At 65.0% G+C, this 57,420-nt stretch carries 50 protein-coding genes (1 of these 50 only partly in view); 15 read left to right on the top strand and 35 right to left on the bottom strand.

Annotated features, from left to right (window positions below):
* A protein-coding gene (locus PMN64_RS08695) for a phosphonopyruvate decarboxylase (RefSeq protein WP_411780397.1) crosses the window boundary here: on the bottom strand, positions 1–292 show its 5' portion. It extends 242 nt beyond the left edge of the window; only the first 292 of its 534 coding nucleotides appear in the window; its start codon is at positions 290–292; its stop codon lies off the left edge, out of view.
* A gap of 204 nt (positions 293–496) precedes the next feature.
* Here PMN64_RS08695 and PMN64_RS08690 point away from each other — a divergent pair, with 204 nt between their 5' ends.
* Positions 497–1,720 (top strand): cytochrome P450, encoded by a 1,224-nt coding sequence (locus PMN64_RS08690; protein ID WP_411780396.1) that lies wholly within the window; start codon positions 497–499, stop codon positions 1,718–1,720.
* A gap of 125 nt (positions 1,721–1,845) precedes the next feature.
* Entirely contained in the window at positions 1,846–3,060 is a 1,215-nt protein-coding gene (rocD, locus tag PMN64_RS08685) for an ornithine--oxo-acid transaminase (RefSeq protein ID WP_411780408.1), read from the top strand.
* A 522-nt stretch (positions 3,061–3,582) separates the two neighbouring features.
* Here the strand turns inward: rocD and PMN64_RS08680 are convergent.
* Positions 3,583–4,077, bottom strand: coding sequence for a hypothetical protein (locus PMN64_RS08680; RefSeq protein WP_411780395.1), 495 nt, complete (start codon positions 4,075–4,077; stop codon positions 3,583–3,585).
* A gap of 12 nt (positions 4,078–4,089) precedes the next feature.
* Between PMN64_RS08680 and PMN64_RS08675 the strand changes: the two genes are divergently transcribed.
* Together PMN64_RS08675 and PMN64_RS08670 are read left to right on the top strand one after the other, a co-directional pair.
* Positions 4,090–5,016, top strand: coding sequence for a Spy/CpxP family protein refolding chaperone (locus PMN64_RS08675; RefSeq protein ID WP_411780394.1), 927 nt, complete (start codon positions 4,090–4,092; stop codon positions 5,014–5,016).
* A 192-nt stretch (positions 5,017–5,208) separates the two neighbouring features.
* On the top strand, positions 5,209–5,838 hold the full coding sequence (locus PMN64_RS08670) for an ion channel (protein WP_411780407.1): 630 nt from the start codon (positions 5,209–5,211) through the stop codon (positions 5,836–5,838).
* Positions 5,839–6,049: 211 nt separating this feature from the next.
* Here PMN64_RS08670 and PMN64_RS08665 read toward each other — a convergent pair whose 3' ends face one another.
* From PMN64_RS08665 to PMN64_RS08625, 9 genes are all read right to left on the bottom strand, one after another.
* Entirely contained in the window at positions 6,050–6,913 is an 864-nt protein-coding gene (locus PMN64_RS08665) for a sugar phosphate isomerase/epimerase family protein (RefSeq protein WP_411780393.1), read from the bottom strand.
* The gene (locus tag PMN64_RS08660) at positions 6,913–8,121 is read right to left on the bottom strand and encodes a dihydrodipicolinate synthase family protein (RefSeq protein ID WP_411780392.1); all 1,209 of its coding nucleotides are present in this window, start codon (positions 8,119–8,121) and stop codon (positions 6,913–6,915) included. The genes PMN64_RS08665 and PMN64_RS08660 overlap by 1 nt, the downstream gene beginning before the upstream one ends.
* Positions 8,122–8,135: 14 nt before the next feature.
* Positions 8,136–9,287 carry a Gfo/Idh/MocA family protein gene (locus PMN64_RS08655; protein WP_018270484.1) on the bottom strand — a complete coding sequence of 384 codons (1,152 nt, stop codon included), beginning with the start codon at positions 9,285–9,287 and terminating at the stop codon, positions 8,136–8,138.
* A complete protein-coding gene (locus PMN64_RS08650) occupies positions 9,284–10,690 on the bottom strand; it encodes a hypothetical protein (RefSeq protein WP_411780391.1) in 1,407 nt (468 codons plus the stop codon). The genes PMN64_RS08655 and PMN64_RS08650 overlap by 4 nt, the downstream gene beginning before the upstream one ends.
* Before the next feature lie 14 nt (positions 10,691–10,704).
* On the bottom strand, positions 10,705–11,550 hold the full coding sequence (locus PMN64_RS08645) for an ABC transporter ATP-binding protein (RefSeq protein ID WP_411780390.1): 846 nt from the start codon (positions 11,548–11,550) through the stop codon (positions 10,705–10,707).
* A 124-nt stretch (positions 11,551–11,674) separates the two neighbouring features.
* Positions 11,675–12,673 carry an ABC transporter substrate-binding protein gene (locus PMN64_RS08640; protein ID WP_411780389.1) on the bottom strand — a complete coding sequence of 333 codons (999 nt, stop codon included), beginning with the start codon at positions 12,671–12,673 and terminating at the stop codon, positions 11,675–11,677.
* 58 nt (positions 12,674–12,731) lie between these two features.
* Positions 12,732–13,541 carry an ABC transporter permease gene (locus PMN64_RS08635; RefSeq protein ID WP_016842153.1) on the bottom strand — a complete coding sequence of 270 codons (810 nt, stop codon included), beginning with the start codon at positions 13,539–13,541 and terminating at the stop codon, positions 12,732–12,734.
* A 268-nt stretch (positions 13,542–13,809) separates the two neighbouring features.
* Positions 13,810–14,466: a TetR/AcrR family transcriptional regulator gene (locus tag PMN64_RS08630; RefSeq protein ID WP_035630951.1), complete on the bottom strand. Its 657-nt coding sequence runs from the start codon at positions 14,464–14,466 to the stop codon at positions 13,810–13,812.
* A gap of 249 nt (positions 14,467–14,715) precedes the next feature.
* Entirely contained in the window at positions 14,716–15,564 is an 849-nt protein-coding gene (locus tag PMN64_RS08625; RefSeq protein WP_411780388.1) for a VOC family protein, read from the bottom strand.
* Between the two features lie 225 nt (positions 15,565–15,789).
* Between PMN64_RS08625 and PMN64_RS08620 the strand changes: the two genes are divergently transcribed.
* Positions 15,790–16,683, top strand: coding sequence for a sugar kinase (locus PMN64_RS08620; protein WP_028338830.1), 894 nt, complete (start codon positions 15,790–15,792; stop codon positions 16,681–16,683).
* 21 nt (positions 16,684–16,704) lie between these two features.
* On the top strand, positions 16,705–17,640 hold the full coding sequence (gene rbsK / locus PMN64_RS08615) for a ribokinase (protein WP_411780387.1): 936 nt from the start codon (positions 16,705–16,707) through the stop codon (positions 17,638–17,640).
* 117 nt (positions 17,641–17,757) lie between these two features.
* On the opposite strand, the gene PMN64_RS08610 is transcribed toward rbsK, so the two are convergent.
* On the bottom strand, positions 17,758–18,975 hold the full coding sequence (locus tag PMN64_RS08610) for an NAD(P)/FAD-dependent oxidoreductase (RefSeq protein WP_304499244.1): 1,218 nt from the start codon (positions 18,973–18,975) through the stop codon (positions 17,758–17,760).
* A gap of 257 nt (positions 18,976–19,232) precedes the next feature.
* On the opposite strand from PMN64_RS08610, the gene PMN64_RS08605 reads away from it, so the two are divergent.
* A complete protein-coding gene (locus tag PMN64_RS08605; RefSeq protein ID WP_304499243.1) occupies positions 19,233–20,027 on the top strand; it encodes an enoyl-CoA hydratase/isomerase family protein in 795 nt (264 codons plus the stop codon).
* A 153-nt stretch (positions 20,028–20,180) separates the two neighbouring features.
* Here the strand turns inward: PMN64_RS08605 and PMN64_RS08600 are convergent, their stop codons facing one another.
* From PMN64_RS08600 to PMN64_RS08585, 4 genes are all read right to left on the bottom strand, one after another.
* Positions 20,181–21,521, bottom strand: a complete 1,341-nt coding sequence (locus PMN64_RS08600) for a TRAP transporter large permease (RefSeq protein WP_411780386.1) — start codon at positions 21,519–21,521, stop codon at positions 20,181–20,183.
* A complete protein-coding gene (locus PMN64_RS08595) occupies positions 21,518–22,102 on the bottom strand; it encodes a TRAP transporter small permease (protein WP_304499241.1) in 585 nt (194 codons plus the stop codon). Before PMN64_RS08595 ends, PMN64_RS08600 begins: the two co-directional genes overlap by 4 nt.
* 166 nt (positions 22,103–22,268) lie before the next feature.
* Positions 22,269–23,270: a TRAP transporter substrate-binding protein gene (locus PMN64_RS08590; protein WP_411780385.1), complete on the bottom strand. Its 1,002-nt coding sequence runs from the start codon at positions 23,268–23,270 to the stop codon at positions 22,269–22,271.
* Between the two features lie 160 nt (positions 23,271–23,430).
* Positions 23,431–25,134, bottom strand: coding sequence for an IlvD/Edd family dehydratase (locus PMN64_RS08585; RefSeq protein WP_411780384.1), 1,704 nt, complete (start codon positions 25,132–25,134; stop codon positions 23,431–23,433).
* A gap of 170 nt (positions 25,135–25,304) precedes the next feature.
* Here PMN64_RS08585 and PMN64_RS08580 point away from each other — a divergent pair, with 170 nt between their 5' ends.
* Together PMN64_RS08580 and PMN64_RS08575 are read left to right on the top strand one after the other, a co-directional pair.
* Positions 25,305–25,997: a GntR family transcriptional regulator gene (locus PMN64_RS08580; RefSeq protein WP_028331865.1), complete on the top strand. Its 693-nt coding sequence runs from the start codon at positions 25,305–25,307 to the stop codon at positions 25,995–25,997.
* Between the two features lie 34 nt (positions 25,998–26,031).
* Positions 26,032–26,598 carry an invasion associated locus B family protein gene (locus PMN64_RS08575; protein WP_155258340.1) on the top strand — a complete coding sequence of 189 codons (567 nt, stop codon included), beginning with the start codon at positions 26,032–26,034 and terminating at the stop codon, positions 26,596–26,598.
* Here PMN64_RS08575 and PMN64_RS08570 read toward each other — a convergent pair whose 3' ends face one another.
* Positions 26,599–27,420, bottom strand: a complete 822-nt coding sequence (locus tag PMN64_RS08570; protein WP_411780383.1) for an NAD-dependent epimerase/dehydratase family protein — start codon at positions 27,418–27,420, stop codon at positions 26,599–26,601.
* A 113-nt stretch (positions 27,421–27,533) separates the two neighbouring features.
* Here PMN64_RS08570 and PMN64_RS08565 point away from each other — a divergent pair, with 113 nt between their 5' ends.
* Entirely contained in the window at positions 27,534–28,496 is a 963-nt protein-coding gene (locus PMN64_RS08565) for an SMP-30/gluconolactonase/LRE family protein (RefSeq protein WP_411780382.1), read from the top strand.
* Between the two features lie 210 nt (positions 28,497–28,706).
* Here PMN64_RS08565 and PMN64_RS08560 read toward each other — a convergent pair whose 3' ends face one another.
* Together PMN64_RS08560 and PMN64_RS08555 are read right to left on the bottom strand one after the other, a co-directional pair.
* Positions 28,707–30,140 (bottom strand): aldehyde dehydrogenase family protein, encoded by a 1,434-nt coding sequence (locus PMN64_RS08560; RefSeq protein WP_172648255.1) that lies wholly within the window; start codon positions 30,138–30,140, stop codon positions 28,707–28,709.
* 308 nt (positions 30,141–30,448) lie between these two features.
* Positions 30,449–32,815: a transketolase gene (locus tag PMN64_RS08555; protein ID WP_028338842.1), complete on the bottom strand. Its 2,367-nt coding sequence runs from the start codon at positions 32,813–32,815 to the stop codon at positions 30,449–30,451.
* A 131-nt stretch (positions 32,816–32,946) separates the two neighbouring features.
* On the opposite strand from PMN64_RS08555, the gene PMN64_RS08550 reads away from it, so the two are divergent.
* The gene (locus PMN64_RS08550; protein ID WP_016841346.1) at positions 32,947–33,408 is read left to right on the top strand and encodes an Lrp/AsnC family transcriptional regulator; all 462 of its coding nucleotides are present in this window, start codon (positions 32,947–32,949) and stop codon (positions 33,406–33,408) included.
* Positions 33,409–33,735: 327 nt separating this feature from the next.
* On the opposite strand, the gene PMN64_RS08545 is transcribed toward PMN64_RS08550, so the two are convergent.
* Positions 33,736–34,008: a hypothetical protein gene (locus PMN64_RS08545; RefSeq protein ID WP_411780381.1), complete on the bottom strand. Its 273-nt coding sequence runs from the start codon at positions 34,006–34,008 to the stop codon at positions 33,736–33,738.
* A 208-nt stretch (positions 34,009–34,216) separates the two neighbouring features.
* Positions 34,217–35,389 carry a fumarylacetoacetate hydrolase family protein gene (locus PMN64_RS08540; protein ID WP_304499233.1) on the bottom strand — a complete coding sequence of 391 codons (1,173 nt, stop codon included), beginning with the start codon at positions 35,387–35,389 and terminating at the stop codon, positions 34,217–34,219.
* Between the two features lie 262 nt (positions 35,390–35,651).
* Here PMN64_RS08540 and ppk2 point away from each other — a divergent pair, with 262 nt between their 5' ends.
* Both ppk2 and PMN64_RS08530 read left to right on the top strand, forming a co-directional pair.
* Positions 35,652–36,515 carry a polyphosphate kinase 2 gene (gene ppk2 / locus PMN64_RS08535; protein WP_411780406.1) on the top strand — a complete coding sequence of 288 codons (864 nt, stop codon included), beginning with the start codon at positions 35,652–35,654 and terminating at the stop codon, positions 36,513–36,515.
* 275 nt (positions 36,516–36,790) lie between these two features.
* Entirely contained in the window at positions 36,791–37,669 is an 879-nt protein-coding gene (locus tag PMN64_RS08530; protein WP_028338846.1) for a transporter substrate-binding domain-containing protein, read from the top strand.
* A gap of 189 nt (positions 37,670–37,858) precedes the next feature.
* Here PMN64_RS08530 and PMN64_RS08525 read toward each other — a convergent pair whose 3' ends face one another.
* The 8 genes from PMN64_RS08525 to PMN64_RS08490 all read right to left on the bottom strand — a co-directional run bounded on the left by PMN64_RS08525 (position 37,859) and on the right by PMN64_RS08490 (position 49,788).
* Entirely contained in the window at positions 37,859–38,527 is a 669-nt protein-coding gene (locus PMN64_RS08525) for an amino acid ABC transporter permease (RefSeq protein WP_016839817.1), read from the bottom strand.
* Positions 38,528–38,585: 58 nt separating this feature from the next.
* The gene (locus PMN64_RS08520; protein WP_411780380.1) at positions 38,586–39,845 is read right to left on the bottom strand and encodes an NAD(P)/FAD-dependent oxidoreductase; all 1,260 of its coding nucleotides are present in this window, start codon (positions 39,843–39,845) and stop codon (positions 38,586–38,588) included.
* A 4-nt stretch (positions 39,846–39,849) separates the two neighbouring features.
* The gene (locus PMN64_RS08515; protein ID WP_411780379.1) at positions 39,850–40,608 is read right to left on the bottom strand and encodes an SDR family NAD(P)-dependent oxidoreductase; all 759 of its coding nucleotides are present in this window, start codon (positions 40,606–40,608) and stop codon (positions 39,850–39,852) included.
* A gap of 107 nt (positions 40,609–40,715) precedes the next feature.
* Positions 40,716–41,798 (bottom strand): zinc-binding dehydrogenase, encoded by a 1,083-nt coding sequence (locus tag PMN64_RS08510; RefSeq protein ID WP_411780378.1) that lies wholly within the window; start codon positions 41,796–41,798, stop codon positions 40,716–40,718.
* A 117-nt stretch (positions 41,799–41,915) separates the two neighbouring features.
* Positions 41,916–45,803 (bottom strand): autotransporter domain-containing protein, encoded by a 3,888-nt coding sequence (locus tag PMN64_RS08505; protein ID WP_411780405.1) that lies wholly within the window; start codon positions 45,801–45,803, stop codon positions 41,916–41,918.
* A gap of 242 nt (positions 45,804–46,045) precedes the next feature.
* Complete coding sequence (locus PMN64_RS08500; protein ID WP_016844109.1) at positions 46,046–47,023, bottom strand: DMT family transporter; 978 nt, start codon at positions 47,021–47,023, stop codon at positions 46,046–46,048.
* A gap of 200 nt (positions 47,024–47,223) precedes the next feature.
* Entirely contained in the window at positions 47,224–48,063 is an 840-nt protein-coding gene (locus PMN64_RS08495; protein ID WP_411780377.1) for an aldo/keto reductase, read from the bottom strand.
* A gap of 240 nt (positions 48,064–48,303) precedes the next feature.
* The gene (locus tag PMN64_RS08490; RefSeq protein ID WP_411780376.1) at positions 48,304–49,788 is read right to left on the bottom strand and encodes an aldehyde dehydrogenase family protein; all 1,485 of its coding nucleotides are present in this window, start codon (positions 49,786–49,788) and stop codon (positions 48,304–48,306) included.
* A gap of 117 nt (positions 49,789–49,905) precedes the next feature.
* Between PMN64_RS08490 and PMN64_RS08485 the strand changes: the two genes are divergently transcribed.
* Positions 49,906–50,991 (top strand): substrate-binding domain-containing protein, encoded by a 1,086-nt coding sequence (locus PMN64_RS08485; RefSeq protein ID WP_411780404.1) that lies wholly within the window; start codon positions 49,906–49,908, stop codon positions 50,989–50,991.
* A gap of 92 nt (positions 50,992–51,083) precedes the next feature.
* Here PMN64_RS08485 and PMN64_RS08480 read toward each other — a convergent pair whose 3' ends face one another.
* The 6 genes from PMN64_RS08480 to PMN64_RS08455 all read right to left on the bottom strand — a co-directional run bounded on the left by PMN64_RS08480 (position 51,084) and on the right by PMN64_RS08455 (position 57,018).
* A complete protein-coding gene (locus PMN64_RS08480; protein ID WP_411780375.1) occupies positions 51,084–51,983 on the bottom strand; it encodes an SMP-30/gluconolactonase/LRE family protein in 900 nt (299 codons plus the stop codon).
* 166 nt (positions 51,984–52,149) lie between these two features.
* Positions 52,150–52,575 carry a globin family protein gene (locus PMN64_RS08475; RefSeq protein WP_411780374.1) on the bottom strand — a complete coding sequence of 142 codons (426 nt, stop codon included), beginning with the start codon at positions 52,573–52,575 and terminating at the stop codon, positions 52,150–52,152.
* Positions 52,576–52,679: 104 nt separating this feature from the next.
* Positions 52,680–53,474, bottom strand: a complete 795-nt coding sequence (locus tag PMN64_RS08470) for an ABC transporter ATP-binding protein (protein ID WP_304499226.1) — start codon at positions 53,472–53,474, stop codon at positions 52,680–52,682.
* Between the two features lie 10 nt (positions 53,475–53,484).
* Positions 53,485–54,387, bottom strand: coding sequence for a nitrate ABC transporter permease (gene ntrB, locus PMN64_RS08465; RefSeq protein WP_028338858.1), 903 nt, complete (start codon positions 54,385–54,387; stop codon positions 53,485–53,487).
* 60 nt (positions 54,388–54,447) lie between these two features.
* Positions 54,448–55,758 carry a CmpA/NrtA family ABC transporter substrate-binding protein gene (locus tag PMN64_RS08460; protein WP_411780373.1) on the bottom strand — a complete coding sequence of 437 codons (1,311 nt, stop codon included), beginning with the start codon at positions 55,756–55,758 and terminating at the stop codon, positions 54,448–54,450.
* 345 nt (positions 55,759–56,103) lie between these two features.
* A complete protein-coding gene (locus PMN64_RS08455) occupies positions 56,104–57,018 on the bottom strand; it encodes an intradiol ring-cleavage dioxygenase (protein WP_028338860.1) in 915 nt (304 codons plus the stop codon).
* 167 nt (positions 57,019–57,185) lie between these two features.
* Here PMN64_RS08455 and PMN64_RS08450 point away from each other — a divergent pair.
* On the top strand, positions 57,186–57,420 hold a 235-nt coding region (locus tag PMN64_RS08450), incomplete at its 3' end, for a serine hydrolase (protein ID WP_411780372.1).

The raw sequence follows: 57,420 nt of genomic DNA, 5'->3' as shown, positions 1-57,420 counted from the left end.
GCAAGCGGAAGATCTGCACCAGCGACAGCATGTTGATGCAATTGCCGACCCCGCTCGACTGCATCAGCAGCACGCCGCGCTGGCCGCCGGCCCAGGCGCCCGCGAGCAGCGCCACGCCCTCCTCCTCGGTGGTCAGCGCGATGCCGCGCATCGAGGACGACCCCAGCACCCGCTCGATCAGCTCTGAATGGCCGGCGTCCGGCACGTAGGGCACCTGACGCACCTCGAAGCGCTGCAATATCGAGAAGATCTCCTCGGGCCAGGAGGCCGCAGTGTCGGCACGGGCATGCATTGGCGTTTCCGGTCTTGTTGTTTGGTCGCGACTGTAGAGGGGCGCGCGCGCTTCATCAAAGCGCAAAACCGCATATGGCTCTGCGATTTACTCGCACCACGCAACGTCCACCGCGCTGTTCCCGGCGCCTGGCAAATTGTGTTGCGCGGCAGCGGCCCGCGGCTTACGATAGTTGCAAATGAAACTAATTGGGTTGGATGCGCCATGAACGGACACGCGCGCGAGCTGGCTGACGGCTTCGACCTCGAGAAGCTGACACCGGAGTTCTACGCCGACCCCTACCCGACCTATCGCGCGTTGCGCGAGAACGCGCCGGTCAAGCGGCTGCCGAACGGCTGCTATTTTCTCACCCGCTACGACGACCTCATCGCCGCCTACAAGAACACCAAGGTATTCTCCTCCGACAAGAAGAAGGAGTTCTTGCCGAAATACGGCAACTCGCTGCTCTACGAGCATCACACGACCAGCCTCGTCTTCAACGATCCGCCGGCGCATACGCGCGTGCGGCGGCTGATCATGGGCGCATTGTCGCCGCGGGCGATCGCCGGCATAGAGCCTGACCTGATCGCGCTGGTCGACAGCCTGCTCGACCGGATCGAGACCCGCGACCGCTTCGAGCTGATCGGCGACTTCGCCTCGGCAATTCCGGTCGAGGTGATCGGCAATCTGCTCGACGTGCCGCACGACGAACGCGAGCCGCTGCGCGACTGGTCGCTGGCGATCCTGGGCGCGCTGGAGCCGGTGATCGGCAAGGACGCGTTCGACCGCGGCAACAATGCGGTGAAGGATTTTCTCGCCTATCTCGAAACGCTGGTTGAACGCCGCCGCAAGAAGCCTGGCAATCCCGAACGCGACGTGCTGACAAGGCTGATCCAGGGTGAGGATAATGGCGAGCGGCTGACCGCGAAGGAATTGCTGCACAATTGCATCTTCCTGCTCAACGCCGGCCATGAGACCACGACCAATCTGATCGGCAATGGGTTGGTGACGCTCACCCAAAATCCGGATCAGAAGCAACGGCTGATCGCGCAACCCGAGTTGATCAAGACCGCGGTCGAGGAGATGCTGCGCTACGAAAGCTCGAACCAGCTCGGCAACCGCATGATCGTGGAAGAGACCGAGCTTGGCGGCATCACGATGCCGGCCGGCACGCTGGTCACGCTGTGCATCGGCGCCGCCAACCGCGACCCGGCGCAATTCCCCAATCCTGAAGGCTTCGACGTCGCGCGCACGCCGAACCGGCACCTCGCCTTCGGCACCGGCGCGCATCAATGCGCCGGCATGGCGCTGGCGCGCCTCGAAGGCGCCATCGCGATCTCGCGGTTCCTTGCACGCTTCCCGAACTACGCGCTCGACGGCGAGCCGGTGCGCGGCGGGCGGGTGCGCTTCCGCGGCTTCCTCAGCGTGCCCTGCAGCATCAGCGCATAAGACGACACATTGTCGCCTGCGAATTCGGCCGGCGACACACTTCCCTGTGGAGGAACCGATGCCCAAATCAACTGCAGGCACGATTTGATGTAATCTCTCGTGCGCTGCAGCGGGAGTGACGCATGATGAATGCATCGGTCACTGATTTCCTCGCAACCGAAGCGCAGTTCGGCACCTACAATTACGAGCCGATCGGGGTCGTGCTGTCCCGCGGCGAAGGCGTCTGGGTCTGGGATACCGATGGCAACCGGTATCTCGATTGTCTCTCCGCCTATTCGGCGGTGAGCCAGGGCCACTGCCATCCGAAGATCCTCGCAGCAATGATCGAACAGGCGCATCGGCTGACGCTGACCTCGCGTGCCTTCCACAACGACCAGCTCGCTCCCTTCTACCGCGAGCTCGCGGAACTGACCGGCTCGCACAAGGTGCTGCCGATGAACAGCGGCGCCGAGGCGGTAGAGAGCGCGATCAAGTCGGTGCGCAAATGGGCCTATGAGGTCAAGGGCGTGCCGGACGGGCAGGCCGAGATCATCGTCTGCGCCAATAATTTCCACGGACGCACGCTCGGCATCGTCGGCTTCTCGACCGACCCCGGTTCGCGCGACCATTTCGGCCCGTTCGCGCCGGGCTTCAAGATCATCCCGTTCGGCGATGCCGCCGCGCTCGAGCAGGCGATCACGCCGAACACCGCGGCCTTCCTGGTCGAGCCGATCCAGGGCGAAGCCGGCGTCGTGATTCCTCCGCCAGGCTATTTCGTCCGCGTGCGCGAGCTGTGCACCGCGCACAATGTGATGCTTGTGCTCGACGAGATTCAGACCGGGCTCGGCCGCACCGGCAAGCTGCTCGCCGAGCAGCACGAGGGGATCGAAGCCGATGTGACGCTGCTCGGCAAGGCGCTGTCGGGCGGATTCTATCCGGTGTCGGCGGTGCTTTCCAACAACGCCGTGCTCGGCACCTTGCGGCCGGGCCAGCACGGCTCGACCTTCGGCGGCAATCCGTTGGCCTGCGCGGTGGCGCGGGCGGCGTTGCGCGTGCTGATCGACGAGGGAATGATCGAGAACGCTGCGCAACAGGGCGCGCGCTTTCTCGCCGGATTGCAGGACATCCGCGCCAACGTGATCCGCGAGGTGCGCGGGCGCGGGCTGATGCTGGCGATCGAGCTGCATCCGGAAGCCGGCGGTGCCCGCCGCTACTGTCTGGCGCTGCAGGCGCGCGGCATCCTCGCCAAGGACACCCACGAGCACACCATCCGGATCGCTCCGCCGTTGGTAATCACGGGCGATCAGGTCGACTGGGCGACGGAGCGGATCGCGGCGGCCCTCACGCAGGACGTCTCCTGACGGTTCCCCGCGCCGCAAGACCGTAACGCCGGCCGTAGCCACAACGAACGAATCCGACGTCAGTGCGTTAAAGCAATGCGGGCGACTGTTGAAAGGAGAGCTACGCTCATGCTTTCCCGTCGCGCTTTGTTTGTTGTCTTTTCGATTGGCAGCTCGATGCTCGTGGCGAACGGCGGCGCGTCCGCCCAGCCACACGGAAAGGGTCCACCGGCGGCAAGGCCGGCTGCACCGGCTGCAATGGCGCGTCCCGCCCCGATGGTACACGCCGCCCCTCCCGCGATGGCCAGGCCGCCCGCAATGGCGAGACCGCCTGCAATGGCGCGGCCACCCGCGATGGCACGACCGGCGGCACCCGCGTTCCACGCCCCGCAGCGACCGGCGATGGCGCCGCGCCCGGCACCGCATTTCGCCGCCCCGTCGGTACGCCAGGCCCCCCATATCGCCGCGCCGCGTGTCGCAACGCCACGCCCCGAATTCCGTCGAGGAGCGCCGCAGCGTCAGGCTCCGCATATCGCGGCGCCATCACGCCCGAGCCCACCGTCGCGCTTGAGCGAGCGGCCGTCGCCGACGGAGCGCGTTCAACAGCGCGCGCAACAGCATCAGCAGATGATCCAGCAACGCCAGCAGGCGGCGCAGCAGCGGCAGCGTGACACGCTCTCGCGCCAGACCACCGAGCGGCAAACCCGGATCGATCGCCTGCAGCAACGCGTGCAGCAATTGCAGTCGCAAAAGGTCCAAGGCGCACGCGCGCAACGCGTCCATGACCGCGCTCTGCAGGCGCAGAACCGCCTGTTGCAGCGCGAGCAGCGTGCGCAGCAAGCCGACGTTACCCGCCAGCAGAGATTGGCGCCGGCAGCGACGGTTGGAGCCGCGGTCGCGACCACGGCCGCGACGCAGGCGGCTCAGCGCGAGCGATTTGCCGCGCACTTCCGCGAGCAGGCAGGTGCGCAAGGCCAGGCCGCGCTTGCCGCGCGCGAGAGCGGCTGGGCGCCCCGGCATGCCTGGCGACGCGGCCATCGCGCGGCCTTCGTGGCGTGGCTTGGCCCGGTGTTCTGGCCCTACGCCTATTCGGACATCTTTGACTACACATTCTGGTCCTATGCCTACGAGCCCGGCTATTGGGCCTACGCCTATGACGACTTCGTCGACACCGTGTTCTGGGACACCAACACTCCCTACTCCGCCTATGCCAGCATCAACCCGGATGACTATCGGGGCGCCGCAGGCCGTAATCGGTCTCGTCCGCGCACCGACATGAGTCCGCAGGCGATCCAGCAGCTGTGCGGAGAACCGGACAAGGGCGTCACGGCCTGGCCGCTTGCCGACATCACGCGTGCGGTACGGCCCAGCGCCGAGCAGCGCACGCTGCTCGACGAGCTGAGGACGGCGGCGACCAGGGCTGCCAATGTCTTCAAGGACTCCTGCACGGACAGCTATGCCATGACGCCAACCGGCCGCTTGCGGTCGATGCAAAACCGCATCAGCGCGACGCTCGAGGCGATCAAGATCGTGCGGCCGGCGCTGGAGAATTTCTACAGCTCGCTCAGCGACGAGCAGCAGGCCCGCTTCAATGCGCTCGGTCCACATGTCGGCGAGCGTTCACCGCAGCAGCAGGGGGCGACCGCGCAAACCGGCAATTGCGGCGATTCGAAATCCGACCTGGCCCGGCTGCCGATCAACCGGATCGCGGCCTCGCTTCATCCGGCGGGCAAGCAAAAGGAAGCGCTCGACCGCCTGAGCGATGCGACCACAAAAGCCATCGCGGATTTGCAGGCGGCCTGTCCGAACGACGTGCCGCTGACGCCGGTCGGCCGGCTGGAGGCGATGCAGCACCGGCTCGAGGCCATGCAAAAGGCCGCGAAGCTGATCGAGCCTGCACTGGATGAGTTCTATACGATGCTGAGCAGCGAGCAGAAAGCCCGCTTCAACACGTTGCAACAGGTCGCGAGCCCCTGAGACGGCCGGCGGGCGATCTGGATCGCCGGGTGCGCCATAGGACGCCTGTCCCCCATCTTGCCTTTGCGGCCGGCGCGCAGCAATGTCTGTCACCGGCATCCCGATGCGATGCTGAATGACGGGGCGGGAATGACGCGCGGCTGGATGAGCACTGGCGAGCTACGCGAGCGCTGGGGCGATTCCTTGTTGACAGTGCTCACTGGCCTGCTCGTGGTCATGATTTTCGTGGTGGCGCCGTTGCAGGCGTTGGGCCTGTTCGAATTCCAGATTTTTGAACTGCTGCTCGCGCTGGTCCTGGTCGGCGGCGTCTTCCTGATGTCAGGCAGCGCGCTGGCGGTCGTCACGATGCTGGTCGCGCTCGTCATGATCGTCACGGGCGGAATCCTGAGGTTGCGCTCACCTTCGATTGTCGATCTCAACCTGTTTGCCGGGTCCTGGCTGCTCGTCGGCCTCACCATGGCCGTGACGGTGGCGCGCGCGACATTCGCGCCAGGCCGCGTCACCTATCACCGTGTGATCGGCGCGGTTCTGCTCTATCTCACGGTCGCCGTGATCTTCGCGGCGCTTTTCACCTTTGTCGGCACGCTGAGGCCCGACGCATTTCCCGGCATGAAGGTGGAAGACAGCCCGACGCTGGCGAGCCGCGTCCTCTATTTCAGCTTCGCCACGCTCACGACGACAGGTTATGGCGACGTCGCTCCGCTGCATCCGATCGCGCGGAGCCTGTGCAATCTCGAGGCGATCTTCGGCCAGCTCTATCCGGCAACGCTGCTGGCGCGGCTCGTCACGCTGGAGATCGAGCACCGCAACGAGGAGTCCTGATGAGGCGCGAAGCGGGGATGCGGCTGCTTGGCGCGGTCTTGGTTCACCTCTCCCCATTGGGGAGAGGTCGGATTGCGAAGCAATCCGGGTGAGGGCTCTTGCTCTCTCAATAGACCGCAACCCCTCACCCGATTTGCTGCGCAAATCGACCTCTCCCAAGGGAGAGGTGAACTCTCGACGCCGTTCCAGCTCAACCTAATCTCATCAGGTCCTAGACCACCGTCCGGTGCCGCTCGATGCAGGTTCGCAGCACCTCGTCCAGCGGACGGCCCCACCAGTCATTCGAGAAGATCTCGATCTCCGAATAGCCGTCAAAGCCCTGCGCCTCGACGGCGGCGCGCAGCGATCTGATGTCGATGACGCCATCGCCCATCATGCCGCGGTCGTTGAGGATGTCCCTGGTCGGCACCAGCCAGTCGCAGACGTGGAACGCGAGCAGGCGATGCCGGCCGGCGCGCGCGATCTGGCTCATCAGCTCCGGATCCCACCAGATGTGATAGACGTCGAGTGCGACGCCGATTGCGCCGGTTCTGTCGGGATCGAGTGCGTCGCAGATATCGAGCGCATGCTTTGTAGTGTTCACGCAGGCGCGGTCGGCGGCATAGGCCGGATGCAGCGGCTCGATCGCGAGCGGCAGCTTGGCTTGCTTCGCGTAATCCAGCATCTCGGCGATGCCGTCGTGCACCTGATGGCGCGCGGCCGCGATGTCCTTCGAAGCCGCGCTGCCCGGCCGGGAATATTGCGGCAGGCCGCCGACCACCAGCACGATGCAGGAGGCGCCGAGTGCCGCCGCCTCGTCGACCGCGCGGCGGTTATCGTCGCGCGCCTCGCTGCGATGCGCGCCATCTGCCGTGAACATGCCGCCGCGGCAATAGCCCGACAGATCGAGCCCGGCATCCTTGACCGCACGGACGGCGCGATCGAGGCCGACGGCTGCAACCTGGTCGCGCCAGGGATCGATGGCGCGGATGCCATGGCGCGCGCAGGCCTCGACGATGGCGAGGAGATCGCCCTGCTTGCGAACGGTCGCCGTGTTCAGCGACAGGCAGCGGTGATCGTTGGAAAAGTCGCGCATCAGGCTTCAATGCCGCGCGTGGCCAGGATCGTCGCCATCCGGCGCGTCGCGAGCTCCGGATTGGCGAGCAGACCGGCCTTGTCGGCGAGCCGGAACAATTCGGCAAGATGCAAGGTCGAGCGCGCGCTCTCCTGCCCGCCGACCATGGTGAAATGGTCCTGATGCCCGTTCAGATAGGCCATGAACACGATGCCGGTCTTGTAGAAGCGCGTCGGCGCCTTGAAGATGTGGCGCGACAGCGGCACCGTCGGTCCAAGCACATCGTGGAAGCCGGTCTCATCGCCCGCGGCCAGCCGCGACAGCGCATAGGACGCCGCCGGCGCGATGGCATCGAAAATGCCGAGCAGCGCGTGGGAAAACCCCTTGTCGTCGCCCGCGATCAGCTCCGCATAGTTGAAGTCGTCGCCGGTATACATCTTCACGCGCGGATCGAGTCGCCGCCGCATGTCGATCTCGCGCTGCTTATCGAGCAGCGAGACCTTGACGCCGTCGACCTTGGCCGCGTTGGCGTTGATGATCGCAACCGCCGTATCCATCGCCTTGTCGAGATCGGCCGTACCCCAGTAGCCTGATAGCGCCGGATCGAACATGTCGCCGAGCCAATGGATGATCACGGGCTCACGCACCTGCGACAGCACGCGGTCATAGACCCTGGCGTAATCCTCCGCGCTCTTGCCGAGCTTTGCCAAAGCGCGCGAGGCCATCAGGATGACGCGGCCGCCGGCCTTCTCCACTGCCGCGATCTGCTCTTCATAGGCACGGATCACATCGTCGATCGACCTTGCGTCCTCGACCGCGAGATGGTCGGTGCCGGCGCCGGAAAATACCAGCGCGTTACCCTTGCCCTTCGCCGCCTTCACCGAGCGCTGGATCAGTTCGAGCGAGGTCACCCAGTCCAGCCCCATGCCGCGCTGCGCGGTGTCCATGGCTTCGGCGACGCCGAGGCCGAGGTCCCAGACGTGCTCACGAAACGCGATCGTCTTGTCCCAGTCGATCGCGGCCGTCAGCCAGGGATCGACGTCGGCGCTGGGATCAGCGACCACATGGGCGGCCGAGAACGCGACGCGGTTCAGCGTGCCCTCGAGCTTCGCCGGAAAGGTCCGCGACGCCGCGAGGCGATAAGTCTCGAGGCCGCCGCCTGTGGTCGGCAGTTTCAGCGACAGCGATGACTTCGTCAGGGCAGGCTTGGGCAGGACTGGCTTGTTCATGGCAAGGTCCCTTCTCAGACTGATATCGGGGCGACGTCGATCCAGCGCCGCTCCTTCCAGCTCTTCAGCGCGCATTCGGCGAGCTGCACGCCCTTGGCGCCTTCGAGCAGGGTGTATTTGTAGGGCGCGTCCTCGCAGACATGGCGAATGAACATCTCCCACTGTTCCTTGAAGCCGTTGTCGTACACGACGTTCTCCGGCAGCTTCTGCCAGTCGGCATAGAAATCGTGCATCCGCTTCTCGTCCGGATTCCATACCGGCCGCGGTGTCGCCTGACGCGCCTGGATCACGCAGTCGGTGAGCCCCGCCACTGCCGAACCGTGGGTGCCGTCGACCTGGAAGGTGACGAGGTCGTCGCGGTAGACGCGCGTCACCCAGCTCATGTTGATGTGCGCAATGACGCCGCCCTTCAGGCGGAAAGTGGCGTAGGCGGAATCATCGGCGGTCGCCTGGTATTTCTTGCCCTTCTCGTCATAGCGCTCGGGGATATCAGTCGTGCCGAGGCAGGTCACGCTCTCGACCTCGCCGAACAGATTGTCGAGCACGTAGCGCCAGTGGCAGACCATGTCGAGGATGATGCCGCCGCCATCCTCCGCGCGGTAATTCCACGACGGCCGCTGCGCTTCCTGCCAGCCGCCTTCGAACACCCAATAGCCGAACTCGCCGCGCACCGAGAGCATGCGGCCGAAGAAACCGGAGTCGCGCAGGAAAGCGAGCTTCTTCAGGCCCGGCAGGAACAGCTTGTCCTGCACGGTGCCGTGCTTGAGGCCCTTGGCATTGGCGAGCTTCACGACCGCAACGGCCTCCTCGAGATTTGTCGCGATCGGCTTCTCGCAATAGACATGCTTGCCGGCATTGATCGCCTTGGTCAGCAGTGAGGGCCGCGCCTGCGTGGTCGCGGCGTCGAAGAACACGGTGTCGCCCTTGTCGGCGAGCGCACGATCGAGATCGGTGGTGTGGCGTTCGATGTTGTAGCGTTTTGCCAACGCGCCGACCTTCTCGGCATCGCGGCCGACCAGGATCGGATCGGGCATGACACGGTCGCCGTTCGCGAGCTGCACACCGCCCTGCTCGCGGATCGCGACGATCGAGCGGATCAGATGCTGGTTGAGCCCCATCCGGCCGGTGACGCCGTTCATGATCAGGCCGAGGCGCTTGGTCGTCATACTGTCTGCTCCTGCGAAACGCGTGGTGTTGGCCGCTGCAGCGGCTGGATGGTGGACCAGTCCGGATGGACCGAACTGGCAAAGCCCGGCGCGGCGGCGATCGATCCGGTCAGCAGATCGCCGTCATGGATCGCGAGGCGGACCTTGCCGCCCGCGCGCGCGTAGAGATCGGGATGCGCGGTGAGGAAGGCGTCGGCCTCGTCAGTCGGGGTGTCGGCAAAGCCGTCGACATAATGGTGCCCGTTGCGCTCGGCATGGGTGACGCCGATCAGCGCTCCGAGCGCGAGGTCCTGCTGCACGCCGAGCCCGGCCTGGCAGGTCAGGTCCTCGCCGCTGATGAAATACCCGCCGCTCTCAGCGCTCCACGCCGCCGCGCGGGTGGCGTTGATGATCGACTTGTAGATACCCTTGCACGATTTCGAGGAGATGCCGCGGTAGCCGAGCGCGCGCGCCTGCGGGAATGCATCATAGGAATCGTCGGCCTCGTCGATGATGAAGCCGTGCGCCGCCAGCTTCCCGAGCGGCGAGGCTCTTGTGATATCGCGCGGCATCGGCTGCTCGATATAGAGCAGGTTTGCCCTGATCGGCTGCAGCGCCGCGTCATGGTCGAGCCGGTCGACCAGCGCGTTCAGCGCGGCAAGGTCGGCATATTGCTCGTTGGCGTCGAGCGTGATCCTGGTTGCGTAAGGCAGCTTTGCGAGCTCGCTGCCGATCCGCGCCAGCCGCGCCGCGTCATGCGCGGGATCGCCGTTCAGCTTGAGCTTGAAATAGCGCGCACCGGCGTTCTCGTTGCGGTCGGCAACGCCGCCCTCGCCTTCAACCTTGTCGTCCATCCCGACCGTGTGCCTGACGGCGACACGCTCGAGCCGTTGGCGCGTCGACAGAAACCGCGCGATCGCGGCGTCGTCGAGATCCGGCGTCAGCCGCGCATCGATGCCGGCGATATTGCCGGCCATGCCGTCGAAGAAGTTCGCGCCGGCGGCACGCAGCAATGCATCCAGGATCGCCTTGTCGATCTCGGCCGGGCCGAAGCCGGCGGCGAGCGGCGGAATGTCTTCCGCGGCGCAGGCCGCGACCTGCGGACCGATACACGCGGCGTGCAAGCCGAACGCGGTGTCAAAGCCCCTGTTCGTCAGATAGAGCTCGCGCGCAACCGCAAGCGAGCGGCGAAGTCCGTCGAGCGACTGTGCTTCCGTCAGATGCGGCCGCTTGTCGAACCATTTCGGAGCCAGCATCTCGGCGCCGGCGCCGGTGGCGCGGCCCTTGCCCTCCACCTCGATCTCGACCCGCACGAACATCTGCGTCGACGCGGTGATCGTCACCGTGCCGAAGCGGAACGGCCGGGAAAATACCAGCGGCCGTTCGAAGAACGCGATATCGTTGACTTTGAGGCGAAGCGGCATTGAAGGCTCGGGTGTTAGTCCAGCGATCCCTGTGTGAAGAAATGCTTCCGGATCCGCTGCACCAGTTCGTTGAAGACAGGATCGGACATCGTCTCGAGCGCGCGCGGCCGCGGCATCGGCACGTCGTAGATCGCGGCGATCGCGCCGGGCCGCTCGGTCATCACAAGCACGCGGTCGGCGAGGAACACGGCCTCGGGAATCGAGTGCGTGATCAGCAGCACGGTCTTGCCGGTCTCGCGCTGGATCCGCATCAATTCGACATTCATCCGCTCGCGCGTCATGGCGTCGAGCGCGCCGAACGGCTCGTCCATCAGCATGATCTTGGGGTCGTGCACCAGCGCGCGGCAGATCGAGGCGCGCTGCTGCATGCCGCCGGACAGCTGCCAGGGCAGCTTCTTCTCGAAACCTTCGAGGCCGACCAGCTTCAGCAGGTCCTTGGCGCGGGCCAGATATTTGTCCCGCGGCAGCTGCTTCATGTCGATCGGCAGCATCACGTTGGAGAGGATGTTGCGCCACGGCAGCAGCAGCGCGTTCTGGAACACGATGCCGACATTGCCGTGCGGCTTCGTCACCGGCTCGCCGTCGACCAGCACTTCGCCCGTCGTCGGCGGCAGCAGGCCCGAGATCATCTTGAGCAGCGTGGACTTGCCGCAACCGGAGGGCCCGACCACGACGAAGAACTCGCCGTCATTGATGGTGAAGTCGAGCGGCCGCAACGATGGCACATCGCCGTCGCGCGAGCGGTAGGTCTTCGATACGCCGGAGAGTTTGATACCCGGCGTAGCTCCCGCCGCGCGGTCCGACACCAGGCGAAGATGCGCGGCGGGCTGGACATCGGCTGATTTGGTTGCAGGATTCATTCTGCCGAATCCACTGGGATGTAGAATGCTGTCATTCCGGGATGGTCCGAAGGACCAGACCCGGAATCTCGAGATTCCGGGTTCGATGCTTTGCATCGCCCCGGAATGACGGTGTTTGTTGCGCTCACGAATCACCCTTCGGCAAATAGTCGTTGGTGTAGAACGCCTTCGGATTGGCCTTGGCCTTGGCGTCGAGGCCGCCATATTCGACCATCAGATTGACCGACTCGGTCATGTTCTGGTCGGTGACCTGGAACGGCCGCTTGGTCCTGGTCTCCGCCGTGCGATAGAGCGGGATCGTCAGCTCGAAGCCTTGCGTCAACGTGTCGATCTTGCCGCCCTTCGGGTTGGCGTCGAGGATCGACTGCGCAGCGGCCTTCGGGTCCTTCTCCGCGGCTTCCACGGCCTTGGTGGTCGCCGACATGAAGCGGCGGACCAGGTCGGCATTGGCCTTCACATAGTCGGAGTTCGCGATGATGCCCGACGACACCATGTTGATGCCGTAGTCGGCGAACTTGATCGGATAGACGTCCTTGCCGGTGGCGTCCTTGATCTTCATCGACTGGTCCATGACATAGCCGAGCAGCAGGTCGGCCTGGCCGTTGATCACGGCGTTGAGCTTGGTCTGGCCGTCGCCGGCGACGGTGTTGAAATCGCTTTCCTTCAGACCGGTCTTCTTCAGGAACAGCGGCCAGATCTGTGTCATCGAATCCGCCGGCGTGATCGCGACCGTCTTGCCTTTGATGTCCTCCGGCTTCCTGATGTTCTTGTCGGCAAGGCTCATCGCCGACATCGGGCTGGTCTGCAGCAGCACGCCGGTGGCGATCACGGGCGCGCCCTTCACCGCGGCGCGCATCATCGTGGGCACGTCGACATAGCCGAAATCGGCGGTCTTGGCGGCCACCGCCTGCGTGGTCGCGGCCGAACCGCGGCCTTCCTGGATCTCGAGGTCGATGCCCTCAGTGGCATAGATGCCCTTGGCCTTGCCGTAATAGAACGGCGCGTGCTCGCCATAGACGTACCAGTTCAGCATCAGCACGACCTTGTCGGCCGCGGACACTGGTGCCACCGCAAGCGCGGTCCAGGCCAGCGAGGCGCCTGCGACCGCAATCAAACGCTTCATGGTTGTTCTCCCTTTATTGTCCGCGGTCCTTGTGCGGACCGCTTGTCCGGTTGCTGCGCTAGGAAGCGAAGATGATGTCGTCGCGCTGGCTGACGTGCCAGGGGATCACCAGCCGCTCGATGCGGTCGACAATCCAGAACAGGATGACGCCGAGCAGCGCGAGGATCACCAGCGCGGCGAACATCGTCGGCAGGTCGAAGGTGCCGATCGAGCGCTGCATCACATAGCCGATGCCGGAATTGGAGCCGACGAACTCGCCGACGACGGCGCCGACCACGGCGAGCGTCACCGAGACTTTCAGGCCCGAAAAGATCGCGGGCATCGCGTGCGGCAGGTTGACCGCGCGGAACACCTGGAAGCGGCTGCCCTGCATCGCGCGCGCCAGATCGACCATATCAGGGTCGACCGACTTGAAGCCCTGCACCGCCGAGACCACCACGGGGAAGAAGCCGAGCAGGAACGCGGAGATCACCTTGGGGATGATGCCGAAGCCGAACCACACCACGAACAGCGGCGCGATCGCGATCTTCGGCACGGATTGGGAGAACACCAGCAGCGGATAGACGTAGCTCTCGACCGTCTTCGAACCCGCGATCAGCATCGCGACGGGAATGCCGAACAGCGCCGAGAGCAGGAATCCGCAAATCGTTGCATAGGTTGTCGGCCAGGACTGCCGCAACAGCTCCGGCCAGTCGCTCCAGAGCACCGCCACGACGTCGCCGGGCGAGGGAATTTGGTAGGCCGGAATATGGAACAGGCGGATCGCGAGGTCCCAGGCCGCCACGATGACGACCAGGAACAGGAACGGACGTACCCACGCCGCATTCAGCACCTTCGACAGGCCCGAAGGGCTCTTTGCCTCCGCCACGTCACGCTCCCCTTGCAGTCTCTCTGTTCGTTCAGAAATTAACCCGTTGGATAAATACTGTCCAGCCCCAAGCGCGCGGCAAAATCGCACCGAAATACGCTACTTTCGTCAGGCGAAAATTTTTGTCGGGTGAAACTTCGTAGCCCGGATGAAGCGCAGCGAAATCCGGGAACGGCGATCGGCGGATAGAGTTACCCGGATTGCGCTTCGCTCCATCCGGGCTACACGCCAGAATGATGGGCAATGAGCGCGGACAAGCCGCGCCGCCTCACACCAAGCGGTGTTCCATCGACTTCAGCGCCGGCATCGCTCCGCCGAACGCCGCCGTGGATTTGCCGGTCAGCGCCGCCAGCACCAGCGCGGTCATGTGCTCGAGGCGCTCGTCGCGGGCGTCCTTCTTCAAGAGGTCGCGGCCGAAGATCACGCTCAGCGTGGCGCTGTTGGAGAGATAGAAGAACGCCAGCCCGGCGATCGAAATGTAGAGCTGCACCGGATCGACCGCGACGCGGAAATCGCCACTCTCGACCCCGCGCGTCACCACGGTGCGGATCATCTCGACAAAGGGCGAGTGCATCGACTTGACCTTGGTCGAACGCTTCAGGTGTTTTGCCTTGGCGAGGTTTTCGGTGTTCAGCAGTGCCAGGAACTCGGGATTACGCAGAAAATAGTTCCACGTGAAATCGATCAGGCGCCCGATCGCCTCGGGCGGATCGAGATGCTCGAGATCGAGGGTGCGCTCCTCGGCGCGGATCTTCTCATAGGCGCCTTCCAGCACCTCGAGATAAAGATCCTCCTTGTTGCCGACGTGATAGTACAGCATGCGCTTGTTGGCGTCGGCGTTGGCCGCGATGCGGTCGACCCGCGCGCCGGCGAGGCCATGGGCGGCGAATTCTTGCTTGGCGGCCTCGAGAATACGCAACCGCATCCCCTGGGGGTCGCGCTGCCATCTCTGTATTCGCTTTGCCTTGGCCAAATCGATCGCCCGGTGATGCTGGGTTGGTTAATGTAGCATGACGCGCGACGTTTGAGAACGAATGTTGTCGTGATGCTCGTGCGGGAATATTTCTCGCAGATGCCCTCTTCGTCACTCCCCGGCGCGCAATTGCTCACCTGAGGGCGCGCCACCGGATCGCGCGACGCACACTGTCGGGACGCCGCGCGGACAAAACGCGGCCTAGCCTGGCTTTCCCTGTGACGGCTGCACCAGAAGCGTCGGCACACCGCATGTGCCGTTGCGCACCGTCATCACGCGCGTGCCGGGCTTGCGGCCGGTGCGGGCTTCGGAGACGTCGACGCCAGCGGCAATCAGCCGCGCACGTGTGGCGTCGATATCGGCGACGCGCCAGCAGATGCCGCGCAGCCGGTCCGGCGCGTCCGTCTCCGATTTGCCCGGCCGGTGTGTGACCTCGACGACGAGGTCGCCGCAGCGGAAGAACATCAGCCGGCCCCACTCCGGATGCGACCGGTCGAGCGCCATGTCGAGCCCGAGCCGAGCACCATAGAGCGCGGCGGCGCGTTCCGGATCGGCGGTCGACACCACCACGTGATCCATCGCGGTGATCGATGCGGTCGTGGTGCGGACCGACAGCGGCCGCTCCTGCTCGCGCTCCAGGAAGAACATGCGCACGCCGCGCGTCGCGTCGGTCGCGGCCCGCGTACGCTTCCACGACAGCGTGGCTCCACTGCTGTCGTCGCGGCTCTCGACCTCCGCGACGGGTTCGGGCTTCAGCGTCAAGCGGTCGAGCCTGCGGTGTGTCTTCGCGATATCGCTGGTGCGGAAGCAGAGACTCGCAAGCCCCTCGCCCTGGGTGGCAAGCGCGCTGCGGATGCGCTGGGCTGCATCGTCGTCGCCGTGCGGCGCCACCAATTCCAGCGTGGTGTTATCGAGCGTGAACAGCGTGCGGTCCGCGCCGCCGCCGCTGTAGCGCCAGGAAGGCGTCCGCGCGAACAGCGTCTCGTAGGCCGCGCTGGCAGCAGCGATGTCGCTGGTCAGGACGACGACGTGATCGAGACCGGTAATCATGGCCGCAACCTCCCCGAATCTGCCGTCATTGTGTTTCTCCCTTAACCCAACCCGGAACCACGGACTGCCGCCGGCCGTTATGCCGCATGCCAGAACGACCCGGCGCAGTCGTCATCTCTACCTGTAAACCAGGCAGGGTTGCGAATATTTTCAGCGATATCGGCCGATCAGCAATGCTAGTCTGGAACCGCCGGCCGGGACCACACCAGCCACGACGGAAAGCGAATGCAGGCTCTCTTCATCGGACAGACCTATATCGACGTCACCTTCATCACGGATCACATGCCCGTTGGCGACGAAAAGCACGTCGCCGACGCCTATGCGGTGTCGTTCGGCGGCAACGCCGTGACCGCGGCATTCTGCTGCGCCAAGCTCGGCGTCCCGCCGGACCTGATCGCCACCATGGCCAATGACTGGCTGGGACGGATGTTCTGGGACATGGCCGACAGGTACGGCATCTCGTTCCACCCTCGCAAGGTCAAATCCTCCTCGCTGTCCTTCATCATGCCGAACGACGGCAAGCGCGCCATCGTCCGCTGCCGCGACGACCAGCACATCCACCCCTTTCCGCTGCTGAACATCAAGGGCTGTCGCGCACTGCACATCGACGGCCACCAGCCGGACGCCGCGATCCATTATGCAAAGCTGTGCCGCGAGGACGGCATCCTGACCTCGCTCGACGGCGGCGGCCTGCGCACCAACACCCACGAGCTGCTCGCATTCATCGACATTGCGATCGTCGCCGAACGGCTGTGCGAGCAGATGGACAAGACGCCGGAGCAGATGCTCGACTATCTCAAGGGCCGCGGCTGCAAGGTCGGCGGCGTCACCATGGGCGAGCGCGGCCTGCTCTGGTATGACGAGGCCGGCACGGTGCGCACGCTGCCGGCCTTCCCGATCCCGCGCGCGCGCGTGATCGATACCAACGGCGCCGGGGACGTCTTCCACGGCGCCTACATCTACTCCTACCTTTCGAACCCGAGCAAAGGCTGGCATGAGCACTTCAAGTTCGCGCGTGCAGCCTCGACCTTCAAGATCCAGAAGCTCGGCAACGAGGCTGGCCTGCCGACGCTAGCGGATATCGCGGCGGTCAAGCAGGAGTTTCGCGCCGAGGCTTAATATCGGTGAACGGGGCTAGTCATGAGACACGTCTTCGTTGCCGGCAGCATCAATATGGACGTGGTGGCGACCGCCGAGCGCCATCCGAAGGTAGGCGAGACCGTGGCCGGCGAGGCCGTGCTCTATTTTCCCGGCGGCAAGGGCGCCAACCAGGCGGTGGCATCGGCCAAGCTCGGCATACCGACCACGCTGATCGGCCGGCTCGGCATGGATGCGTTCGGCAAGGAGCTGAGAGCGTTCCTTGCCGCGCAAGGCGTCGATCTCACCTCGGTCAAGACCACGAATGGCACGCATTCCGGCACGGCGATCATCACGATCGCCAATGCAGACAACACGATCGTCGTCGTGCCGGGCGCCAACGGGCTCGTTGACGCTCGTGATGTCAAGGCTCCCTCACTTATGAAGGGTGACGTCGCGGTCAGCCAGTTCGAGATTCCGCTGCCGGCGATCACTGCCTTCTTCCGGCGCGCCCGCGCCGTCGGCGCCACCACGATCCTCAATCCGGCACCGGCAAAACAGGCCGACAAGGCTCTGCTCGAGCTCGTCGACATTCTCGTTCTGAACGAGACCGAACTCGGCTATCTGACCGGCACGGAGCTGCGCGACAGCGACGACCCGTCCCGCTTCGCACAGGCGGCCCGGACCTTGGGGCAAGGCAAGATCGTCTGCGTCACGCTCGGCAAGCGCGGCGTGCTGGCGCTGGTCGAGAACCAGCCGCTGCTCGTGCCGGGACGCGAGGTCAAGGCCATCGACACCACAGGCGCTGGCGATTGCTTCGTCGGCGCCCTCGCCTCACAGCTCGCCATCGGCAAGCCGCTCGGCGACGCCCTGGCCTACGCCAACGCCGCCGCCTCGATTTGCGTGCAACGAATGGGGGCCGCGCCGTCGATGCCGACGGCGGATGAGGTGGCCGCCGTTCTTTCCACGCGTCGTCCCGGCCAAGGCCGGGACCCATAACCACAAATGTCAATTGTTTGCGGCGCTGGAACGACTAGTCCCGTTCACTAGATCCGCCGCGGAGTATGGGTCCCGGCTCCGTGCGCAATCGCGCACTCGGCCGGGACGACGAGGTTGTTAGGACAGCGCACTCTTCAAATCAAAGCTCGCATCTCCCGCCTGCTCCGGGGTGATCGAGCCACCGGCGCCGAGTAGCCGGCGGCCGAACATGTGATCGCCGGCGCGGTTGACCGACTCGATGCCGAGCAGTTTGTCGCCGCGATAGCAGAACGCCGAGAACGCGCCCTGCGCGCGGTCGCCGCGCACCACGACACGGTCGTAGCCGGTGGTGAGACCCGCCATCTGCAGCTTGTCGGGGCCCTGGTCGCTCCAGAACCACGGCAGGCCGTCATAGACCTCGGTCTTGCCGGTCAGCCGCGACGCCACGCAGCGCGCATGGTCGGTCGCGTTCTGCACCGACTCGAGCCGCAGCGATCCGCCGAAGCGTTTGCTGGTGTAGAGCGCGCAATCGCCGATCGCGGAGACATTCGGATCGACTGTCAACAGATGCTCGTCGACGATGATGCCGGATGCGACCGGCAGGCCGGCCTCCGCGGCAAGCTCGACATTCGGCAGCACGCCGACGCCGACCACGACGAGATCGGCCGGGATATGCGTGCCGTTGCTCAGGCTGACGCCGGTAACCTTGCCGCCATCGGCCTCGATCGCCGTGACCTGCACCCCTAGGTGAATCCGGATGCCGGCCGCGCTGTGGCGGGATTGCGAGAACTCGGAAATCTCCGCGGTCACCGCGCGCGCCATCACGCGGGAGGCGAGTTCGACCACGTCGACCTCGAGGCCCTTGGCCCGGGCGGTGGCGGCGAATTCGAGCCCGATGAAGCCCGCGCCGATCACGACGACGCGCATGCCGGGCGCGATCAAGTCGCGCAGCGCCTGGCTCTCGTCCAGGATGCGCAGGTAGCGGACCGCGTCGAGCCTGGCGTTCGGGATATCGAGCAGCCGGTTCCGCGCGCCGGTCGCGAACACCAGATGGCCGTAGTCGAGCGACGCGCCGGAGGCGAGCGCCACCTTCCGCGCATTGCGGTCGATCGCATGGGCGCGATCGGTGATCAGCTCGATCTTGTTGTCCTGGTAGAACTTGTCGGGCCGGAACATCAGGGTTTCGGGCCCGCCGGTCCCTTTCAGATAGGCCTTCGACAGCGGCGGCCGCTGATACGGCAAATGGCCTTCATCATTGATCAGGGCGATGCGTTCGGCGAAGCCGGCCTGGCGCAGCGACGCCGCGAGCTGGAAGCCGGCGTGTCCGGCGCCGACGATGATGACCGAGCCCGTCATCGGAACAACCCAAATACGCGCGAGCAGGAGTGACCCATGCCGTTTCCTCTTGTCGATGTTAGCTTGCTTGCCCCGTCCCCACAGCGCTCGTGTCTGCGTACCGAAGGCGCGTGCTATTTGGCCTCATGGCTCGCACCGATGCAAGGGGGTCTCAGGCGATTCTGGGCGCACCCGCGGTCCCCGGCCGCCGGGCCGGATTGCCACGGCTCCCGCCAAGGCCTTAAATGTCCGGAACCAACAAGCCCAAGGTCTTCAATATGCCAGCACCCGCCCCCTCCGCCAACGACCCCGCTTTGCTCCGCATCGACGGCGCCATCGCGACCATCACGCTGAACCGGCCGGCCGCGTTCAACGCGATCGACATGACGATCGCCAAGAAGCTCGAGCAACTCAGCGCCGCGGTCGAAGCCAACAAGGACGTTCGCGTACTGGTCATCGAGGGCGAAGGCCGCGCCTTCTGCGCCGGCGGCGATCTGCAGACCATCGGCGCCGCGACCGAAGCCAACAATGTCGCCCCCGTGGTCGGCGAGATGCTTCACCACTACCACGCCTTCATCGAGACGGTCCGGCGGATGCCGAAGATCGTGCTATCCAGCGTGCATGGTTCGGCGGCCGGCGCCGGCATGGGCCTCGCGTTCGTGACCGACCTGTGTATCGCCGCGGACGATGCCCGCTTCACGCCCGCCTATGCCAAGATCGGCGTGTCGCCGGATGGCGGCAGCACGGTCGGCATCGTCGGCACGGTCGGGACCCGCCGCGCGCTGCAGATTTTCCTCGCCGAGGATGGTTTCACCGCGCAGCAGGCCTATGAATGGGGTCTCGTCGTCAAGACCGTCCCCGCGGCCGAGCTGAAGGCGGCGACGCGGCAGCTCGCCGAGCGCCTGGCGCAAAATCCGCCCGCCGCGATCGCTGGGACCAAATCACTGGTCTATCAGGCCGCCACCACACCGACCAAGCAGCAGCTCGACGCCGAGGAACACAAGATCATCACGGCGATGCATACCGACGATTTCCGCGTCGCCGTGAAGAAGTTCACCAGCAAGTCGAAGTAGGAACAATAATTACGACAGCGTTACAATGGTCTCTCCCCTCATCCTGAGGAGCGCGGATCGCGCGCGTCTCGAAGGACGAGGCCACAGACGGGCCTCATGGTTCGAGACGCGCGTTCCGCGCTCCTCACCATGAGGGGTTCTGTGCCGGTAAGATTAGTTAGGGCAGATGTACCCCGTGCCGCCGGGCGCCTTGAAACAGCCGACCGATTCCGGGATCACCTGCTTGGGCAGCCACAGCACGACCTTCGGAAAATAGATCGTGAAGCAGATCGTGACCAGGAACACGACATAGATCGGCAACGCCGCCCGCAACGCTTTTGCAAAGCTGACGCCGACGAATTTCGAGGCCATCAGCAGCACGAGCCCGTAGGGCGGCGTGATCAGGCCGAACGCCAGCGTTGCGATCAGCACCACGCCCATATGCACGCCGTTGATGTCGCCGGCCTGGGTCAGCGCGTTGACCAGCGGCATGAAGATGATGATGGTCGGCACCGGCTCGATGAAGTCGCCGACCACGGTGAACAGCAACACCATCAGGAGCATGATGAGGTGCGGATCGTTGCCGGCGATCGAGGTGATCCAGTCGGCGATGTAGATCGCGCCGCGCAGATAGGCCAGCATCCAGCCGAACGCGTTCGCCGCGCCGATCGTGATCAGCGGCAGCGAGAAGATCAGGCCCGCCAGACAGAAATCATACGGGATCTTCTTCAGGTGCCCGCGGTTCAGCGCCGGGATCACCACGACGATGATGTAGGCGACCGCTACCACCCCGGCCTCGGTCGGCGTGAACCAGCCGGTCAGGATGCCGCCGAGCAGGATCACCGGGATCATCATCGGTAGCGCCGCATCACCGGCGGCGAACGCGACCTGGCGCAGCGGCGCGCGCGGCTTGCGCAGTCCCGAGGGCCCGAAGAAGTAGCAGTAGATCATCAGCCCGAAGCCGATCATCAGCCCGGGGACCACGCCGGCCATGAACAACCCGGCGATCGAGACATTGCCGACCGCGCCATAGACCACCGCCGTGATGCTCGGCGGCACCAGCGCTGCGATCGTCGACGCCGAGGCGATGATCGCGGCGATGAAGGCCGGCTCATACCCTTCCCGCCGCATCGGCCCGCCGAGGGCCCGGCTCATGACCGCGACGTCGGCGGTGGTCGAGCCCGACATCTCCGAGAAGAACATGCTGAAGACGACGACGACCTGCGACAGCCCGCCCCTGATGTGGCCGACCAGCGAGACCGACAGGTTGGCGATGCGGACCACGACATTGGCCGAGCTCATGAGCTCGCCGACCAGCAGGAAGAACGGGATCGCTAGCAGCGCCTCGGAATCGACGCCGTCGAAGATCTTCTGGATGATCGCCGCCAGCGAGACGTCTGATAGCACTGCGCCGACGAACACGCCGGCCATCAGCGAGAACGGCACGGGCACGCCGAGATAGCCGAAGAACAGGAAGCAGAACGACATCAGCGCAAGCACGACCGGTGCGCTCACGGCTGCACTCCCGTCGTCGCGCGGGTATCGATCGCAGGAATCGGAAGGTCGTCATCCGGCGGCTCTGGATGGTCGAAGCCATTGCGGATGCCGTTGACGAGCTGCTCGATCGTGAACAGGCCGATCAGGATGCCGGACAGTGGGATCACCGCATAGAGCGAGGCGATCGGCGTACCCGACGGCAGGCGGAAGCTGCCGAAGCCGCGCAGGTAATTTTGATAGCCGTACCAGACCAGGCAGAAGGCGACGCCCAGCACCACCAGACGGATGACGATCTCGACGAACAGCCGCGACCTGCCATGCAGCGCTTCGGAGATCGCGGTGAGATAGAGATGGTCGTTGCGCCGTGTCGCGACCGCGGCCCCGATGAAGATCGCGTAGATGAACAGCGTCGAGGTCACCTCCTGCAGCCACAGCCAGGGATGACCGATGGTGCGGGTGACGATATCGGCGGTCACCGACAGCGAGAAACCGAAGCACAGCAAGCCGCACAGCATCATCAGGATCAGCTCGAGCCGGTCGAGCGCCCGCCATTTCAGATACCGCTGCCGTTGCAGCACCAGTATGTCGGCGATGGCCATGCTCGAAATTCCTCGTCGTCCCGGCCTAGTGCGCAATTGCGCACGGGGGGCCGGGACCCACAACCCCCGGCTCGAGTTGCTTGCAGAAAGTCGGCGACCTAATCGCTCAACTGAAGGGCCGCGGCGTATGGGTCCCGGCCTTCGCCGGGACGACGCAGGAAGGGGGTTAGTTGACCGCGCGGATCAAATTCTTGATCTTCTCCGCATGGGGCCCGAGATCCTTGGCGAGCTTGTCGAGATAGGGATCGGCGACCGCCGTAAAGCTCTTCTTGTCCACGTCCTCGACCACCTTGACGCCGAACGACTTCAATTTTGCAGCCGCGGCCTTCTCCAGTTCGAACGCCTTCGCCGGCTCCTTGGCGCTCACCTCGGCGGCCGCCGTCGTCACCCAGGCCTTCTGCTCGGCTGAAAGGCTCTGCCACAGCTTGTCGCTGACGAACAGCAGCGCATTGTTGGCCTCGTGCTCGGTCATCGAGAGCACCGGCGCGACTTCGTAGTGCTTATTGACGAGGTAAACGTTCACGCTGTTTTCCGCCGCATCGACCACGCCGGTCTGCAATGACGTGTACACGCTGCCGAACGGCATATGGACGGTTTGCGCCGCGTAAGCCGGGAAGATCGTGTCTTCCGTAGCCGTCGCCTGAACGCGAATCTTTACACCCTTGAGGTCGCCGACGTTGTGGATTTCCTTCCTCGCATAGATGCTTCTCACACCTTGGCTGCCCGTCGCGATGACATGAAGGCCTTGCGACGTGTCGTCGATCATAGCCTTGATCGCATCGATCACCTTCGGATCGGCAAGCGCCTTGACCACGTGGTTGGCGTCGCGGAACAGGAAGTGCAGCGACATCACACCGGCCTGCGGCGAGATGGTTGCAGTGTTCGCCGACGAGATGATGGCGAATTCAATGTCTCCGGATTTCACAAGCTGCAGCAGCTGCGGCTCCTGGCCGAGCTGCGCACCGGGATATTGATCGACGATCATCGTTCCCTTGCTCAATTCCTTGAGCTTGTCGGCGAACAGATCACCGGCAACCGAATAGCCGGTGTTGCGCGGCTGATCGTAGGCGAAGCGGAAGTGCTTGACCTCCTGCGCGCCGGCGCCCGCGGACAGCAGCAGCGCTGTCGCGGCCATAGCAATCCCGGCGATCCTGGCTGAATAGCCCATCGCGACGTTCCCCCTGCTTTTAGTTGAGGGGATCATCCCACCAGTCGCGCGGGATTGTCAATAAAACAGGCGAAACGAGCCGCCTGCGGGTATCATTGAGTGCCGCATCGCAGAAATTATCGACAATTCGACCGCCAAGCCGGACGACGCCGGTGACTTGCTACTTGCCCTTGGCGCGCATGAAGTCGAAATCGCAGCCCTCGTCGGCCTGCAGGATGGTCTCGTTGAAGAGATGCGCGTAGCCGCGCTTGGCCCAATCGGGCGTCCCGGCCGGCACGAGCGCGGCGCGGCGCTTCTGCAATTCGGCCTCGTCGACCAACAGGTCGATGCTGCGCTTGGCGACATCGAGCCGGATCATGTCGCCGTTCCGCACCAGCCCCAGCGGACCGCCGACGGCGGATTCCGGCGTGATGTGCAGCACGATGGTGCCGAACGCGGTGCCGCTCATCCGCGCATCGGAGATGCGGACCATATCCTTCACGCCGGCGCGCGCGAGTTTCTTCGGGATCGGCAGGTAACCCGCCTCCGGCATGCCCGGCGCGCCCTTCGGGCCGGCATTGCGCAGCACCAGCACGTCGTCGGCGGTCACATCGAGCGCGGGATCGTCGACCCGCAGCGTCATGTCCTCGACCGACTCGAACACCACGGCGCGGCCGGTGTGCTGCAATAGTTTCGGGCTCGCCGCCGACTGCTTGATCACGGCGCCGCGCGGCGCGAGATTGCCGTGCAGGATCGCCATCGCGCCTTCGGATTTGATCGGGTTCGCCTTGGAGCGGATCGCATCCTGCCCCGGCACATCCTCGGCATTGGCGACGACCTCACGCAAGGTCTGGCCGGTGATGGTCTTGGCATCGAGATCGATGAGGTCGCCGAGCTGCGCCATCAGCTTCGGCACGCCGCCGGCATGATGGAAATGCTCCATGTAGTGTTCGCCCGACGGCTTGAGGTCGACCAGCACGGGGACCTCGCGGCCAAGCTTGTCGAACGCCTCGAGGTCGATCTTGTGCGGCGAGCGGTTGGCGATCGCGGTGAGATGGATCAGCCCGTTGGTCGAGCCGCCGATCGCCTGCATGACGACCTGGGCGTTGCGGAAAGAGGATGGCGTCAGGATCTCGCTCGGCTTCGGTCCCTTGGTCTTCGCCATCTCGGCGGCGACGCGGCCGCTGGCCTCCGCGGAGCGGAAGCGTTCGGCATGCGGCGCCGGGATCGTCGCGCTCATCGGCAACGACAGGCCGAGCGCTTCGGTGATGCAGGCCATGGTGGAGGCGGTGCCCATCACCATGCAGGTACCGACCGACGGCGCGAGGCGGCCGTTCACCGCCTCGATCTCGTTGTCGTCGATCTCGCCGGCGCGATACTTGCCCCACAGCCGGCGGCAGTCCGTGCAAGCGCCGAGCACCTCGCCCTTGTGATGGCCGACCACCATCGGCCCGACCGGAATCACCACGGTCGGCAGATCGGCGCTGATCGCGGCCATGATCTGCGCCGGCAAGGTCTTGTCGCAACCGCCGATCACGACCACCGCATCCATCGGCTGGGCGCGGATCATCTCCTCGGTATCCATCGCCATCAGGTTGCGCAGATACATCGAGGTCGGATGCGCAAAGCTCTCGGCGATCGAGATCGTCGGGAACACGAACGGCATCGCGCCCGACAGCATCACGCCGCGCTTCACGGCCTCTATGATCTGCGGCACGTTGCCGTGGCAGGGATTGTAGTCGCTGTAGGTGTTGGTGATGCCGACGATCGGGCGATTGAGCGCATCGTCCGAATAGCCCATCGCCTTGATGAACGCCTTGCGCAGGAACAGCGAGAAGCCGGCGTCACCATAGCTTGTCAGTCCCTTGCGAAGTCCGTCGGCCATTTTCTTCTATCCCGTGGTTGTTCGGCCGCACTTAAGGAGCGGCAGGAATTATTGTCAATATGAGATAATCCGGTCGCGGCGGGTGGCCGGTCTGCGGCAAAATCGCCCCCATTATTGACAATAACCGTGGCGCCATGCTGACCTCAGGCATCGACCAAAGCCGAGAGCGCATGACAGCCGAGCCCACATTGCCCGAACTCCAGGCCCCCTCGCGCGAGGAGGAACAGGCGGAGGTGATCCGCCGGCTGGAGGAGGACATCATCTTCGGCCGCTTCGCGCCCGGTTTGCGGCTGGTCGAGGATACCCTGATGCAGCGCTATGGCGCGAGCCGGCATTTCGTCCGCCAGGCGCTGTTCCAGCTCGAGCGCCAGGGCATCGTGCTGCGCGAGAAGAATGTCGGCGCCACGGTGCGGTTCTATTCGGCCGAGGAAGTACGGCAGATCTATGAGGTGCGCGAGATGCTGACGCGCCAGGCCGCGCTGATGATTGCCCTGCCGGCGCCGCAAAGCCTGATCGATCAATTGAGCGAACTGCAACGGCATTACTGCATCAAGGCCGAGGCGCAGGACATGCGCGGCATTCACGAGACCAACGATGCGTTCCACCTCGCGCTGTTCTCCGCGTGCGGCAATCCCTATCTGGTACGCTCGCTGCAGGACTACATGAACCTGACGCTGCCGATGCGCGCCAAAAATCTCGCCGACAGCGAGGGCCTCGCGCTGTCGCGCCGCCAGCACGAATTGATGATCGAGCTCTTGAAGGGCCGCGACAGCTGGGCGCTGGCGCAGCTCTGCGTCGATCACATGCAGTACAGCAAGGCCGATTATCTCGTCCGCATCTCCAACGACAAAAAGCCGCAATAGCGCGATACCCGGCCTCCTCGTGAAGGAGACGGCGATGCGCTATGTGGCTATATTCCTTGGATCGCTGGCCGTGCAGCTTGCGCTCGGCGGCGTCGGCGAAGCGGCCGATCCGCGCGCGACGCAGCTCACCTACGAGCCCTGGACCAAGACCTGCCTGACAGAGGCGAGCTGCTTCGTCGCTGCGGCTGCGCGCGGCCAATGCGTGCCGTCGGGCGGCACGCTCAGCGTCTCGCCGCAGAACAGCAAGCGCGCGATCGTGAGCGCCAACGTCGGAACGCGGACCATGCTGGAAGGCACGATCAGCCTCCGCATCGATCAGGACGAGCCGATCCGGATCGCCAAGCCGCATTGCTACACGCTCGGCTGCGGCGGCACGCTCGAGGCCGATGGCGAAATGATCGAGCGGCTGAAGCACGCGCAGACCATCGCCGTCGAAGCCAAGAACCTCACCGGGCAGACCATCAGCCTCGCCTTTCCCCTCACGCACTTCGCCGAGACCTTTGACGGGCCCGGCAGCCCGCCCAAGACATCCGGGCAAGGTTCGAAGGACGCGCAGCAGCACACCGAATCCGTGAAGCAGCTGCCGCAATGCGAGGATTGATCACTTCTTCCAGTCGATCGCCCTCTCCTTGTCGCCGTCGAACTCCATGCTGCAGAACGCGCCGCCTTGGTAGTAGTCGCCGACCGGATCCGGCGGCAGCTTGGCCTGCTCGGCCATCGCGTGCTCGCGGAAATCTTCAGCCCTTCCGGTCGGGCGATAGCCGAGATCGTAGGCGCGGTGATTGTCCCACCACGAGCGCTCATTGTAGGACGCGCCGTACAGCACCTCGAAATGGATGTCGGGATGCTCGAGCCCGATGCGGCAGAGCTGGACGAGGTCTTCCGGCTTGAGCCAGATCGAGAGCCTGCGGTGGTCGAGCGGCGCCTCGCCGAAATTGCCGATCCGCAGGCAGGTGACCTTGATGCCGTGCTTGTCGGCATAGAGCGCGCCGACGCCTTCGCCGAACACCTTGCTGACACCGTAACGACTGTCCGGCCGCGCGGTGACGTCGGTACCGATGCGGTGATGACGCGGATAGAACCCGACCGCGTGATTGGATGAGGCGAAGATCACGCGCTTGACACCCTGCTTGCGCGCCGCCTCGAACAGATTGTAGCAGCCGATGATGTTGGATTGCAGGATCGCGTCCCAGGGACCTTCGACCGAATACCCGCCGAAATGCAGGATGCCGTCGACGCCCTCGCAGATCGCCTCGACCTGTGCGAGGTCGGCGAGATCGGCCGCCTTGAATTTTTCGCCCGCGCCGAGATCGGCCGGCGGCTTGATGTCGCTCAGCAGGAGATCCGGATAGATCGGCGGCAGCAGCTTGCGCAGGCTCGTTCCGATTCCCCCCGATGCGCCGGTCATCAATATGCGTGGCATGCCGTCCCTCTTCTTTCCTGATTGCTGCGATCGAATTGCGGTCGCAGGCCGACAATGATAGCAAACCAGGCGCTCAAGGAAACACCATCGAAACACAACAACGAGAACAGCAAATGTCCGATGTTCATTCCGCCGGCTGGCGTCCCGCGACTTACTATCCCGATCCCGCGATCCACGCGCTCGACCCGCGCTTCGAAAAATACTGGCTGAAACTCTCCGCGGTTGAACGCATCGCCACCGGCCTGCGCTGGGCCGAAGGTCCGGTGTGGTTCGGCGACGGCCGCTATCTGTTGTGCAGCGACATCCCGAACCAGCGCATCCTCAAATGGGAGGAAGAGACCGGCGCGGTCAGCATCTTCCGCAAGCCGTCGAACTTCGCCAACGGCAACACCCGCGATCGCCAGGGGCGACTGATCACCTGCGAGCATGGCGGCCGCCGCGTGGTGCGCACCGAGTATGACGGATCGATTACGGTGCTGATCGATTCCTTCGGCGGCAAGCGGCTGAACTCGCCGAACGACGTCGTGGTGAAATCCGACGGCTCGATCTGGTTCACCGATCCGATCTTCGGCCTGCTCGGCAATTACGAAGGCTACAAGGCTGATCCCGAGATCGAGCCCAACGTCTACCGGCTCGATCCCGAAACCGGCAAGGCCACGATCGTCGCCGAGGGCGTGCTGGGGCCGAACGGGCTGTGCTTCTCGCCGGACGAGAAGATCCTCTATGTCGTGGAATCCCGCGGCGAGCCGAACCGCAAGATCCTCGCCTATGACGTTGCGGCCGACGGCAAGACGATCTCCAACAAGCGCGTCTTCATCGACGCCGGCCCGGGCACGCCCGACGGCATGCGCTGCGACATCGACGGCAATCTGTGGTGCGGCTGGGGCATGGGTGATCCCGAGCTCGACGGCGTCGTCGTGTTCGCGCCCGACGGCGTCATGATCGGCCGCATCGCGCTGCCTGAGCGCTGCGCCAACCTCTGCTTCGGCGGCGTCAAGCGCAACCGCCTGTTCATGGCGGCGAGCCAGTCGATCTATGCGCTCTACGTCAACACCCAAGGCGCGCTCGGCGGTTAATTTCTTGGTCGTCCCGGCGAAGGCCGGGACCCATTACCACAGACCTTCGTTATTCGAACAATGCGGCCCGAGCTTACTCAACCAGATGCATCGGTGGTTATGGGTCCCGGCCTTCGCCGGGACGACGATGAAAACTTCTGCCTTCCAAAACGTCTGACGCCGGAGCGGTGAACCGCCCCGGCGCCAAAGTCGCGTCTCTCGTGGCTCGGCTTACGCGGCGTTGTAGCCGGCGACCGCCTTGGCCTCGAGATATTCTTCCAGACCGTAGCGGCCCCACTCGCGGCCGTTGCCGGACTGCTTGTAGCCACCGAACGGCGCGGTGCGCTCGTTCGGCACGCCCTGCAGGTTGACGTTGCCGGCGCGGATCTGGCGGCCGACGCGGCGCGCGGTTTCCACGGTGTCGGCCGAGACGTAACCGGCGAGACCATACGGCGTGTCGTTGGCGATCTTCACCGCGTCGGCTTCGTCCTTGGCGCCGAGGATAGTCAGCACGGGCCCGAAGATCTCCTCGCGGGCGATCGTCATGTCGTTGGTGACGTCGGCGAAGATGGTCGGACGGACATAGAAGCCCTTGTTGACGCCCTCGGGCAGGCCCGGGCCGCCGGCGACAAGCGTTGCGCCCTCGTCGATGCCCTTCTGGATCAGCGCCTGGATCTTGTCCCACTGGCCGCGGTTGACGACCGGGCCGATCGTCGTGCCGTCGGCACGCGGATCGCCGGCCTTGGTCTTGTCGGCGACGCCCTTCGCGATCGCGGCCACTTCCTTCATCTTGGAGAGCGGCACGATCATGCGCGACGGCGCGTTGCAGGACTGGCCCGAATTGTTGAACATGTGCATCACGCCGCCGGTCACCGCCTTGGTCAGGTCGGCACCGTCGAGGATCACGTTCGGCGACTTGCCGCCGAGCTCCTGGCTGACGCGCTTCACGGTCGGCGCCGCACGCTTGGCGACGTCGACGCCGGCGCGGGTCGAACCGGTGAACGAGATCATGTCGATGTCCGGGTGCTCGCTCATCGCCGCACCCACCTCCGGGCCGAGGCCGTTGAGGAGGTTGAACACACCCTTCGGCACGCCGGCTTCATGGAGGATTTCCGCGAAGATCAGCGCCGAGGTCGGGGTGAACTCCGACGGCTTCAGGATCATGGTGCAACCGGCGGCGAGCGCGGGCGCGACCTTGCAGGCGATCTGGTTGAGCGGCCAGTTCCAGGGGGTGATCATGCCGACGACGCCGACCGGCTCGCGCACGATCACGGCGGTGCCCATGGTCTCCTCGAACTCGTACTTTTTCAGCACTTCGAGGGTGTTCATGAGGTGGCCGAGGCCGGCGCCGGCCTGCAGCTTCTCGGCCATCGGCAGCGGCGCGCCCATCTCGTCGGAGACGGCGGCGCCGATCTCCTTCATGCGGCCCTTGTAGACCTCGACGACCTTGGTGAGCAGCGCGATGCGCTCCTCGCGGCTGGTCTTGGAATAGGTCTCGAAGGCGCGCTTGGCGGCGGCGACTGCCTTGTCGACATCGGCCTTGGAGCCGAGCGCAATCTCATACATCGCTTCTTCGGTCGCCGGATTGACGACCGGGGTGGACTTGCCTTTGACGACGGGATCGACCCAGGCGCCGTCGATGTAGAATTGCATGCGATTGACCATCGGAAACCTCTTGTACGGGGCGTATGGAATGGGGAACGAAAGCGTTCGGCAGGCATCCTTGCACGAAAGCCCGGCGAATTGAACCCGCCATATGCGGGACGCGGCTCGTGCGCGTCCGCGAGATATAAGGTCCGAGCCGCACGTGTGGCAAGGCTATATCCGTCGTCCCGGCCTAGTGCGCAATTGCGCACGGGGGCCGGGACCCATTGCCAAAAATGCGAGAGGTGTACGCGACTCGTTGCCCCATCCCTCTTCCACACCAAGATCGGTGGTTATGGGTCCCGGCCTTCGCCGGGACGACGATGTGGCTACACCGCCATCTTGCGATGCCGCACCGGGGCGCCGACCGAGACGCTTTCCGCCGCGTCGATGATGGCGTTGGCGTCGATGCCGTAGTGGCGGTAGAGGTCGCCGATCGTGCCGGTCTGGCCGAAATGCTCGACGCCGAGCGCCTCGACGCGGTGACCGCGCACGCTGCCGAGCCAGCCGAGCGTTGCCGGATGGCCGTCGATCACGGTCACAATGCCGCAGTCGCGACCGAGCGGCGCCAGCATGCGCTCGATATGACTCAAATGCTGCGCGCCGCGGCGGTCGCGGCGCAAATTCCGCGCGGCGGACCAACCCGCATAGAGCCGGTCGGCGGAGGTTACCGCCAGCAGACCGACGTCGCGATGGCTCTCGCCGATCAGGCCGACCGCCTCGATCGCCTCCGGCGCGACGGTGCCGGTATACGCAATGACGATGTCGCAGTTCGGGCCCGGCTTGCGCATCCAGTAGGCGCCGTCGGTGATGTCGCGCTGCAGGTCCGGGGTCATGATCCGTTGCGGCTGCTCCAGCGTCCGCGTCGAGAGTCGCAAGTAAACCGAACCACCCTCGGCGCCCTCGCGCTGCATGTGGCCGAACCCCCAGCCCATGATCACGGCAAGTTCATCGACAAAGGCCGGATCGAACGAGGCGAGCCCGTCCTGCCCGATCCCGATCAAGGGCGTCTTGATCGACTGATGCGCGCCGCCTTCCGGCGCCAGCGAGATGCCCGACGGCGTCGCCGCCACCATGAAGCGGGCATCCTGGTAGCAGGCGTAGTTCAGCGCATCGAGGCCGCGTTCGATGAAGGGATCGTACAGCGTGCCGACCGGCAAGAGCCGCGCGCCGTTGATCTGATGCGACAGGCCGAGCGCCGACAGCATGATGAACAGATTCATCTCGGCGATGCCGAGCTCGAGGTGCTGTCCCTTCGGCGAATATTCCCAGGTGTAGGCGGACGGGATCTTCTCCTGCCGGAACAGATCGTGGTTCTCCGCTTTCGCGAACAGGCCGCGGCGGTTGACCCAGGCGCCGAGATTGGTCGACACGGTGACATCGGGCGATGCGGTGACGATGCGCGAGGCGAGTTCGCTGTCGCCGCGCGCCAGCTCGTGCAGCACGAGGCCAAAACCCTGTTGCGTCGACATCTGCGCCGAGGCCTTGAAGGCCAGCCGTTCCGGCACATCGATTTCAGGCGCCGACAGGCGGCGGCGCCCCTCGCGGTTGAACGGCGCCTCGGCGAGAAACGCCTCGAGCTTCGCAGGTTCCTGCGACAGGCCCTCGAACTTGTCCCACTCGTGGCCGGGGCGGATATTCTGCGCGGCGCGCCACTTCTCCATCTGCGCCACCGTCATCAGGCCGGCGTGGTTGTCCTTGTGGCCCTGCATCGGCAGGCCGACACCCTTGATGGTGTAGGCGATGAAGCAGACCGGCCGATCATGGTCGATCGCCTCGAAGGCCTCGATCATGCTCGCCATGTCGTGGCCGCCGAGATTCGACATCAGCGCCAGCAATTCGTCGTCGCTGCGGCGCTCGATCAGCGCCGACACCTCGCCCTGGTCGCCGATGTCGTCGCGCAGATGCTTGCGAAACGCCGCGCCGCCCTGGAAGCAGAGCGCGGCGTACATCTGGTTCGGGCAGTTGTCGATCCAGCGCCGCAGCGCCTCGCCGCCGGGCTCGGCAAACGCCTCGAGCATCAGCTTGCCGTACTTCACGATCACCACGTCCCAGCCGAAGTTGCGGAACATGGTCTCGAATTTGGCCCATAACCCCTCGCGCACCACGGCGTCGAGCGACTGCCTGTTGTAGTCGACCACCCACCAGGTGTTGCGCAGGCCGTGCTTCCAGCCCTCGAGCAGCGCCTCGAAGATGTTGCCCTCGTCCATCTCGGCGTCGCCGACCAGCGCGATCATGCGGCCCTCCGGCCGGTCGTTCAGCCAGCCATGCGCCTTGACGTAGTCCTGCACCAGCGAGGCGAACAAGGTCTGCGCCACGCCGAGACCGACCGAGCCGGTGGAGAAGTCGACGTCGTCGCTGTCCTTGGTGCGCGACGGGTAGGACTGCGCGCCCTTGTAGCCGCGAAAATTCTCCAGCTTGTCGCGGGTCTGGTGGCCGAACAGATACTGGATGGCGTGGAACACCGGGCTCGCATGCGGCTTCACCGCGACGCGGTCCTGCGGGCGCAACACCGAGAAATAAAGCGCCGACATGATGTTGGCGAGCGAGGCCGACGAGGCCTGGTGGCCGCCGACCTTCAACCCGTCGGTGGAGGGCCGCACATGGTTGGCGTGATGGATGGTCCACGACGACAGCCACAGCACCTTGCGGGCCAGGGCGGACAGCATGTCGAGGCGTTTAGGCGCGATTCCCATGGCAATGCTCCGGGCGATACGCCGGAATGTTACTGCCGCAAGCGGCGGCGAAAATCTCAATTCCACGCGACAGCACAGGAAAAATTGGGATAAATTCCCACGATCCGGCTTCAACTGACGAGTTCATCCCAATGCCTGCCCTCGATGCCATCGACCGCAAGATCCTGAGTCTGCTCCAGACCGACAGCCGCATGACCATGCAGGAACTCGCCGACAAGGTCGGGCTGTCGGTGTCGCCCTGCCACCGCCGGGTCAAGCTGCTCGAGGAGCGCGGCGTGATCTCTCGCTACATCGCAACCGTCGACCAGAAGTCGATCGGGCTGCACGTCTCCGTCTTCATCTCGATCAAGCTGGCGCGGCAGAAGGAGGAAGACCTCAACCGCTTCGCGCGCGCGATCTCGAAATGGGACGAGGTGCTCGAATGCTACCTGATGACCGGCAATCGCGACTATTTGTTGCGCGTCGTCGCCGCCGACCTCTCCTCCTATGAAGCATTCCTGAAAAACAAGCTGACCCGGCTCGACGGCATCGCCTCCATCGAGTCGAGCTTTGCGCTAAGCCAGGTGAAGTATTCGACGGCGTTGCCGGTGTGAGTGTTGCTTGCATCTGAACTGCCATCGGTCGCACCAAATGTACACCGTCGTCCCGGCGAAGGCCGGGACCCATACGCCGCAGAGAACGGGACTCGTTGTCCCAGCATCGTTCAACAATCAGCATTTGTGGTTATGGGTCCCTGCTTTCGCAGGGACGACACTGAGTGTGTTGCGCTGTCAGTGGGCATAACTTCGCATTCTCGCGACATCTTTCGTCCGAGCTTTGCATCTCGTTCCGTTTTGCAAAGGAGGCTTGCGCCGTCGGCGCAACTCAGTGATTGGCGCTGGCGCTCTGCCCGGCTGGACGGCCTCGCCGCGACGACCAGGCTACGGCGCGATCCAAATCCCAATCACGATGATGGCCAGTGAGACGGCAATGACCAGCATATCGGTGGTGAGCCAATTGGGCATTCCGTTTGATGGCTGCTCGCTCATGTCCGCGACTCCTTCTGTTCGCGTCGAGCCGATATGCTGGAGCGGACCGGCGCGAACGAGGATGAACTGGTTCACATAAAGCCAGGAAAAAGCGGCAAATTCCGCGTGTTTTAGCGCGCTCAAGTTGCGCCACACGGTCGATCTGCCGCGCAGGTTTCTGAACATGTTCGATAATGCCGCCGCTTCAGCGAACAGTGGCACATCATCGAAAGGCGCATTTCAAGACAGCGACCGACCCACGCGGGCACGTGCGCTACGGAGCCCGGTGTGATCGAACATCTCGCCTGGGGCCACCCCTCTCCCCACCCTCCCCCACAAGGGGGGAGGGAGCCCGACGAGCGTGCTAACCTCACGATGGATTAGTATCTTCTCCTCACAGCACCTTGCGCTGTGCGAGGTTCTTCATCAGAGCGCCGACGCCGAAGGTCCAGGGCTCGCACTCGTCGCTGCCCCGCATCCGGTTGACCAGCTTGCCGAGCTGCGGCGCGGCGATGGTGACGATGTCGTCGCGCTTGTGGGTGAAACCCTCGCCCTTGGCGTCGCGGTCCTTGACCGGCGCGAACATCGTGCCGAGGAACAGCGCAAATCCATCGGGATATTGATGCACGGAGCCGATGGTCTGGGCGACCAAATCGGTCGGATCGCGGCTGATCTTGCTGATCGAGGAATGGCCCTCGAGCACGAAGCCGTCTGCGCCCGTCACGGTCAGGCCGACATCCATCTTCCTGACATCGTCGAGCGAGAAGGTCTGGTCGAACAGCCGGAGCAGCGGGCCGATCGCGCAGGACGCGTTGTTGTCCTTGGCCTTCGACAGCAAGAGCGCCGAGCGCCCCTCGAAGTCGCGCAGATTGACGTCGTTGCCGAGCGCGGCGCCGACGATCTTGCCGGCGGCGGAGACAACAAGCACGACCTCCGGCTCCGGATTATTCCAGGTCGACTTCGGATGCAGCCCGGCGTCCATGCCTGACCCGACCGAGGACAGCGTCGGCGCCTTGGTGAACACTTCGGCGTCGGGACCGATGCCGACCTCGAGATACTGGCTCCAGGCATTCTGATCGATCAGCACCTGCTTCAGTTTCATCGCCTGCTCGGAGCCGGGCTTCAGCTTGGAGAGATCGTCGCCGACCAGGCGCACCACCTCCTTGCGGATCGCCTCCGCCGAGGACGGATTGCCGCGCGCCCGCTCCTCGATCACGCGCTCCAGCATCGAGATCGCGAAAGTGACGCCGGCGGCCTTCAGCACCTGGAGATCGACCGGCGCCAGCAGATGCGGCCTGGCCTTGTCGCGGCCGTCGGGCGGGGTGTTGGCGAGGATCGCCTCGAAATCGCCGATCCGCTCGCCGCGCGTGGCGCGCAGCGCGGCCGCGGGATCGCTTTCCTCGCAGAGCGCGCTCACCGTCGGGAACCGCGCCGTGACGTCGAACACGCCATCTGCCCGAACCGCGGCGACAGCCGGCCCGCCGGCCTGCGGCAGCCAGACCCGTCCGACCAGCGTGCCGGCGGTGCCGTCCTCCGGCAGGACGTCTTTTGGCGTGAGCGAAATCATCGGCACATCTCCCTTTTTGGTTTTGTCGGCTTGTTAGCACAGTCCGCCCGGCGGCGTGAAACAGCGGTCATGGCATTGTCATAGAGGGGTAACATCGCCCGTCAATGCTGCCGTCCGATCCATCTAACACACTGAAAGACGGACCTTCATGACGACCTCCGCCCTCACCGACGAAGCCTCCCGGGATGAAGCCTTGCGGGATGAAGCCTTGCGCGACGAAGCCTTGCGCGACGAAGCCTTGCGCGCCCGCATCCATCAGGAGATGGCCGACAGCCTCGACGAGGAACTCGAGCTCGAGCTGGACGACATGAGGCTCGACGAGCTCGACCATGACGGCGCCGCCGGCAGGCCGTCGATCGACCGCAAGTTCTACTTCCGCGAATTGCTGCGGCTGCAGGGCGAGCTGGTCAAGCTGCAGGACTGGGTGCAGCACGAGAAGAAGAAGGTCGTGGTGCTGTTCGAGGGCCGCGATTCCGCCGGCAAGGGCGGCGTGATCAAGCGCATCACCCAGCGGCTCAATCCGCGGGTCTGCCGGATCGCGGCGCTGCCGGCGCCGAACGAGCGCGAGCGCACGCAATGGTACTTCCAGCGCTATGTTTCGCATCTGCCGGCCGGCGGCGAGATCGTGCTGTTCGACCGCAGCTGGTACAACCGCGCCGGCGTCGAGAAGGTGATGGGGTTCTGCAGCGACGAGCAGTATGAGGAATTCTTCAACTCGGTGCCGGATTTCGAGCGCATGCTGATCCGTTCCGGCACCGTCCTCCTGAAATACTGGTTCTCGATCACCGACGAGGAACAGGCGTTCCGCTTCTCGATGCGGATCCAGGATCCGCTGAAGCAGTGGAAGCTGAGCCCGATGGACGTCGAGGCGCGGACCCGCTGGGAGCTCTACACCAAGGCCAAGGAGACGATGCTGGAACGCACGCATCTGCAGGACTCGCCGTGGTGGATCGTCGATGCCGTCGACAAGAAGCGCGCCCGGCTCAACTGCATCTCGCATCTCCTAAGCCAGATCCCCTATCAGACGGTGACCCACCAGCCGGTGGTGCTGCCGCCGCGGGTCCGCAACCCCGACTATCACCGCGGCCCGATCCCGCCGGAGATGTACGTGCCGGGACGGTATTGATCGGACTGGGCGACACTGCGCTCCCTCGCCCCGTTCTTACGGGGAGAGGGCTGGGGTGAGGGGCTGCTTCCGCACAAGCGCTCCCAGTTCGCAAGCGGAGAGTCCCCCTCACCCGGATTCGAGCTCCACTCGAATCCGACCTCTCCCCGCAAGCGGGGCGAGGTAAGAAGGACCAGCGCTTGGGCAACGGCGCCTACCAATGGTGCAGGCGCGCGCCCTTGCTGGCACCGGATACCGACGCTAGGCTTCCCCCGATCTGGTGCAGGGAGGCCCGCTTGACTCAATCCGACGACATCGCAATTTCCGAAGATCGCCGTGACGCGCTGCGCTATGCGCTCGGGATCGGCAGCGGCGCGGCACTCGCGGCCGCGATGGCCGCCCCGGCCGCGGCGCAGACGCCAGCCGACAACACGCTGGATCGCATCCGGGCCAACAAGGTGCTGCGGATCGCGGTGCTGCCGGGCGAGCTGCCTTATTTCAACAAGGACCTCGCCTCGGGCACTTGGTCCGGATTCTCGATCGAGATGGCCAACGATCTGGCCAAACTGCTCGACGTCAAGCTGGAATATGTCGAGTCGACCTACGGCAATTCAATTCTCGATCTGCAGGCCAACAAGATCGATCTCGGCTTCGCGCTCAACCCGACCCCGCAGCGCGCGCTGGTTGTCGATTTCACCAATCTGGTGTTCCCGCATCCGTTCGGCGCGATGCTGAAGAAGGGGCTGGAAGCCAAGACCTGGGCCGACATCAACAAGCCCGAGGTGAAGATCGCGGTCGACGTCGGCTCGGCCAACGAGGCGGTGGCGCGCCGCTTTGCGCCGAACGCCACCATCAAGTCGCTGAAGTCGCGCGACGAGGTGATGCTGGAAATGTCGTCGGGTCGCGTCGATTGCGTGGTCAACGCGCTGGTGCTGGGGCTGACCGCGATCGCCAAGAACCCGAACCTCGGCACCTACAAGATCCTGGCCTCGCCGTCGGTGACGATCGCGAGTGGCACGGCGGTGCGGCGCGAAGCCGACAAGCGCTGGCGCGATTTCCTCTCGGTGTGGATCGACTACAACCGCGGCATCGGCCAGATGCGCGAATGGTTCGTCAAGGGCCTCGGCCTCGCCGGCGTCAAGCCCGAGGATGTGCCGGTGGAGTTGAGTATTTGAGGCTTGGCCACCGCATCGGCGGTCGGCTCCCTCTCCCGCTTGCGGGGGAGGGCTGGGGTGGGGGTGTCACCGCGCGTCGGAACCTTCGGGTGGAAAAAGCCCCCACCCGGATCGCATCTTACGATGCGATCCGACCTCCCCCGCAAGCGGGAGAGGTGAACCACCGATGCGGCCGCTTCTCAGAATTACTCACACCTTGTCGTAGGTCAGCCCGCGCTCCAGCCGGCGCGCGACCAGTGTCGATGGGAACAGGATCGCGAAATAGATCAGCGCGACGATGGTGTAGACCTCGAGCGGCCGGTAGGTGTCGGCGTTGATCAAGGTCGCGTTGTAGACGAGATCGGGCACCGCGATGATCGAGACCAGCGAGGTGTTCTTGAGCTGCGTGACCGACTGGTTGACATAGGGCGCCATCATCGGCTTCAGCGCCTGCGGCAGGATCACGAGCCGCATCAGGCGCCAGCCGCGGAAGCCGAGCGCCTTCGCCGCGTCCCACTGCCCGACCGGCACGCTCTCGATCGAGCCGCGCACGATCTCGGCGTAGAATGCGCCGCCATAGAGCGAGAGCACGCTGACGGCGGCGACATGCGCCGGGATGTTGACGCCGATCACCACCGGAAACGCGTAGTAGAACCAGATGATCTGCACCAGCAGCGGCGTGCAGCGGAACAATTCGATATAGGCGATCAGGAGCCAGTCGATCACCGGGATGCGCCGCAGCCGCAGCATGCCGACGATCAGGCCGATCAAGGTCCCGAGGATGATGGTGCCGATGGTGTAGGCGATGGTCCAGCCGAGCCCGAGCCAGAACAGATGGCTATACTTGGCAAGGATGCCGAAATCCCAGACGTAGTTCATCCTGCCTCTCGGTTGCCGCGCGCTTGATCGCCAAGCATCGCAGGCGGCCTCGCGCGTGTCACGCGATATACCGGTCTGGCGAAAATGCATTGACCTCGAACGGCGGCGCATCGCCCGCGATCATCGCCGCAATTGCGGCGCCCGTTCCGGGACCGGTGGTGAAGCCGATATGCTGGTTGCCGAAGGCGAGCCAGAGCCCGCGATGCCGCGGCGCCTTACCGATCATCGGCAGGCTGTCGGGCAGCGTCGGCCGCGCGCCGCGCCAGCGCTCGCCGACCGCATCGCCAAATTCGACCACGCTGCGCGCCATCGGCACCACCGCCTCGAGCTGCGAAAAATTCGACGGCGCGTCGCGCGCGGTGAGCTCGACGCCGCTGGTGACGCGAACGCCCTGCTCCATCGGCGTCATCAGAAAGCCGCCCTCCGCGTCATGGATCGGCCGCAGCAATTTGCGTGCCGGGTTCGGCACGAAATGCTGGTGATAGCCGCGCTCGAACGCCAGCGGCACGCGATAGCCGAGCGGCCGCAGCAGCTCGGCCGACCACGGCCCAAGCGCGACCACGACATGGCGTGCGGCGATCTCGCCGTCGGCGAGCTGCACGCGCCAGCCATCGCCGTGCGCTTCGATCCGCCGGATCCCGGATTGCCTGATCGTGCCGCCGCCAGCGGCAAGCATCTGCGCGTAGGCCTTGACCACCGCGCCGGGTGAATCGACCGATGCCGTCTGCGTGTGCAGGAGACCCGTGCTGTAGGCAGGGATGATGTTCGGCTCGAGCGCGGAGATCGCCTGGCGATCAAGCACCTCGCTCCTGATGCCGAACTCGGCGAGCGCTGCCTGCTCGGCCTTCGCGGCGGCGAGCCCGTCGGCGCGCCAGGCCTTGAGCCAGCCGGTTTCGCGGATGCGATGGCCAGCGCCGGCCTGCACGATCCAGTCGCGATGCAGCTTCAGCGACGCGCCGATCAGACCGTGCAACGCGGCGGCGCGCGGTTTGGTCTGCGACGGTACAGCGGCTGCGAGGAAGCGCATCACCCAGCCGGCATTGGCGAGCGCCCACGCAATGTTCCAGCGCAGCGCCGGATGCGCGTTGGTCAGATATCTCGGCAAGTTCTTCAGCAGCGACGGCGTGTTGAGCGGCAGGATCGAGCCCGACGAGATGATGCCGGCATTGCCGTAGGAGGTTTCGCTGCCTGGCTCGCGGCGATCGACGACGACGACGGAGAGCCCGCGCTGCCGCGCGGCGAGGCCCGCCGAGACGCCGACCATGCCGGCGCCAAGGACGGCGACATCGACCTGCTGTGCTGCCGTGCCCTCGCTCATGCCGTCACATCAAGGTCAGGCCGCCATCGACCGGCAGCGTCGCGCCGGTGACGTGGCCCGCTTCCGGCGACAGCAGGAAGGCGACGACGACTGCGACCTCGTCGGGCTCGGCCAGCCGCTGCATCGGATTCGCCTTTGCGACGCGCTCCCAGGTCGCGGTATCAAGCGCGCCGAACAGGTCGGGATCCTTGCGGGTGTAGCCGGGAATCACGGCATTGGCGGTGGCGCCTGACGCGGCGAGCTCGATCGCGAGCGACTTCACCAGCACCTCGAGCGCGGCCTTCGCAGCCGCCGATCCCGGATAGGTGGCGCCGGGCACGAAGCGATGCGGCCCGAAGCTCGACACCGCGACGACGCGGCCTTGCGCGCTGCGCGTGAGGTCGGACAGCGCGGCCGCCGCGATTTCATGGAAGGCCGCCGCCATCACCGCGAAGGCGCGCTCCAGCGCCTCGCGCGGCAGGCTCAAGAATTCGCGCCGGTCGGCAAAGCCCGCGGCGTGCACGATGCTGTCGATCGGCCCGAACGCGGCCCGCGTTGCCGCGACCAGCGCGGTGCCGGCGCCGGCCTTGGCGAGATCGCCGGTGCAGACCTCGAGCTTCGCGCCCTTGCTGCGGCATTCCTCCGCAACCGAATTCAGCCGCGCGAGCCCGGCGGGGTCAGCGCCCTGTCCGTGCAGCATCAGGGATTGATCGGGGCCGGCGAGCCGGCGCGCGACCGCGGCGCCGATGCCGGAGCCGCCTCCGGTGATGATTGAAACGCGCATGAGGTGCATGCAGTCAGTGCGATAAGAGACAGCGAACTATAGGTTCGGCGCCACGAAATGCAAACCGCACCCATCGCCGTCAGTTTGGCGCCAGGTTCAACGCCAAATCAGCGCCACGGCTCGACCAGGATCTTGGTGTGCGCCTCGGGATTGGCGAGATCGGCAAAGGCCTGCGCGACGCCGTCGATGCCGACGCGGCCGGTGACGAGCGACGCGGCATCGACCTGGCCTTCCGCGATCAGGCGCAGCGAATAGGCGAATTCCTCGGGCGTATAGCCGAGCACATACTGGACGTTGAGCTCCTTGATGATGCCGAGCATCGGCTCGGACTTGTCGGTCTCCATGCAGACGCCGACCACGACGACGCGGGCGCTGCGCGGGGCGCCCTCGAACACCTGCTGCAGCACGCCGGGCACGCCGACGCATTCGAAAATCAGCGCGGGCTTCAGCGGCGGCAGCAGCGCCTGCATCGGCGGCCGCGCCGCCTTCTCCGCGTCGGTCATCTGGGCATGCTCGGCCCAGCTCGCATAGGGCTGCGTCCTGGCGGGATCGACCACCACATCGGCGCCCATCTTCTCGGCGAGCAGGCGCCGTGCCGGCGAATAATCGGCAGCAACGATCGGTCCGAGCCCCCTGATCTTCAGCGCCGCAATCACCGCCAGCCCGACCGGTCCGCAGCCGATCACCAGCGGCACCTCGCCGCCCCTGATGTTGGCCATCGCAACCGCATGCACGCCCACCGCAAGCGGCTCGGTGAGCGCGGCGTGCTCGGCCGCAAGCCCGTTCGGCACTTCGAGCAGCAGCGGCTCGCTGAGCAGCATCTGCTCAGCATAGCCGCCGAGATAGTCGTTGGAATAGCCGATGCCCTTCGGCCCCTCCGGCGTCAGCAGCGCCGGCAGCGAGCACACGCGCGTGCCCGGCTTCAGCTTGCGCGTGGTGTTCGGGCCGTAGTCGAGGACCTCGCAGCAGAACTCGTGACCGAACACGACGTCGCGCGACAGATCCATCGGCGTGCGGCCGGGCAGGAACTTGCTCAGCTCGACCATGCGGTGGGCGTGCTTGCGCGCGTGCAGATCGGAACCGCAGATGCCGCAGGCGAGCGATTTGACCAGCACCTGGCCGGCGCCGGGCTTCGGCTCGGGCACCCGGTCGACGACAATCTCGCCGTTCCTGAAGATCGCTGCGCGCATATTCCCTCCCGCGTGGGTTTTGTCGCACTCATTTTGATGCGTATTTCGTCCCGCGAAATGCTGTCGCGGATCACGTCCGGGACAAGCTTTCGCCGCAGGAGGCTATAGCACGGAGGGTCACCACGTATAGCGCATAACGCCCTTGCCGGCGTAAGACTGTGTCACGTTGGAGAATTCACCTTCGAAGGTCGCGGCGGCCGACCAGCCGTTGCGCCACCTCAGCTCGGCGGAGGCCGTGGTCAGCGCCGAGTCGCTGGCCTGCGCCGCGCCGTTGACCACGAAGGCCGCGCCAGGCAGCGTCTGGAACACGGCACCAACGGCGCGGTCCGGATTGAAGTCATGCGCCCAGGCGACGCGGCCGCGCAGCGTCACGACGCCGCCGTCAACCGGAAACGACTTGTCGGAGCGCAGGCCGAGTTCGCTCCTGACGTCGGTAACGCTCTTCGCTGCATAGTTCAGCGCGAAGGCGCCGCCGCCGGAGACCACACTCTCCGCATAGGCCGGCAGCTCGAAGCTCGTGAACTGGGCCGCCGCGTAAGGCGTCAGACCGATCCACGGCGTGGCAGTGCGATAGCCGCCCTCGAGCCGGCCCGACCAGGCATTGGCATTGAAGTTGGCGCGCAGATGATCGGCGCCGGCTGCGGTGACGATGCGGTCGGTGGTGACATCCTGCCAGCCATAGGCGAGCGCACCACTTAAGTACGCCGCGCCGACGCTGTGGCGAACGAACGCGCCGGCCTGGAACAGATCGGAGCGGCCCCAGCCGAGACCGTTGACGCTGAAGCTGGTTGCGCCGCCGGCGAGCGCAAAGCCGGCAATGGTGTTCGGCGAGAAGCGGTAGTCGGCGCCAACCGCGCTGCCATAGAGGCTGCTACTGGTGTTGTTCGAGCCCAGCATCGCGTTGCCGCTGGTGGTCTGCGAGCCGCCATAGCCCGCCGCCCAAACGCTCCAGCGCTGCTCGAAGCTCGGCTGCGGTGGCGGCGCCTTGGTGTAGATCGCGGCCAGCGCATCGCGTGGTTCGGTCTTGCGCGCCGCATAGGCGAGCGGGGTGCTCTCCTCGGCTAACGGCGTCACCCCCGCGGCGCCGCCGAAGCCACCATCGCGCCCGGCGACGAACGGATCGGTCAACAATCCCAGAAACAGGCCCATCGCGTTGAACGTCGCCTGCTGCGAGCCGGTCGCGCCTTCGCCCGAGGCCTGCGTCAGGCCGTTCGGCGACAGTCCGGCGAACACCGCGTTGATACCGCCATTGGCGTTGAAGAAGTTCTGCAGCGTGGTGGCGACGTTCTGCTGATTGACGTTCAGCTTCGACTTCGCGCCGTAATCGAGCGCGAAGTTGAGATAGGCGTTGCTCGCGTCATAGCCGAGCGTCGCGACGAGGTTCGACGGCAGCCCGGTTGAATCGACACCCGCAAACGTGCCGCTGCGGCCGCCGGCCGCCGACAGGATGGTGTATTGCTTGGCGATCGTACTGCCGGCGGCGACGCGGACGCCGACCGATCCGGCCAGCGTCGCGCTGCCGCTCACCTTGGCCAGGGTGGACGCCGTCGAATTGAGCCCGACGAGATAAAGTGCACCCGACTGCAAGGCGAGGTTGCCCGCCACGTTCAGGAATGTGCCTGACGTCGCATTGCCGGGCATCAGGATGCCGCCGCTTGCAATCGTCGTGTTGCCGACGGTGCCGATGCCGGACAGCGCGCCGCCGGCATTCACCGTGGTGAGGCTCGACGAGGCGATCGAGCCGTCGACCTGAAGAATGCCGCCGTTGACCGTCGTGGTGCCGGTATAGCTGTTGACGCCGGACAGCGTCAGGGTGCCGCTGCCGGTCTTCTCGAAATTGGCGGGACCGGTGCGGCCGCCGCCGAAGCAGCCACAGATATGGAATGGGTTCAACGGATCGAAGTCGGCAAGCACGCCGCCGAGCGCCGTCGAGAGATTATTGCTGCCAACGACGAGGGTGTTGCCTGAGCCGATATAATAGAAGCCGGAACCTGCGATCGAACCCGCGGTGATGCGCCCGTCGCCGTTCGGCCCCGTGCTGAGCGAGAAATCGACCAGTCCGGTGCCGTTGGTGATGAACTGTGCGTTGCCGCCGGTCGCGTTGTTGAAGAACTTGATGGTGCTGCCGGCTTCGGTGGTGATGGTGGCATCGCCGGCCGTAGCGAACGCCGTGAAGATGTGTTGGCTGCCGGCCTGGTTGTCGATGGTCGCATTGCCCGCGGTGGCATAGGCATCGAACTGCAGAACGCTGCCGTCCCGATTAACGATCGTCGCGTTGGCCGCGGTCGGCGCCTCCACCGGGTTGAAACCGCCAGATCCGAAATAGAGCACGCCGCTGTTGTCGAAGCTGGCGTTTGCCGCTGTGCTGTTCTGGAAAAAGGCGACCTGACCGCCTGCGAGCGTGACGATGGTTGCGGAAGCCGCAGATGAGGACTCGAAAAACTGTGTCGAGCCGCCATTGGTGCCGTTGGTGATGGTAGCCTGCCCCGCATTGGTGTGGCCCAGAAACACCGCGGCACCGCCGTTGGAATTGTCGATCACGGCCTTGGCGGCCGTGCTGGTGTCGGAGCCGCCGGGAGGACCAAACGCGTCGCCGAACACCACAGTGCCGCCGTTGGTGTTGGTGAATCTGGCGTTGCCGGCAGAACTGGTGTCGCGGAAGATCGTGAGCGCACCATTGGTGTTGCTCACGGTGGCATTGCCCGCGGTGCTGCTGTCGCGAAACTCCGTGATGCCGAAATTCTGGTTGACGATCGTTGCCGTCGACGCCGTGGTGGAATTGTAGAACGTCGTGGTGGCGATCCCGTTGAAGCCGTCGTTGACGATCTTGGTGATGCCCGCGGTGTTGGCATTGACGATGTCGAACTTGCCGTCGACGGCGACCTCGCCGACGATCGAGGCGGTGTGGGTGGCGTCGCCGAGTTGCAAGGTCGCGCAATCGCAGATCGTGGTGCCGCCGGTGTAGGTGTTGGTGCCTGTTAGCACCACGCGGCCGAGCCCGCCCGAATTGTCCAGCACGGTCAGCTTGCCGGGGCCGTTGCCGTCGGCGATGTTGCCGGCGATCGTGAGTGTCACGCCATTGGCATCGATCGCGCTGCCGATGGCGGACGTATTGATCTTGAAGTTGTTGGCGAAGGTCAGGTTGCCGAGGCCGTCGGCCTGAAACGAGGCATTGTCGAGCGTGACGGTGCCCGACCCGACCGAGCTGTTGTTGCTGACGACAACGGTCGTATCGACCACCAGCGTGCCGCCGGAATAGGTGTTGGCGCCGGAGAGCTGCACGTTGGAGAACGCGGACGCCGACGAGTCGATCAGGCGCAGAACCCCGGCGCCGACGCCGTCGGCGATCACGCCCTGGAGATTGACCTGGGCGCCGTTCGCATCGACCGTTCCCCCGGCTGCGTTGACCGCGATGTTGTTGGCGAAGGCGATGCTCGAGACCGTCGGCGACTGCATCTGGAACGTGCCGCCATTGAGCGTGATGGTGCCGGTGCCGACCGAATCCGCATTCGTCACCTGCACGGCGCCGGCCGAGATCAGCGTGCCGCCGGAGTAGGCATTGGTGCCCGCGAGCACCAGCGTGCTGTTGCCGAGCTGTTGCAGCATCACGCCGGGCGCAAGCCCGTCGTTGATGCTGGCGCTGATGGTGATCGTCTGGCCGCTGTTGGCCCGGTTGATCAGGCCGCCGCTCGGCCCCGTCAGGGCGAAGTTAACCGGGTTGCCGCTGATCGTGTACGACTGCGAATTGGCGGTGAAGGTCCACGAGTCCAGCAGCATCGGGCCAGCGCCGATCGTGACCGTCGCCGATCCCGCCGAATCGAAAATGGCGGATTGGGTCGGGAGGATCGGCGGCGCGCCGGGCGACGTCGTCGACCAGTTGGTCGGAAGCTGGTAGTCGGCACTGCTCGTTGTGCTGCCGCTGCCGCCCCAGGTGAAGCTCTGGGCCTGTGCCGAACCGGACAGCAGCAGGCTTGCAGCCGCCGAGACGCAGACTGCCGAAGCCAGCACACCGCGAAACTGCCGAGCAAACGAAAAAAAGAACGAACCAAAATGCACGTGAACTGCCCCCAAACGCTCTACGGCGCTCTTGGGGCGAGATTAGCATGCTGCCAAACGCGCGATTGTTGATTGTGTCCGAAATCCTTCGATTCAGCTTCCGAAAATCGAAGTTTCGGCCCGACTGTTGTACACGCGCAACGCTAGCGGAGGCTAGCTTCGCAACCAGCGCACGATTCTCGGTACCCCGGTCAGGCGTTCGGCGACGGCTCGCTGGCCACGGTCAGCAGCTGCGACCGTCGGACGCGCTCGCGATGCGCGGTGTAGAGGCCCGAGGCGACGATGAAGCCGGCGCCGAGGATGGTCCAGCTGTCGGGCACTTCGCCGAAGATCAGGAAGCCGAGGATGCTGACCCACAGCAGCTGCGTGTAGGAGAACGGCGCCAGCACCGAGGCATCGCCATAGCGGAATGCCAGCACCACGATCCACTGTCCGACGGTGGACGCAACGCCGATCAGGATGCCGAACATGATGTCGTGCCAGCTCGGAGTGACCCAGACGAACGGCACCAGCGCGCTGACGATGGCGACGCCGACGATGGACGAATAGGTCATCACGGTGATCGGGCGCTCGCTGCCGCTCATCATGCGCGTCAGGATCAGCGTGCCGGCCCAGGCCAGCGCCGAGACGAGCGGGAAAATCGCGGCGGGATGGAAGGCGCTGGTGCCCGGCCGCAGGATGATGAACACGCCGGCGAGGCCGACCGCGGTCGCGATCCAGCGTCGCATGCCGACCCTCTCACCGAGGAAAGCGATCGACAGCGCGGTGACGAACAACGGCGAGACGAAGCTGGTGGCGGAGGCTTCGGCGATCGGCAGGAAGCCGAGCCCCGTGATGAAGATCAGCGAGGAACCGAGCAGCGCGGCGCCGCGCAGCACGTGCAGCCCGGGACGGCTGCTGCGCAGCGCGAACAGCGGCGAGCCCGGCAGCATCGCCGGCGTCATGATCATCGCGAACACCAGGAAGCGGATCCAGGCGATCTCGATCGAGGGCAGCGTGGAGGAGAGATATTTCGCCGTGACGTCGGAGGTGCCCAGGAACACGGTCGACAGCAGGATCAGCGCGATGCCCTTGAACGGCCGGTCGGTGCGGGCGGGCGCCTTGCTTGTCGCTGCGGGCGCGGTCTTTGCGGGCAATGAAAGGGGAACGCTGTCCAGCCTGGCGGCCACGGCTGCGGGGGGCGGTGTCACGGCAATCTCGAAGACAAAATAAAGGGAATCTGCTGCTCGCACAAAACGCCAATTCCGCCGCGAGAACAATGCCCGAAAACGGGACTCCGATATGCGCCAGCGCGCGCGACCGCCCGCCGCAGGCTGTGTGCCGCCGCAACTGCAACAGTTTGTTAAGAACTGTGTGGAGCGGAACGCGCTCAGAGCATCGGCAGCGAGCGCGGCTTCGGCCCGCGCGGGAACGCGGCATCGAGCGCGGCGAGTTCCTCGGCGCTGAGCTTGAGCGTGCCGGCGGCAGCATTCTCCGCCGCGTGTTCCGCGTTCGACGCCTTCGGAATCGCGAGCACCGACGGCAGCCGCGTGAGGAAGCTCAGCGCGACCTGGCGCGGCGTTGCCTTGTGCGCCTGCGCGATCGATTGCAGCACCGCGCCGGCCTTGGTCGACGGCGAGGGAAAATCATTGTGACCGAACGGCGAGTAGGCGACGACGGCGACGCCGTGCTGCTCGCACCAAGGAATCACGGCGTGCTCGATGGCGCGCTCCTGCAGATGGTAGAGCACCTGGTTGCAGGCGATCGTGCCCTCACCCGCGACATCGAGCAGTTCGTCGAGATCCTCGGTGTCGAAATTGCTGACGCCCCAGGCGCGGATCTTGCCCGCCGCGATCAATTCGTCGAACGCCGCGACCGTCTCTGCGAGCGGAGTGGTTCCGCGCCAGTGCAGCAGATAGCAATCGAGGCGATCGGTCTTCAGCCGCTTCAGCGAGCGCTCGCAGGCGGTGATGGTGCCGCGCCGCGAGGCGTTGCTCGGCAAGACCTTCGAGACCAGGAACGTTTCGTCGCGGCGGCCGGCGATCGCATCCGCGATCACAAGCTCGGCGTCGCCATACATCTCGGCGGTGTCGATATGCGTCATGCCGGCATCTATGCCGCGCTTCAGCGCAGCGACGGCCGCCTTGCGGTCACCGCGATCGAGATACCAGGTGCCCTGCCCGATCACCGAGACCTGCGGGCCGTTGTCGCCGAATTTTTTTGTCTGCACGATCGCCTCGTTCCGCGTGTTCGCTTGTAGCCCCCGCGCAGGACGATAAAGCAAACGGACGACCATGTCTCCACATCGTCGTCCCGGCGAAGGCCGGGACCCATACTCCGCAGCAGTCGTTGTTGGCGAGACTCGTCATCCCACCCGTGTGCAACAACAGATATTCGTGGTTATGGGTCCCGGCCTTCGCCGGGACGACAGCTATATTGTGACGCGCGCTCTCGCGTCTCTCGACGCGCGTCAAACGTTGAGGTTCATCCACACCGCCTTCGGCTCGGTAAAGTTATCGAGCGCGGCGGTGCCGTGCTCGCGGCCGAGGCCGGAATCGCGCTCGCCGCCCCACGGCAGCCGCACATCGGTGTAGCCATAGGTGTTGATCCACACCGTGCCGGCGCGGGCCTTTTTGGCGAAGCGCTGCACGCGGCCCATATCGGCGCTCCAGACGCCGGCGGCGAGGCTGTACGCCGTGCCGTTGGCGATGCGCAGCGCATCGGCCTCGTCCTTGAACTTGATCACGCTGACGACGGGACCAAAAATCTCCTCCTGCGAGATGCGCATCTCGTGCGCGACGTTGGCGAACACCGCAGGGCTGATGAAATAGCCGCGGTCACCGACCCGCGCGCCGCCGGTGGCCAGCAGCGCGCCTTCATGTTTGCCGATCTCGACATAATCGAGGATCGAGCGCATCTGCTTCTCGGAGATGACCGGCCCGAGCGCGGTGGCGCGATCGGCGGGATCGCCGATCCGCAACGCCTCGGCGCGGGCGACCAGACGCTCGACCACCTCGTCATAGGCGTTCTCCTGCACCAGCACGCGCGAGCCGGCCGAGCAGACCTGCCCGGCGTTGAAGAAGATGCCGGCAGCCGCGGCCTTGGCAGCGGCTTCGAGATTGGCATCGTCGAAGATCACATTGGCGGACTTGCCGCCGAGCTCGAGCGAGACGCGTTTGAAGTTGCCGGCGGCTCCCTTCATGATGCCGCGGCCGACGCCGGGCGAGCCGGTGAACGTCAACTTGTCGACGTCGGGATGATTGATGAGCGCATCGCCGACGATGCGGCCGGGGCCGGTCACGATGTTGAGCACGCCCTTCGGCAGTCCGGCCTCGAGCGCGAGCTCGCCGATCCTGAGCGCCGACAGCGAGGTCAGCTCGGCCGGCTTCATCACCACCGTGCAGCCGCAGGCGAGCGCCGGCGCGAGCTTCCACATGCCGATCATCAGGGGGAAATTCCACGGCACGATCGCGGCGACCACGCCGACCGGCTCGCGCACCGTATAGGTCAGCGCGTCGTCGCGCGCCGAGACCACATCGCCGCTGATCTTGTCGGCCCAGCCGGCGTAATAGGTCAGCGTGTCGATGGCGGCCGGAAAATCCTGGCGCAGCACCGCCGATATCGGCTTGCCGGCATCGAGGCTCTCGAGCGCTGCGATTTCATCGGCGTGCTGCTTCAGCAGCTCGGCCCATCGGAGCAGAATGTGGCCACGCTCGGCCGCGCGCATGGTGCGCCACGGCCCCTCGAAGGCGCGGCAGGCGGCCGCCACGGCACGGTCGACATCCGCCTCGTTGCCTTCGGCAATCGTCGCGATCACCTGCTCGGTGGCGGGATTGAGCGACTTGAAGGTGTTTCCGGACAGCGAACGGACGCGGGCGCCGTCGATCAGCAGCAATTCGTCCCTGATGGTCGGGGCGCGGCGGGCGTCACGCTCATAGTCATATGCAACTGACATCATATTTCCTCCTGGTGTTGTCGTTCAACGTAGGGGGCTTTTATCAGCAGTAAATATGATATCTTGTGCCTATTGGCATGCCGGGATATGAAGTTGATTTCATAAGTTGTGACCACGATGCTGCAGATCGAGATCGAGACCGTCTGGCGCTTTCGGAAAGAGGACAGCCCGCAGACCGCGGTCGTGATGCTCGGCATCCTCAACGCGATCAGGAAGACCGGGAAGATCACCAGCGCCGCCAACGACGCGCAGCTGTCCTATCGCCATGTCTGGAACCTGATCGAGCAATGGACCGCCTTCTTCGGCGTCCCGCTGGTAGAGACGCAGCGCGGCAAGGGCTCGAAGCTGACGCCATTCGGCGAGAAGCTGGTGTGGGCCGGTGAGCGCATGCAGGCGCGGCTCGGGCTGCAGCTCGAGAACCTTGCGCAGGAACTGGTCACCGAGATCAAGCCGTTTCTCGAGCAGCGGCCGTCGGTGATCCGGGTCCATGCCAGCCACGGCTTTGCGGTCTCCAAGCTGCGCGAGTTCCTCGACCGCGCGGGCGGCGTCGGTGTCGATCTGCGCTATGTCAGCAACCAGAACTCGCTGGTCTCGCTGGCGCAGGGCGCCTGCGATCTCTCCGGCGTGCACCTGCCGCGCGGCGAATTGCGCGCGCAGGGCATCAAGGCCTGCCGCGAATGGCTCGATCCGCGCGAGGACCGCGTCATCAATTTCGTGACGCGTGAGATGGGCCTGATGGTCAAGCGCGGCAACCCGCTGAAGATCGCGTCGCTGAAGGACCTGGTCGAGCGCAAGGCCCGTTTCGTCAACCGCGACCATGATTCCGGCACGCGGCTGCTGTTCGATCAATTGCTGGCGCTGCACAAGATCCCGGAAGGGCGGATCAATGGCGCCCAGCACATGGAATTCACCCATGCCGCGGTCGCCGCCTATGTCGCCAGCGGCATGGCGGATGCGAGCTTCGGCGTCGAGGCTGCCGCGCGGCAGTTCGGGCTCGATTTCATCCGCCTGCTCACGGAAGACTATTTCTTCGTCTGCAAGCGCGCCTTCCTCGAGACCGAGCCGATGCAGCGCGTGCTCGACATCATGAAGAGCAGCGAGTTTCACAAGGCGGTGGGCGCCCTTCCCGGCTATGTCGCCTCCAACACCGGCGCCGTCAGCGGCGTGAAGGAGTTTCTCGAGAAACTGCATTCGGACCGCTGATCAGCCGCACCGGCGGCGGCCGACCTGGTGGCCGTCAATCCTTCGGGACTCGCGCTAGGCGCGATGACGAGGATCGACAGACACGAAGATATCTAGCCGAGACCGCCGATGTCGGCGACCAGTACCGAGCCCGTCACCGATTCCGTGATGTAAAGACGGTCGCGGTTGGCGCCGCCGATCGCGACGTTGGTGCAGCTCGGCCCGGCGCAGGATTTGATCCGCGCGATGCACTCGCCGTTCGGCGCAAACACGAAGACATGACCGAGCGAGGCGTGCGCCACGAACAGCCGACCGGCGGCGTCCATCGTCATGCCGTCGGGTCCGCTCGGGCCGAACAGCGAGCAGAAGCGGCCGACCTTGGAGACGCTGCCGTCCTTCATGAATGGCGCCCGCCAGACCGCATTGTCGCGCGTCATGGCGACGAACAGCACCGCCTCGTGCGGATCGAGCACCAGGCCGTTCGGGCTGATGCCGGTGTCGATCAGGCAGTCGAGCGCTCCGTTCACCCGCAGCCGATAGACGCGGCCGGTCGGATCGTGCAGCCCGGTCTGGCCCTGATCGGTGAAATAGATGTCGCCGTTCGAGGCGATGTGCAGGTCGTTGCAGCCGCGGAACGATTCCGAATTGCGCGAGCGCAGCAGGGGCGTGACCTCGCCGGACCTGGCATCGAGCTCCATCAGGCCGTGCCGATAGTCGGCGATCAGAATGCGGCCCATCGCATCGATCTTCAGCCCGTTCGGCCAGCCGTCATATTCGGCAACCTGCGACCACGACTTGTCAGGCGCGATTCTGAAGATGCGACCGAACGGGATGTCGACGATGTAGAGATTGCCATCGGCATCGAACGACGGTCCCTCGATGAAGCAATCGGTCACCGCGCCCGGGCGGTTGGCGTCGGCCCATTCGCTCGCCATGCTGCGGCGGAATTCGGCCGGCACGGCGGAGAAGATTTCGGTCGGGATCAGTTTCGGCGGCGTTTCCAGGAACATCATTGTTGGTTCACCCGTTGGCGGAGCGGGCGAACCATAGATGCTTGCGTACGCCATTGCGAGCGCAGCGAAGCAATCCACCTATCCGCTTGAGCGATGGCCGGACGGAAGGGCTCTTGCAGCGACGTGGAAAGCTTCAGTCTGTCACCGCCTGCTATTCGACCACCAGCTATTCGGCCGGCTGCGCCGAGCCATAGGCTTCCGAGATCATGTAGCCGGACAGCGTGCCGTAGGCCGCGGTCCATGCGGCGGCGACGTCAGGCGTCCAGGCTTCGCCGAGCCCCTTCTCCAGCGTCCACAACAATGCGCCGCCGACCACCGGATAATGCTCGGGCTTGGCGCCATAGCCGACATGCCGCTTGGCCAGCGCACTCGCGGCCGGCAGGATCGTATCAAGATTGCTCAGCCCGTTCACGACGACGGCAAGCGTCGTCATCAATTTCTTGCGCTGCTCCTTCATGTCGGCCGGAAACATCGCCTTCACGGCGGGCGCGACTTCGAACAAGCGATCGTAGAAAATCACCGCGGCCTGCTCCGAGATCGGCGCGACCTTGCCAAAGCTGTCCTGAACCAGCTTGATTTGGGCCGGATTCATCTGGACTCTCCCTGGTTCTGGAATGACCTGCAAAATGCGAGCATTGGTAGCCGCATCCGGCGTTTCGGTTCAAAGCGGAAAAGCGCGCGCCGTCGACGTGATCATCACGCCGCCTCGACGAAGCTGTGGCGCTCATAGAGGAATTCGAGCACGCGCTGCCGGCACTTCAGGTAGCCTTGATTGGTCGCAAGCTCGAGCCGCTTGCGCGGGCGCGCCAACGGCACCTCGAGCACCTCGCCGATCCGCGCGCTCGGACCGTTGGTCATCATGACGATGCGGTCCGACAGCAGCACCGCCTCGTCGACGTCGTGGGTGATCATCAGGATGGTGTTGCCGAGCTTCTGGTGCAGCGCCATCACCGAATCCTGCAGATGCGCCCTCGTCAGCGCGTCGAGTGCGCCGAACGGCTCGTCGAGCAGCAGCACCTTCGGCTCCATCGCGAGCGCACGCGCGATGCCGACGCGCTGCTTCATGCCGCCCGAGATCTCGCTCGGCCGCTTGTCCTTGGCATGCGCCATCTGCACGAGGCTGAGATTGTGCATCACCCAGGCGTCGCGCTCGGCCCTGCTCTTGGTCCTTGCAAACACCTTGTCGACGCCGAGCTTGACGTTCTCGTAGACGGTGAGCCACGGCAGCAGGCTGTGGTTCTGGAACACCACGGCCCGATCCGGTCCCGGCGAATTGACCTCGCGGTTCTCCAGCAGCACACCGCCATTGGTGGCGCCGGTGAGGCCGGCGACGATGTTGAGCAGGGTCGACTTGCCGCAACCGGAATGGCCGATGATCGAGACGTATTCGCCCTTCTCGATCGTCAGGTTGATGTCCTTCAACACCTCCGTGGTGGCGTTGCCGCGGGTGAAGGTCTTGTCGATGTGATCGAGCTTCAGATAGGCCTGCATGACTTTCTCCTCAGTTCGCCGCCGTGCCGCGGGTCACGATCTTGCCCAGCCCCGCGATCAGGCGGTCGAGCACGAAGCCGATGATGCCGACATAGAACAGCGCCAGGATGATTTCGCTGATATGCGAGGAATTCCACGCATCCCAGATGAAGAAGCCGATGCCGACGCCGCCGATCAGCATTTCCGCTGCGACGATCGCGAGCCATGACAGGCCGATGCCGATGCGCAGGCCGGTGAACATGTAGGGCGCGGCCGCCGGGATCATGATCTTGGTGAAGAACTCCAGCGGATTGAGCTGCACGACGGCCGCGACGTTGCGGTAGTCCTGCGGGATGTTGCGGATGCCGACCGCGGTGTTGATGATGATCGGCCACACCGAGGTGATGAAGATCACGAAGATCGCCGAGGGCTGGCCGTCGCGGAATGCGGCCAGCGACAGCGGCAGCCACGCCAGCGGCGGAATCGTGCGCAGCACCTGGAACAGCGGATCGAGCCCGCGCATCGCCCAGACCGATTGTCCGACCAGCGTGCCGAGCGCGATGCCCGCGATCGCCGCGAGCGAATAGCCGTAGGCGACGCGCTGCAGGCTGGCGGAGAGGTGCCAGAACAGGCCCTTGTCGATGCCGCCATTGTCGAAGAACGGATCGAGGATCAGCTCCTTGGTGTCCTTGAACACCTTTGACGGCGGCGGCAGGCTGGAGCCGGCGCGCCGGCAGATCAGCTCCCACACCACCAGCAGCAGCGCGACCACGATCAGCGGCGGCACCACACGCGCCGCGGTCTCCTTCGCCATCCTGGCGTAGGCCTCGGCGCGCGGCGCGCGCTTCGGCGTTATGGTCACGACCGGCGCCGCGGCAGTGGCCGGCGGGATCGCCATCGCCGACACTTCGGTCTTCATGGCAGGCATCGACATTGAACGAAAATCTCCGTGGTCAAAAAGGGAGAGCCGCACTGCTCGCGCGGCTCGCTCAAATCAGACGTCAACACGCTTGATGGACAACGACTTCAGGTACGCGGCGGGGTCGGCGGGATCGAACACCTTGCCGTCGAAGAAGGTTTCCTTGCCGCGCGAGGTCGAGGCCGGAATGTCCGACACGCCAAGCTCCTTGGCGGCCTCCTTCCAGAGATCCTCGCGGTTCACCTTGGCGATCAGCGCCTTGGTGTCGAAACCCGCCTCGTACTTGCCCCAGCGAATGTCCTCGGTCAGGAACCAGAGGTCGTGGCTCTGATACGGATAGGAGGCGTTGTCGCTCCAGAACCGCATCTGCTGCGGCGAATTCTCGACCACGCGGCCGGTGCCGTAGTCGAACTTGCCCTTCATGCGGTCGGTGATGTCCTCGACCGGGCAGTTGATCCACTGCCGCTTGGCGCAGATCGCCGCGGTCTCCTCGCGGTTCTCTGCCTTCTCGCACCACTGCTGGGCTTCCATCACCGCCATCAGCAGCGCCTTCGCGGCCTTCGGATTCTTGTCGACCCAGGCAGCGCGCAGGCCGAACGATTTCTCCGGATGCTTGTCCCAGAGCTCGCCGGTCGTGATCGCGGTATAGCCGATGTCCTGATGGATCAACTGCAGATTCCACGGCTCGCAGACGCAGAAGCAGTCCATCGTGCCGACCTTCATGTTGGCCACCATCTGCGGCGGCGGCACCACGATGGTCTCGATGTCCTTGTCGGGATCGATGCCGCCGGCGGCGAGCCAGTAGCGGATCCAGAGATCGTGCGTGCCACCGGGGAAAGTCATCGCGGCCTTCACCGCCTTGCCGGAAGCCTTCTTCTTCTCCAGCGCCGCCTTGAACGGCGCGGTGTCGATGCCGACCTTGAGATCGGCATATTCCTTGGCGACCGAGATACACTGGCCGTTCAGGTTGAGCCGCGCCATGATGTACATCGGCGTCGGCTGATTGTTCTGCGTCACCTTGCCGGCCGAGATCAGATACGGCATCGGGGTCAGGATATGCGCGCCGTCGATGCCGTTGCCCTCGGAGCCGAGCACGAGATTGTCGCGCGTGGTGCCCCACGAGGCCTGCTTCTGCACCTCGACATCGGGCATGCCGTATTTGGCGAAGATGCCCTTCTCCTTGGCGACGAACAGCGGCGAGGCATCGGTCAGCGCGATGAAGCCGAGCTTGGCGCCCTTCACTTCCGGACCCGCGCCCTGCGCGAACGCACCAACGGGAAAGTTCAGCTTGGCCGCGGCAAGCAGCGTGGCGGCGCCGCTGGTTGCCTTCAGAAGCTGACGGCGGCTGAGGCCGCGGCCTGAAGGCTGGTTGGTGGGCTTGGTCATCGGTCGTCCTTTGCTGCGTCGTTGCGTTGCGGTGTTGCGTCAGTGCGTCGAGCGCCGTCCTTCGAATGGCGACGCGCGCAGGGCGCAAAAAGGCGTGCACCGGGAAGCCCCGGTCTGGCGGCGTCAGAAATCCGATGGGGTAGCCTCGAGGGACGGCTTCAATGGCGTCGGCTAATGATTATTCAAGCCTTGTGCCAACCTACCGCAGTGCAAAAATGGATTTCGCTGCAAAGCCTTGCGCAACATGTCGCAGCGCGCGCGGATTTCCCGCGCGCTGCCAAAACTTGCGATTCGCCCAATCCTTGTGCGGCGCACAAGAATTGAGCAGAAGCGTTCAGAAACCGATCAGGCGTCTTCGGAGACCTTGGTGCCGAGCGGCGCGGGCGCCATTCCGCCACCGGGCTTCACGTGGAATTCGTAGGTCATCAGGCTCCACGGCCCATCCGAGCGCTGGCCATCGGGCATGACCGGATCGGTGCGGCGCTCGACCTTGGCGATCAATTCATCCTTCACGCCGAACACGACGTCGGAATCGATGTACTTGTCGCCTTCGACGAAGACATGCGTGATCAGCGGCTCGTAGCCCTTGGCGTTGACCAGGAAGTGCACATGCGCCGGCCGCATCGGGTGACGGTTGGTCTGCGTGATCATCTGCCCGACCGGCCCGTCGGTCGGGATCGGATAGCTGCACGGCACGATGGTGCGGAAGAAGAAGCGGCCGTCGGCATCGGTGATGAAGCGCGCCCGCGACGACGGACCTTCGGTGGCGTAGCTCGGCTTCTGCGAGTCGTAGAATCCGTCGTCATCCGCGTGCCAGATATCGACCGGCACATTGGCCAGCGGCTTGCCGTCGAGGTCGGTGACGCGGCTCTGCACGAACATGCGCTCGCCCGGCAGGCTTGCCGAGATGTCGGTGCCGTGCGGGGTCACCTTGTGCTCGCCGACATAGAACGGACCGAGCACCGTGGTCTCGGTCGCGCCGTCGCGATCGCGATGGTTGACCGCATCGACCAGCATCGACACGCCGAGCACGTCGGACAGCAGGATGAACTCCTGGCGGATGTCGGTGCACTTCTGCCCGGTGCGGGTCAGGAAGCCGATCGCGTGGTCCCATTCCTCGAAGGTGAGATCGGTCCTGCGCACATAATCGTGCAGCGACTTCACCAATTCCTGCAGCAGGAACTTGGCCCGCGGATCGGGTGTCTGGTCGAAGCTGCGGATGACGGCGGCGGTGAGCTCGGTTTCGTTGAACTGGGTCATCTCGGCGTGTTCCTTGACGTGTTCCTTGGCGTCTACCTTGGCCCCTTCGGGGCGCGATTGCAGGGGCGACCGTACACCACCAGCTCAATGCCGGTAAGCGGCAGCGGATTGGTGCAGCAGACACTTTTCGGCTATCAAGGCTGCCTTGCAAGCCGGAGAAATGCCTGATGCTAGCCCCCACGCCTGCCTCGCCCGAATCCGCGGGAATGTCGACCGCTGCCCTCACCCGCCTCGAAGCGCATCTGAAGAACCGCTACATCGATGCCGGCCGTTTTCCCGGCACGCAGGTCCTGATCTATCGCCGCGGCAAGATCGTGCATTCCACGGTCCAGGGCTTTGCCGATCTCGAGCGCAAGGTGCCGGTCAAGGACGACACCGTCTTCCGCATCTATTCGATGACCA

Source organism: Bradyrhizobium sp. UFLA01-814, from assembly GCF_046718885.1.
GTDB classification, from domain to species: Bacteria; Pseudomonadota; Alphaproteobacteria; order Rhizobiales; family Xanthobacteraceae; genus Bradyrhizobium; species Bradyrhizobium elkanii.
Note: the sequence above shows the minus strand (reverse complement) of the source record. Positions and strands in the feature narration are given on the sequence as shown.

Coding starts and splice junctions, on each gene's coding strand:
- PMN64_RS08690 (WP_411780396.1), top strand. CDS start 497: ATGAACGGACACGCGCGCGAGCTGGCTGACGGCTTCGACCTCGAGAAG.
- rocD (WP_411780408.1), top strand. CDS start 1,846: ATGAATGCATCGGTCACTGATTTCCTCGCAACCGAAGCGCAGTTCGGC.
- PMN64_RS08680 (WP_411780395.1), bottom strand. CDS start 4,077: ATGGCCGCGTCGCCAGGCATGCCGGGGCGCCCAGCCGCTCTCGCGCGC.
- PMN64_RS08665 (WP_411780393.1), bottom strand. CDS start 6,913: ATGCGCGACTTTTCCAACGATCACCGCTGCCTGTCGCTGAACACGGCG.
- PMN64_RS08660 (WP_411780392.1), bottom strand. CDS start 8,121: ATGAACAAGCCAGTCCTGCCCAAGCCTGCCCTGACGAAGTCATCGCTG.
- PMN64_RS08655 (WP_018270484.1), bottom strand. CDS start 9,287: ATGACGACCAAGCGCCTCGGCCTGATCATGAACGGCGTCACCGGCCGG.
- PMN64_RS08650 (WP_411780391.1), bottom strand. CDS start 10,690: ATGCCGCTTCGCCTCAAAGTCAACGATATCGCGTTCTTCGAACGGCCG.
- PMN64_RS08645 (WP_411780390.1), bottom strand. CDS start 11,550: ATGAATCCTGCAACCAAATCAGCCGATGTCCAGCCCGCCGCGCATCTT.
- PMN64_RS08640 (WP_411780389.1), bottom strand. CDS start 12,673: ATGAAGCGTTTGATTGCGGTCGCAGGCGCCTCGCTGGCCTGGACCGCG.
- PMN64_RS08630 (WP_035630951.1), bottom strand. CDS start 14,466: ATGCGGTTGCGTATTCTCGAGGCCGCCAAGCAAGAATTCGCCGCCCAT.
- PMN64_RS08625 (WP_411780388.1), bottom strand. CDS start 15,564: ATGATTACCGGTCTCGATCACGTCGTCGTCCTGACCAGCGACATCGCT.
- PMN64_RS08620 (WP_028338830.1), top strand. CDS start 15,790: ATGCAGGCTCTCTTCATCGGACAGACCTATATCGACGTCACCTTCATC.
- rbsK (WP_411780387.1), top strand. CDS start 16,705: ATGAGACACGTCTTCGTTGCCGGCAGCATCAATATGGACGTGGTGGCG.
- PMN64_RS08610 (WP_304499244.1), bottom strand. CDS start 18,975: ATGACGGGCTCGGTCATCATCGTCGGCGCCGGACACGCCGGCTTCCAG.
- PMN64_RS08605 (WP_304499243.1), top strand. CDS start 19,233: ATGCCAGCACCCGCCCCCTCCGCCAACGACCCCGCTTTGCTCCGCATC.
- PMN64_RS08595 (WP_304499241.1), bottom strand. CDS start 22,102: ATGGCCATCGCCGACATACTGGTGCTGCAACGGCAGCGGTATCTGAAA.
- PMN64_RS08590 (WP_411780385.1), bottom strand. CDS start 23,270: ATGGGCTATTCAGCCAGGATCGCCGGGATTGCTATGGCCGCGACAGCG.
- PMN64_RS08585 (WP_411780384.1), bottom strand. CDS start 25,134: ATGGCCGACGGACTTCGCAAGGGACTGACAAGCTATGGTGACGCCGGC.
- PMN64_RS08580 (WP_028331865.1), top strand. CDS start 25,305: ATGACAGCCGAGCCCACATTGCCCGAACTCCAGGCCCCCTCGCGCGAG.
- PMN64_RS08575 (WP_155258340.1), top strand. CDS start 26,032: ATGCGCTATGTGGCTATATTCCTTGGATCGCTGGCCGTGCAGCTTGCG.
- PMN64_RS08570 (WP_411780383.1), bottom strand. CDS start 27,420: ATGCCACGCATATTGATGACCGGCGCATCGGGGGGAATCGGAACGAGC.
- PMN64_RS08565 (WP_411780382.1), top strand. CDS start 27,534: ATGTCCGATGTTCATTCCGCCGGCTGGCGTCCCGCGACTTACTATCCC.
- PMN64_RS08560 (WP_172648255.1), bottom strand. CDS start 30,140: ATGGTCAATCGCATGCAATTCTACATCGACGGCGCCTGGGTCGATCCC.
- PMN64_RS08555 (WP_028338842.1), bottom strand. CDS start 32,815: ATGGGAATCGCGCCTAAACGCCTCGACATGCTGTCCGCCCTGGCCCGC.
- PMN64_RS08550 (WP_016841346.1), top strand. CDS start 32,947: ATGCCTGCCCTCGATGCCATCGACCGCAAGATCCTGAGTCTGCTCCAG.
- PMN64_RS08545 (WP_411780381.1), bottom strand. CDS start 34,008: ATGTTCAGAAACCTGCGCGGCAGATCGACCGTGTGGCGCAACTTGAGC.
- PMN64_RS08540 (WP_304499233.1), bottom strand. CDS start 35,389: ATGATTTCGCTCACGCCAAAAGACGTCCTGCCGGAGGACGGCACCGCC.
- ppk2 (WP_411780406.1), top strand. CDS start 35,652: ATGGCCGACAGCCTCGACGAGGAACTCGAGCTCGAGCTGGACGACATG.
- PMN64_RS08525 (WP_016839817.1), bottom strand. CDS start 38,527: ATGAACTACGTCTGGGATTTCGGCATCCTTGCCAAGTATAGCCATCTG.
- PMN64_RS08520 (WP_411780380.1), bottom strand. CDS start 39,845: ATGAGCGAGGGCACGGCAGCACAGCAGGTCGATGTCGCCGTCCTTGGC.
- PMN64_RS08515 (WP_411780379.1), bottom strand. CDS start 40,608: ATGCGCGTTTCAATCATCACCGGAGGCGGCTCCGGCATCGGCGCCGCG.
- PMN64_RS08510 (WP_411780378.1), bottom strand. CDS start 41,798: ATGCGCGCAGCGATCTTCAGGAACGGCGAGATTGTCGTCGACCGGGTG.
- PMN64_RS08490 (WP_411780376.1), bottom strand. CDS start 49,788: ATGTCAGTTGCATATGACTATGAGCGTGACGCCCGCCGCGCCCCGACC.
- PMN64_RS08485 (WP_411780404.1), top strand. CDS start 49,906: ATGCTGCAGATCGAGATCGAGACCGTCTGGCGCTTTCGGAAAGAGGAC.
- PMN64_RS08480 (WP_411780375.1), bottom strand. CDS start 51,983: ATGATGTTCCTGGAAACGCCGCCGAAACTGATCCCGACCGAAATCTTC.
- PMN64_RS08475 (WP_411780374.1), bottom strand. CDS start 52,575: ATGAATCCGGCCCAAATCAAGCTGGTTCAGGACAGCTTTGGCAAGGTC.
- PMN64_RS08470 (WP_304499226.1), bottom strand. CDS start 53,474: ATGCAGGCCTATCTGAAGCTCGATCACATCGACAAGACCTTCACCCGC.
- ntrB (WP_028338858.1), bottom strand. CDS start 54,387: ATGTCGATGCCTGCCATGAAGACCGAAGTGTCGGCGATGGCGATCCCG.
- PMN64_RS08460 (WP_411780373.1), bottom strand. CDS start 55,758: ATGACCAAGCCCACCAACCAGCCTTCAGGCCGCGGCCTCAGCCGCCGT.
- PMN64_RS08455 (WP_028338860.1), bottom strand. CDS start 57,018: ATGACCCAGTTCAACGAAACCGAGCTCACCGCCGCCGTCATCCGCAGC.